Source organism: Pelagovum sp. HNIBRBA483, from assembly GCF_040931995.1.
GTDB lineage: Bacteria > Pseudomonadota > Alphaproteobacteria > Rhodobacterales > Rhodobacteraceae > JAEPMR01.
The window spans coordinates 57,672-113,412 of sequence record NZ_CP162412.1; the positions used below are offsets into that span (position 1 = coordinate 57,672).

Here is a 55,741-nt window from a genome sequence, read left to right on the forward strand (position 1 = left end):
GGGGGACAACAGCGTGCGCACGGCCTTTGACGCATTGGCAAGCCGGTTGGCGGTGCGGCCGCAGATCGTGGCAGAGGTCGACGACATGGCAATGATGCGCCTGCTGGCCCGTGAAGACATCGGGCTGGCTCTTGTGGCGCCTGTTGTGGTGAAGGACGAGCTGGCCAACGGTCGCCTGGTCGAAGCGCTGGACCATCCGCAAATACGCGAAACATTCTACGCGATCACCCTGCGCAGGCGGTTCCCGAACCCGTTAGTGCAGGAGTTGCTCGGCGCAGGCTCTGGCCCGGAAACAATAGACAATTCACAACGCAGTTAGCGTTGCTCTGTCTTGGTTTGACTGGCGGTAGTGGTGAGCCGTGCAGGATTCGAACCTGCGACCCACTGATTAAAAGTCAGTTGCTCTACCAACTGAGCTAACGGCCCACTGGCGGCGCTTCTAGAAAGAGTGGCAAATGGGGTCAACCCCACAAATGCGCGAAGCTCTGGATTTCGTGTTGGGAGCGCAGTATACGCGCCGAAATGCAGAACACGCGGGATAATGGCCTGCCGTTCATGAAAATGCACGGGCTGGGCAACGACTTTGTCGTCATCGACGAGCGGGGAAAACCTTCGCGCGTCGATTCGGAATTGGCGATTGCAATGGCGGACCGGCATCGCGGCGTTGGGTTTGACCAATTAGCGGTAATTTCTGATTCTGACAGCGGCGCGGATGCGCATCTGACATTCTGGAATGCGGATGGGAGCCATTCTGCCGCTTGCGGGAATGCCACCCGCTGTATCGCGCGCTTTTTGATGGCTGAGAAACAGTGCACATCACTGAGCTTGACCACCGCACGCGGGACGCTCTTGGCGCAGGATGCTGGTGACGGGCTGACTTCTGTAAATATGGGCCAGCCGCAGCTGCACTGGCAGGAAATTCCGCTGGCGGAGGAGATGGATACGCTGGAGTTGCCAATCGAAGGCGCGCCAACCGCGACGGGAATGGGTAATCCGCATTGTACGTTCTTCGTGGAGGATGTGGCCGCGATTGACGTCGCAACCGAAGGCGCGCGGTATGAGCGTCACCCGCTCTACCCGCAGCGGACCAATGTGCAATTCGCGCAGCTTATCGGGCCGGACCATATTCGTATGCGGGTCTGGGAACGGGGCGCGGGGCTGACGCTGGCGTCCGGTTCGTCTTCTTGTGCAACGGCCGTAGCGGCCGCGCGACGCGGGCTGACGGGGCGCAAGGTGACGATTGAGCTGGATGGCGGCACGATTCATATCGACTGGCGCGAGGATGGGGTCTGGATGACCGGCCCGACCGCGCATGTGTTCGACGGGGTTTGGAACGGCTGATATGCGCCCTGCTGCCCCGAAATTCACCACTCTTGGCTGCCGACTCAACGCTTATGAAACGGAAGCGATGAAGGAGCTTGCAGCGCAGGCGGGTGTCTCTGATCTGGTGGTCGTGAATACCTGTGCGGTGACGGCAGAAGCCGTGCGCAAGGCGCGACAGGAGATTCGGAAGCTGCGCCGGGATAACCCGAATGCGCGGCTCGTCGTCACGGGCTGTGCGGCGCAAACGGAGCCGGAAACCTTTGCCAAGATGGGTGAGGTTGATCTGGTGGTCGGCAATACGGAGAAGATGCAGCCTGCCACTTGGGCCAAGCTTGCGCCTGATTTCATTGGCGAGACAGAGCCGGTGCAGGTGAATGACATCATGGCCGTTACGGAAACGGCCGGCCATCTGATTGACGGGTTTGGTACGCGGAGCCGTGCCTATGTGCAGGTACAAAACGGCTGTGACCACCGCTGCACCTTTTGCATTATTCCGTTCGGGCGGGGCAATTCGCGCTCGGTCCCTGCCGGAACGGTGGTGGATCAGATCAAGCGGCTGGTGCAGTCGGGCTACAACGAGGTCGTGCTGACCGGCGTGGACCTGACAAGCTGGGGGGCCGATCTCCCCGCCAACCCGAAGCTGGGCGATCTGGTGATGCGCATCCTCAAACTGGTGCCGGATTTGCCGCGGCTGCGGATCTCATCTATCGACTCGATCGAGGTGGACGAGAACCTGATGCAGGCGATTGCCACCGAGCCGCGCCTGATGCCGCATTTGCATCTGAGCCTGCAACATGGCGATGATCTGATCCTGAAACGGATGAAACGGCGGCATTTGCGGGATGATGCGATCCGCTTTTGCGAGGATGCGCGGAAAGTACGGCCTGACATGACCTTCGGGGCCGACTTGATTGCAGGATTTCCGACGGAAACAGAGGCGCATTTTGAAAATTCGCTGAAGCTGGTTCGCGAATGCGATCTGACTTGGCTGCATGTGTTCCCCTATTCCCCGCGCCAAGGCACGCCCGCTGCGCGGATGCCGCAGGTCAATGGCAAAGCGATCAAGGAACGCGCGGCGCGTTTACGGGAAGCTGGCGATGCGAAGGTTGCGGAACATCTGGCGCAGCAAAAAGGGCGACGCCATGCGGTATTGATGGAGAACCCGCGGATGGGCCGGACGGAACAATTTACCGAAGTTGCTTTTGACACCGACCTACCTGAGAGTGCGATCATCACCGCAGATATCATCGGGCGCATTGGCCAACAGCTGACGGGCCAACCCGTCAGCTAGGAGCCGCCATGCATCCGAATCCCGCTTTTCGCACCAAGAACGAGGCTCTGAACCTTGATTTCGCGCGGAAGCGTGGCTTTGGCATATTGAGCATCAATGGGGCAGCGGGGCCGCTCGTATCGCATGTGCCGCTGCTGCTTTCGGATGACGGAGTGACCGCCGACTTTCATCTTGTACGGTCGAACCCCATTGCGCGGGAGGTCAAAGAGCCGGTGCCTGCGGTATTCGCCCTGTCAGGTGGTGACAGCTATATTTCGCCCGATTGGTACGGGATCGAGGATCAGGTGCCGACGTGGAATTATGTCGCGGTGCATCTGCGCGGTAACATTGCCCCGCTACCAGCCGACGACCTGCGCGGGCTGATCGAGGCGTTAAGCGCGCATTTCGAGGAGCGGTTGCTGCCGAAAGCGCCCTGGCTATCCGAAAAAATGACCGAAGGCTTGATGGAGCGGATGATGCGGCAGATCGTGCCTTATCGGCTGACCATCGCCAGCGTGGACGGAACATGGAAACTGGGTCAGAACAAGCCTGACAGCGCGCGGCTTGGGGCGGCGCGTGCGGTCGCGGAGGCAGGAATCGGACAGGAACTGGCATGGCTGGCGGCGCTGATGGAGGAGCCGCCTGTGCTCGGCTAGTGCGGCGAATCAATCATGGAATGCCCAGCTTTCGGCACCGTCGAAGTGGCGCACGGGGATTGCGGCGTAGGCGGCGGCGTCTTCCAGCGCAGCGAGGTTGAGGGCGAAGCGGGCATCAGGGCCGGAATCGACGCTTTCGTAATGGGTGGTCACACCGCAGCGGCTGCACGAGCAGAAACCAATAAGCCCATCCCCCCAGCGGTAACGGATCAGGGGCGAATCGACTGGGAGTTGCACATCGAGCGTCACCGCAGCGCGGGTGGTATAGCCCCAAACGGCGCCCAAGCGGCGGCAGATCGAGCAATTGCACCGCACACCCCCGGCGGGCAGCGTTGAGACAGTCCAGCGCACCGCGCCACAATGACAGCAACCGCCATACATGCCTCTGTTTCCCTCCAATTCAATGCGCTTGGTGTACTTCTATCACCCCTGCGCCCGATTGTCCGCTGGACGTAGCTGATTTTGGTAGTTAAACAGCCCGCGAATGGTCGGCGGTACTCCGCCGGCTGTCCTGTTCGTATGGGCTTAATGCCCGGAAATATCGGAGATGCACCCCGTGTCACACGCTGAAGAACACCAGGGCACACGCCGCGACTTTATCTACTATGCAACGGCTGGCGCCGGCGCAGTAGTTACCGGCGCTGCTGTCTGGCCGCTCGTCAATCAGATGAACCCCTCCGCAGATGTTCAGGCGCTTGCCTCCATCCGCGTTGACGTTAGCCAGGTTACGCCAGGCAGCCAAATTACCGTTCTGTGGCAGGGAAAGCCGGTTTTCATCCGCGCCCGCACCGAGAACGAAATCGCTGCAGCACGCGATGTGGACGTTGATGCGCTTCCCGATCCGGAAGCAAACAACAACAATATCGGCGATGCAGCCGCAACCGACGAAAACCGTGCGCTGTCTGAAGATGGTGTCTGGCTCGTACAGATGGGCGTTTGCACCCACCTCGGCTGTGTGCCGCTTGGTGAGGCCGGTGATTTTGGCGGCTGGTTCTGCCCCTGCCACGGCTCGCACTACGACACGGCCGGCCGGATCCGCAAAGGACCGGCACCGCGCAACCTTCCCGTTCCTGTTGCAGCATTCGTCGACGAAACGACGATCCAGCTCGGCTAAGGAGATCATTGATGTCTGGCATTCCGCACGATCATTACGAACCGAAGTCGAACGGTGAGAAGTGGCTCAACAGCCGCCTCCCCATTGTCGGCCTTCTTTACGACACCCTGATGATTCCCACCCCTAAGAACCTGAACTGGATGTGGATCTGGGGCATTGTCCTGACCTTTACGCTGGCGTTGCAGATCGTCACCGGCATCGTGCTGGTGATGCACTACACGCCGCATGTCGACATGGCGTTCAACTCCATCGAGCACATCATGCGCGACGTGAATGGCGGCCATATGATCCGCTACTTCCACATGAACGGTGCGTCGCTGTTCTTCGTGGCCGTTTATGCGCATATCTTCCGTGGCCTTTACTACGGTTCCTACAAGGCGCCGCGCGAAGTGACGTGGATCATCGGTATGCTGATCTACCTGCTGATGATGGCGACCGGCTTCCTCGGCTACGTTCTACCTTGGGGTCAGATGTCGTTCCACGGTACCGCCGTGATCACCGGCCTGTTCGGCGCGATCCCGTTCGTCGGTGAAGCGCTGCAAACATGGCTCTTGGGTGCATCGGCTGTTGGCCAGCCCGCGCTGAACCGCTTCTTCTCGCTGCACTACCTGCTGCCGTTCATCATTGCCGGCCTCGTGATCGTCCATATCTGGGCCTTCCACTCGACCGGCAACAACAACCCGACGGGTGTTGATGTGCGCCGCACTTCGAAGGAAGAAGCACAGAAAGACACCCTGCCCTTCTGGCCCTACTTCGTGATCAAGGATCTGTTCGCACTGGCAGTGATCCTCGTGATCTTCATGGCGATTGTCGGCTTCATGCCGAACTACCTCGGCCACCCCGATAACTACATCGAGGCAAACCCGCTGGCGACGCCTGCGCATATCGTGCCCGAATGGTACTTCCTGCCGTTCTACTCGATCCTGCGTTCGTTCACCGCTGACGTTTGGGTCGTGATGTTCGCCGAATGGGTGTCCTTCGGCACCATCGACGCCAAGTTCTTCGGCGTGCTGGCGATGTTTGGCGCGATTGCAGTGATGGCGCTGGCGCCGTGGCTGGACACTTCTTCGGTCCGTTCCGGCCGCTATCGCCCGATGTTCAAGTGGTGGTTCGCCCTGCTGGTCGTCGACTTCTTCGTCCTGATGTGGACGGGTGCGATGCCGGCTGAAGGGATCTACCCGATCATCGCGCTGATCGGTTCGGCCTACTGGTTCGCCTACTTCCTCGTTCTCCTTCCGCTTCTGGGCGTGATCGAGAAGCCGCTGCCGGTACCGGCAACGATCGAGGATGATTTCAATGACCACTACGGCAAGCCTTCGGGCACTCCGGCCGAGTGAGAAAGGACAAAGACTGATGTTCCGTAAACTCACCCTTACCGCCGCCGTAGCGCTCGGGTTGGCAACTGCCGCAACGCAGGTGTCCGCCGCTGGCGAGGCGCATGTCGAGGACTTCGACTTCTCGTTCGAAGGTCCATTTGGCAGCTACGACCAGATGCAGCTCCAGCGTGGCTTGCAGGTCTACACCGAGATCTGCGCAAGCTGCCACGGTCTGCGTCAGGTGGCCTTCCGCAACCTGCACGACGAAGGTGGACCGGCCCTGCCGGAAGACCAGATGCGTGCTTACGCGGAATTCTACGAAGTCTATGACGCCGAGTTGGACGACTTCCGCACTGCGACACCGGCCGACAAGTTCCCCGATTCGGCAGTTGAAAACGCACCTGACCTGAGCCTGATGGCGAAGGCGCGTGCGGGCTTCCACGGCCCCTACGGCACCGGCCTCAACCAGCTCTTCAAGGGCATGGGCGGCGCAGAATATATTGCCTCCCTGATGATTGGCTATGAAGAACCCCCTGAGTGTGCGCCTGAGGATTTCGACGGTTACTACAACACGGCCTTTGCTGCTGGTGGCTTCCCCGAAAGCTGCATTGACGAAAAGGGCAAGCACATGGTTCCGGGCAGCTGGATCGGCATGCCGCAGCCGCTGTGGGGCGAGGACGTGGAATATGCTGACGGCCATTCCAACGACCTGCACCACGAAGCAGAGGACATTGCTGCCTTCCTGATGTGGACCGCGGAGCCGAAGCTGGTTGCCCGTAAGCAGGCTGGCCTGACTGGCGTGATCTTCCTGACGATCCTGTCCGTGCTGCTCTATCTGACGAACAAGCGCCTTTGGGCACCGCACAAAGCGGCAGCCAAGCGTAAAGACTAAGTCTTTACCAAGACCGAACAGAAAGGCCCGTCAAGTGCGGGCCTTTTTCTTTTGCGGTAATCAGAATCAGCTCGCGCCGAGATAAGCGCGTAGGGCTGGTGGCGGATTCTCCATAAAAGAACGTGCTGGATGCGGGCCGGTGACCGAACCGTCAGCGACAAAGATGATCTCGTCAGCGATTCGCAGCGCGTCTTGCGGATCATGCGTGACCATAAGAACCGTGCGCCCTGCCCCGGCAAATGTGTCCTGTACCAGATCGAGCATTTCGACCTTCAAGGCGGGACCGAGCGCGGAGAACGGCTCGTCGAGCAATACCAGCGGCCTGTCTTGCAAAAGCGCCCGCGCGAGGGCAGCACGCGCTTGCTGGCCGCCGGAAAGGGTCGCCGGTTTGCGGGTGCCCATATCGGCCAAACCAACCTGCGCCAACGAAGCCGTTACCTGTGCCTCCTGCGCTGCTGAAAGGCGCAAGTCAGGCGACAGGGCCAAGCCGACATTGGCGGCAATCGTCAGGTGCGGGAAAAGGTTATTATCCTGAAATAATGATGTGCAGGGGCGTGCGCCGGGGCGCAGATCGGTGATGTCGGTGCCGTCCCAGAGCACGCGGCCGGAAGCGGGGGTATAAAAACCGCCAATGACATTCAGAAGGCTGGATTTGCCCGCGCCAGACGGACCGATGAGGGCGGTGATTCCGCCTGCGGCCAAAGAAAAGGTCGCGCTGAGACGGAAATCCTCCTGACGCAGTTCAAGCTGGTCAACTGTCAGCATCTATGCGGCCTCCGCGATCAAAGAACCAAAAAAGGGCGAGGCTCAGCCCCACGAGAAGGAGCGCCGCACTGGCCGCGGCCTCCATACGATACGCCCCCATCAGGCGGTACATGGCAAGAGGCAGCGTTTCTTGCCGGTCGGTCGCAAAGAGGGCGATCACCCCGAGATCACCCATAGAGAGCGCCGCCGAAAGCCCAAGCGAGAAGCCGATGGGCCGCCTGAGCCGAGGCAGGTAGAGCCAACGGAGACGGCGCCATCCGACGAGGCCCAACATATCGGCAACTCTGCCAAAGTCATGCTCGATTCGCGCGATTTCGGGCGCAAGGATGCGCAGGAGGAACGGCAGGCTCATTACGGCGTTCAACACGACGGTGACGGCCAGAGCGATACGGGTGGGCGAGACAAAACCATAGACCAGAACAAAAAGCCCCGTGCCGATCACCAATGACGAAGTGGCAAGGGGTAGGTTGCCTATCAGCGCTGTAAGCCGGTCTTGCCGGATGGCAAAGGATAGGGCCAGTACCAGCGCCAGAGCAGAGGCCACCAGCGCAACGACAATCGAGCGCAGCGCGGCCTCCCAAACGGAGGGAGGCATGGCGGTGATCCCTGGCACGCCGCGCCAGACGATCATGAAAAGGGGCAGAAGAAGGAAAAACGCCACCAGTGCGAGAGCGGCACTATCAAGAAATCGCGCGACGCCGGTGCGACCATCCCAGCGCGGGACGTGGCGATCAAGCCCAGCGCCGAAGCCCTCAGGGATGGCGACAGCCATAGCGACCAGCACCGCGCCGACGCAAAGCGCCAGTTGCACCACTGATAGGACGGCTGCTTTACCAAGATCAAAATCGAAGCGGATGGCTTGATAGATTGCCAATTCGACTGTCGTTGCGCGGGGGCCACCGCCGAGCGTGAGCGCGACGGCAAAGCTTGTCAGGCAAATCAGGAATACCGCCAGCAAGGCACCGGGAACCACTGCCCGCAGCATGGGCAGCTCCAACACACGGAAAACCGGCGCGTTGAGGCTTTCCGCGAGCCGGAAGCGCTCGGCTGGAACCGCAAGCCAGCCTTGCAGGAGAAAGCGGGTTGCGAGGGGAAGGTTAAAGAACACATGAGCCAAAACGACGCCTTGGAAGCCGTAAATCTGAACGGGAGGCAGACCAAGATAACCCAAAACGGTATTGACCACGCCGCCGCGCCCGAACACCGCGAGAAGGCCGATAATTGCGACGATCACGGGCAGGATAAACGGCGCGCCAAGCAGAGAAACGAAAAGCTTGCGGCCCCAAAAATTGCGGCGCGCGAGCGCGCGGGCGACGGGTATAGCCAGACCAACGGATAGGAGCGCGGAAATTGCCGCCTGCAGAACGGTGAAACGGATGGCGGCAAGATCGGCAGCGCCTAGGGCGATCCGCCCCTCAGCACGCCAGAGCACAGCGGCAAGTGTGCCCAGCACCAGAAACAGCACCAGCGCCGCGGCAGCGACGCTGGGCCATTTCGGAAAGTTTAGCGAGCGAGGGCCGCGCGCCATTCTTCGATTGCCGCGTCGCGCAGGGCGGCGGCATCCTCTGGCGGCAGGATGAGTGCCTTTTCCGGAGAGACGACTGCACCGAACCCTTCAGGCATGCCTGCGGACGGCTCAACGGCCGGATACATCCAGTTGGTCGTCGGGATGATCGACTGGAAAGCATCGCTCACCATGAAAGCAAGGAACGCATCGGCCAGTTCAGGCGCATCGGTTCCGGCGAGCTTGGCCGCAACCTCGACCTGCATGTAGTGACCTTCATCAAAAATCCATGCGACCTTGCTGGCGTCCTCTTCCGCGATCAGGTGATAGGCGGGCGAGGTTGTGTAGGAGAGCACGGCGTCTGACTCACCTTCGAGGAAGAGGCCGTAGGCCTCCGACCAGCCCGGTGTGACGGTGACAACGTTATCCGCCAGATCAGCCCAAAGCGCAGCGGCTTCGTCGCCATAGGCGGCTTTCACCCATGTGAGCAGGCCCAGACCCGGGGTCGAGGAGCGCGGATCTTGGATGATGATCGACAGGTCGCTGGCGGCAAGTGCACGAAAATCAGTAGGTGCTTGGGTATCTGCGTCGCTGACAAAGGCAAAGTAGCCCCAATCGAACGGCAGGAAGGTATCATCCGTCCAAGCGACAGGCAGATCGAGCGCGGCATCAACGCCATGCGGCGCAAAAAGGCCTGACTGAGCGGCAGCGGCCATCAGGCTATTGTCCAGACCGAGCACGATATCGGCCTCGGTTCCTGCGCCCTCAAGCCGGACGCGGGACATCAGCGCAGCGCCATCGCCCGCGCCGACAAATTGCAGGTCGCAATAGCAGACCTCTTCAAAAGCGGCCTCGACCGCGGGGCCAGGGCCCCATTCGCTGACGAAACTGTCATAGGTGTACACTGTAAGCACAGGGGTTTGTGCCGACGCTGCGGTGGCAGCGAGGCAAAGTCCTGCGACATGGATCAGATGTTTGGTTTTCATTCCGTTATCCTCTTTCATGCGCCGGACGGATGGGGGCATTGAGGAGAACTCGAATGGCCTTCCCTCCGCCGGTTCTAACCGGTTCAGGTTCAACGGGTTCGCGCTATGCATCTCAGCTCCTGACGGAGCACCCCGAGGTGAGGCGGAACATAACGCGGCAAATCGGTGACGCAAGGGCATAATTCCGGTCGAAAAATCTTGGCCCTCTCCGGCCATCAGGATAGACGGGTCTGCAAAGGAGTTCTGCGATGTCTTTCAATAGTTTCGGGCATGTCTACCGCGTCACCACTTGGGGGGAGAGCCACGGGCCAGCATTGGGCGCGACAGTTGACGGCTGCCCGCCGGGAATCGCGCTGGAGCCGGAGATGATCCAGACATGGCTCGACAAGCGCCGCCCCGGGCAGAACAAGAACACCACCCAGCGCAACGAACCTGATGCGGTCGAGATCCTCTCTGGTGTGTTCGAGGGCAAGACGACAGGCACCTCGATCCAGCTGATGATCCGTAACACCGATCAGCGCTCCAAGGACTATGGCGAGATCGCGCAGAGCTTCCGCCCTGGGCATGCGGATATCACCTACCACCAGAAATACGGCCTGCGCGACTATCGCGGTGGCGGGCGCTCGTCGGCACGGGAAACCGCTGCGCGGGTTGCAGCGGGTGGTGTGGCGCGGGCGGCGATCAGCGACCTTATGCCCAAGGCCCAGGTCAAGGGCTACATGGTCCAGATGGGTGACCGGAAGATCGACCGCGACCGCTTTGACTGGGACACGATAGACCAGAATGATTTCTGGTGCCCTGACGCGACCGCTGCGGCGGAATGGGAGGATTACCTCGATTTCCTGCGGCGGAAGGATCATAACTCCGTCGGCGCGATCATCGAAGTGGTTGCGCGCGGCGTACCGGCGGGCTTGGGCGCGCCGGTTTATGGAAAGCTGGATACCGATCTGGCCGCTGCGATGATGTCGATCAACGCGGTAAAAGGCGTGGAGATCGGTGAAGGTATGGCCGCCGCGGCGCTTACCGGCCGTGACAACGCAGACGAGATTACGATGGGGCCAAACGGGCCGGAATACAGCTCGAACCACGCGGGCGGCATTCTGGGGGGTATATCGACGGGGCAGGATATCGTCGTGCGCTTTGCGGTGAAGCCCACCTCTTCGATCCTCAGCCCGCGCAAATCCATCCGCATTGACGGCTCGCCGATTGATATTGTCACCAAGGGCCGACATGACCCCTGTGTAGGCATTCGTGCGGTGCCGGTGGGCGAGGCGATGATGGCCTGTGTGATCCTCGATCACTTCATGCTGGACCGTGCGCAGACCGGCGGCGTGCGCGGAAAGATCGGCTGATTTGCTCGACATCCTTGCAATAACCTTCCCGATCTTCGCGGTTGTGGCGTTCGGATACGGGATGGTGCGTGGCGGGCTGTTCTCGGGCGAAGACAATGCAGCGCTCGGCCGTTTTGCGATGAATGTCGCCCTGCCAGCGTTGATGTTTTCGGCGGCCTCCGGTGGTGGCACCGGCGAAGGGGCGATCATCAACCTCTCCTATATGGCCACCTACGCTTTGGCAGGGATTCTGACGATTGCGGCGGCTTGGATCTGGTTCAAGCTGAACCTTACAGGCTCGGATACCGGCCCTGTGCGGCAAGCGATCGCTATCATGGGATCGAGCTGCCCGAACTCGGCTTATGTCGGTTTTCCGGTGCTGATGCTTGCCGCACCAGAAATCGCCGCGCCTGCATTCGCGATGAATGTGATGGTGGAGAGCTTTCTGATCGTGCCACTGAGTTTCGTGATCCTCAGCGGCGCGGCGCGAACCAAGGGGCAGCCCGTCGGGCAGACAATCATGCAAACCGCTTGGGATGTATTGCGGCGGCCGATGGTTCTGGCGTTTTTGGCCGGTGTCGTGGTGTCCCTGCTTGGTATCCCCGTACCAGAGCCGGTTTCGCGGCTGGTAACGATGCTGGCTGCGGCGACGGCAGGACTTGCGCTGTTCTTTATCGGCGGCTCGCTGACGGGGTTGCCGCTCAAGGGCAACAAACGGATGGCGACAGAAATCGTGATCGCGAAACTTGTCATACATCCGCTTATGGCGGCATTGGCACTGTCGTTGATTGCGTTCTTTGGGCTACCGACACTCACCGGCCCGCTGGCCGTTGCGGTGATCCTTTCCGCGGCGATGCCGATGATCGGAGTTTACGCGATTTTCGCGCAGGATTACGGGCATGAAAACCTTGCCGCGCTGGCGATGATGGGCGCCACAGTGGGCGCCTTTTTCACCGTTAGCGGCTTACTGGTGTTCCTGCTGTAGATCAGAGGCCGGCGTCCAATAGAGCTTTGATATCCGACATGCGCGTACCAGCGACGATGCGACCAAGCTGCATATCCCCGCGCAACATCACCAGCGTCGATCGGCGGGGAATCTCTAGGCGGCGCGCGAGATCACCATCGGAGTACTGATCCCAATCGACCTGAATGAAGGTGATCTTTTCCTCATATTCTGGATTGTCGGCCTTGAGCTGATCAAGGACGCGGCTTTGGGCGCGGCAGGTCGAACACCAGTCGGCATAGAAATCAACGAAAACCGTTTCTCCGGCGTCAAGGTGCTGTTGAACCAAGCCGGGGGTATAGGGAAGGACTTCGGCCTGCGCAAAAGCGGGAAGAACGCCAAAGGCGGCGAGGGTGGCAAGGAGGGTTCTGCGCTTCATATCGTATCCTTAGTAGCGAACGGAGAGATCCTGCATCCAATAGGGAAGCGTATCGAGCAGCCAGATTTCGGCCGCGGTGAGCCAGCCGAACCAGATAGAAAGGCCGGTGAGAACGAAGATACCCCCCATCACCGGACGACCGACGCCGGAGAGCGACAGCATCCAGTTACGGCGGGCGCGGATGGCGGATTGTGCGCCGAGGCCAAGGGCGATGACAACTGTGCCAATGCCGAGCGCAAAGCTGACCATCGTTGCAAAAGCCCAGGCGAGGTTTTCGCCGGCGTAGGCGAGCGCAATCGCGCCACCCAGTGTTGGGCCGACGCAAGGCACCCAGACGAGGCCAAGAAGCATACCGCCGAAAAACTGTCCCTGAAGGCGGGTGCGGTCGAGGGTATCGAACTGCCGGTCGGCACGATTGGCGAAGCCAGAAGTCGCCAAGGAGAAGCGGGCGGATAGCTGCGGAACGAGAAGGACGGCGCCGAATAATACCATCATCAAAGCGCCAATGCGGGAAACCAGCACATCATCAATGCCAAGGCTCCGCCCGAATAAGGCTACACCGAAACCCACGATAACAAAAGTCGTCATTAGCCCCGCCGCCAGTACCACAGGGCCGCGCTTGCTGAACTGCAACGAACTGGCCAGCACAATAGGCAGAATGGGCAGTACGCAGGGATTGATCAGCGTGAGGAGGCCCGCAAGATATCCAAAGACGATTTCCATGCGGGCAGATTGCACATCAGGGCGGCGGAAGTCATTTCATAAGCCGCTGACAGGCTATCACGTTACCGTTGGCTTTTGTTTCGACAGTTGCACCGCGAGGATGCCAGCAGCGACGATCAGCACGCCGATGATATCCATCGCGCCGAGTGCCTCGCCCAACAGGACCGCCGCGACGGCAACGCCAAAGAACGGATTGAGGAAGTGGAATGTCGCCGCCCGCACAGCGCCGATGCGGCCGACGAGCAGGAACCAAATCCATGTTGCCCCCAAGCCGGGGAAGAGGGTGGTATAGGCGAAGGCCACGACCAACTGCCAGCTCATGGTAATCGAAAGCGGTTCGAAAATAGCGGCAGGGACCAGCAGAGCTGCGCTACCCACCAGCATTTGCAGGCCGACGATCATCATCACGTTGCCGCCCGAGGAGGCACCCCGCACGGTGAGCGTAGCGACGGCCAGTGATACCACCGCGATGACGCATAACATCACCGCGACAAGATCGATACCGCCGCCGAGACGCGCGCCCATGATGAGGGTCACACCGCCAAAACCCGCCAGAAGCCCAGCAACGCCCAGAACACCGATACGGTCCCGCAGTACAATCCAGCCGATCAACCCGACGATCAGCGGCATTGTGGAGGCAATGATGGCGGCGAGTGAGGCTTCGATTGTTTGCATCGCGATGAAGTTGAGGCCGAGGTATAGCGCGTTTTGGCATATGCCAAAGACGATCACCGCTTGCCATTGTCGCCGCGACAGGCGGGCGCTTTCGCCCAGCGCACGGGCAATCACGATGCCAAGCAAACCGGAGGCCAGAAAGCGGAAAACCAGCGACCACATGGGCGGCGCGTATTCGACAATCACACGCGCCGAGGTGAAGGCCGATGACCAGACAAACGCAAATACGAGCCCCATTGCGATTGATTTCACATCCATGACGCGCCGCGCTCCCTATCAAAGGCCCCTAACGAAGAAGGGCCGCTAAAAGCGGCCCCTCAGAAACAGAACATCCAGCGACTTAGCCGTTCACGCTGTCTTTCAGCGCTTTGGCAATGGTCATTTTCACGACCTTGTCTGCTTCTTTCTTGATCTGCTCGCCGGTGGCAGGGTTGCGCACCATGCGCTCGGGGCGCTCACGGCAGTAGATCTTGCCAACGCCCGGAAGGGTCACGGCACCGCCGCCCGAAACTTCGCGCGTGATGATCGCGATCAGGGCGTCGAGGTGGCCGGAGGCGGATTTCTTGTCGCTGCCGGTTTCTTCTGCGAGTGCAGCAACCAGCTGCGCTTTGGTCATCGGTTTTGCCATATTCTTGGTCTCCCTTGGTCTGCCCTAGTATGGGCCTCAACTGGCGTGATTAAACTCTATATGGTGTAGGACCACAACGAATTGTGTGCTTTTGCAAGGAAAAATAACGCATTTTGTAGGGAAAATGCCATTTCAGAGGAAAGCTGTCTCTTCAAAGCTGCGTAATTTGCGACTATGCATTCGCTCTAGTGGCATTTGGCGCAAACTTTCCATCGCCCGAATACCAATCATCAAATGCCGCGAAACCTGCGTTTTGTAGAAATCAGACGCCATTCCAGGGAGCTTCAGCTCTCCGTGCAGGGGTTTGTCGGAGACGCAAAGCAAGGTGCCATAGGGTACTCGGAAGCGGAATCCGTTGGCTGCGATTGTCGCGCTTTCCATGTCCAGCGCAATGGCGCGTGACTGGCTGAGGCGCTGCACTGGTCCGGACTGATCGCGGAGTTCCCAGTTGCGGTTGTCGATAGTTGCGACAGTTCCCGTCCTCATAATGCGCTTCAGCTCAAAGCCTTCGAGGGCTGTGACCTGCTCCACCGCGTCCTCAAGAGCGATCTGGATTTCCGCCAGCGCGGGAATGGGCACCCAGACAGGCAGATCATCGTCTAGCACGTTATCTTCGCGCAGGTAGGCATGGGCGAGAACGAAATCCCCGAGCCGCTGCGAATTACGCAGGCCGGCACAGTGCCCCACCATCAGCCACGCATGGGGCCGCAGCACGGCGATATGATCTGTCGCGGTTTTGGCGTTTGACGGGCCAACGCCGATATTCACCAACGTGATCCCAGCGCTACCCGGTCGCTTGAGGTGATAAGTCGGCATTTGCGGCAGCTTTGCCGGTGGGGGCAGCGGTGCGTCGGCATCGGTGATCACGGCATTCCCCGGGCCGACGAATGCGGAATAACCGCTGGAAGGGTCGGCGAGCATCTGGCGCGCGAATTGCTCGAACTCTTCGACGTAGAATTGGTAATTGGTGAACAGCACATAGTTTTGGAAATGCTCTGCGCTTGTCGCCGTATAATGCGAAAGCCGCGCCAGAGAATAATCAATCCGTTGCGCGGTGAACGGCGCCAAGGCCCGCGCGCCGTCCGGATAGGAGAAGCCAAATCCGTTGACGATATCATCATGCGTGGTGCTCAGATCAGGCACATCAAAGACATCCCGCAGGGTGAATTCCATCGCGCCTTCTTGCGGCACTGTCAGGCGAATATCGTTAGCGACGGCGAAATGAACAGGCATCGGCGTATCGGAGTAGCCGATGCTCACTGGCTCACCGTGATTTTCGAGCAGGAGGCCTATTTGCTGGATCAGGTAATTTTCAAACAGGTCGGGGCGGGTGATCGTCGTCGCGTAAATGCCCGGTTCGGTAACATGACCGAAAGACAGACGGCTATCGGTCGTGGCGTAAGATTTCGTTACGAACCGAATTTCAGGATAAAAAGCACGGTAACGCTCGGCAGGCTTACTGCCGGAGATCGTCGCGGAAAAGCGCTGGGAGAGAAAGCTGGTCGAGGCCTCATAGAGCGCGACAAGCTGTGCGGTCGCGGCGGCGGCATCGGTATATTCGCGGTGAGGAACCGGATCAGGGGTTAGGATCGGGATCGACGCTTGGCTCATTTTTGCTCTCCTTTTTTGTTTTCTTGTCGCTCCGGTCTTTACCCGCCTCACGATGAAGCAAATGTGACATCAATGCGGGGACGACTGCAAGTCGGCAGAAACCCTTTGATCCACACGGATAATGCTGTTCAATTTAGACACAGAGAGGAACGCAGATGACCGTTACACAGTTGAAGAATAGCCCCTCGCATTGGACAGAGCGCGTTGATCTTGCCGCAGCATTCAGATGGACCGCGCGGCTCAACCTGCACGAAGGTGTTGCCAATCACTTTAGCCTGTCTGTCAATGAAGACGGCACGCAGTTCTTAATGAACCCGAACCAAGTTCACTTTTCGCGGATCCGCGCCTCTGACCTTCTGCTGCTGGATGCCAATGACCCCGCAACGCTCGACGCCCCAAATGCGCCGGACCCAACCGCATGGGGCCTGCATGGCGCTTTGCACCGACGCTGCCCGCATGCGCGCTGCGCAATGCATGTACACTCGATCCATGCGACGGTTCTGGCCTGCCTCGCCGACAGTTCGCTGCCGCCAATCGACCAGAACACGGCAATGTTCTACGAGCGAACCGTAGTGGACGAGAACTTTGGCGGGCTTGCCTTTGAGGAGGAGGGCGAACGCTGTGCGAAACTGTTCACCAACCCGAAAACCAAGGTGATGATCATGGGCAACCACGGGGTGATGGTCATTGGGTCGTCCGTCGCGGATACGTTCAACTCGCTCTATTATTTTGAGAGGGCGGCTGAGACTTATATCCGCGCGCTCCAAACAGGCCAGAAATTAAGGGTACTGTCGCACGAGATCGCTGCAAAGACAGCCGACGAATTGGACGACTATCCCGGGCAGGCGGAATCACACTTGCGGGAACTGAAGCTGATCCTTGATGAAGAAGGTTCTAACTACGCGAGTTAGGCACTCTTTTTCCGCATGCTTACAATTTTAGCGGTGTCATGGGCGTGTTCGTCCGTGGCATCGCTGTTTGCATAGATATCAACTGTATGCACATGCAGGGCAGCGATTTGTGAACGGATATTGCCGATTGCCTTTTCGAACCCCGCTTCCGCATAGTGGGCGCTGTTAACCGAAATCGTCATCAGCCCTCCCGGGCGCAAGATGCGCATAAGATCGGGAAGAATTTCCGGCCCCAGATGACCGAGCGTAAATGTCCCTGAACTGACGATTCCGTTCAAGCTTTCGTCAGGAAACGGCAAAGGTCGCTCAGGATCGGTGACGAACAGGCGGCGGTAGAGCCCTTTTCGGCTGGCCTGTTCGAGCATCTCCGAGGAGATATCGGCGGCCTCCAATGGCCCCACATTGAGCGAAGCCAATGCGGTTGCCAGAACTCCTGTACCAGCGCCGAGGTCGAGCACCGGACCGGACCCGCCCTTTTCGACGAAATCTTCGGCGACGCGCTCGTGCAGGACATAGCTGCGCCCATCAACGAAGCTCTTATCGTAGGTTTCGGCCCATGCTGCATAGACACGCTTCGCGTCGTCAGCGCTCTTTAATGCATAGGCATCATCCAAATCCGGCGACTTCGTCGTCATATGATTCCTTCACTCATGTGAAATCATGCTTGAACTCTTGTTAGCATACTCGCATTTCTCGGGCATGATGAAATCTCGAACGCTTCTTTCTTTTGGTCATGGTTTTTCCTCACAAGCACTCGCAACGCGATTGCTGGGTGAAGGCTGGCGCTTTGTTGGCACGACGCGGAGCGCTGAAAAAGCGCAGCAGGTCGCGCAAACGGGTGTCGAGCCGGTCATCTGGCCGGGCTCTCATGTAGCAGGGTTGTTGGACGAAGCGACGCATCTTTTGATCTCTGCCGCGCCGGACGCGGAGGGCGACCCAGTTTTGCGTGAATTAAAGCAGCAGATCAGCGCCCGCGCAGGGCAGTTTGAATGGGTGGGCTACCTGTCGACGACCGGCGTTTATGGCGATCACGAAGGTGGTTGGGTCGATGAGAGCACGCCTCTCACCCCCAGCACCCGCCGAGGTAAATTCCGCAAATTGGCAGAGGCGGAATGGGCGTCGATCCCTGATCTGCCCCTGCATATTTTCCGTCTGGCCGGAATTTACGGCCCCGGTCGCGGGCCGTTTGCCAAGGTGCGCAACGGAACGGCACGGCGTATCATCAAGAAGGGACAAGTTTTCTCGCGTATCCATGTGGAGGATATTGTACAGGTCTTGGAGGCCTCGATCGCGCGGCCAAACCCAGGTGCAGCCTACAACCTTTGCGACGATGACCCCGCGCCGCCGGAAGACGTCATCGGTTATGCTGCCGAGCTGTTGGGGCTGCCTGTACCGCCTGCCGAAGATTTTGAAACTGCCGAGATGAGCGCGATGGCGCGGAGTTTTTACGCAGAAAGCAAGCGCGTCAAAAATGACCGCATTAAAGATGAACTTGGCGTAGAGCTTCTATACCCGGACTATAAAGCAGGGCTTAATGCGCTGCTGGCTGCCGAAGAACCCGGCGAATAGCAGCGGCAAGACCGGCAAAGACCAGCAGAAAAACCAAGGCCGTCACGAGGTTTGTGGCGTAGAAGGTCATTCGGCCGCCAAGTTCCAGATCATTCAGGAAGCGATAGGGCAGACCCGATGTCACGCTGCCGCTCGGGGTGTTGGCGAGCGACTGCACGATATACTCGACCCAAATGACATAGGAAATGACGATCCCAACAAGCCAGAGCGCAGAGGCCCGCAAGCGCGTGAAGGATCGGTGAATAAACAGCGCGTCGATCCATTGTAGAAGCGGACCAAGCGCGTGGAGGTAATATTCGAGCCACCAATCACCGAGTTTCCCATCGCGCGTAACCGATGTCGGATCCGCAAAGAAAAGCCGCCAATAGAGAAAGACGACCATCAGGTTGATAACGGCTGTTGCGCCAACGAGCCCATCCCAACGGGCATCAGAGCGGCCTTCAACAAGAGCCATCATACGGCTGGCGCAGAAAAACGAGAGGATCAGCGCCCAAATCGTCAGGTAGCGGAAGGGGCCGGCGAAACCGTCATATTCAGAGAATAACACCATGCGGATCGTGTAACCCGCGGCCAACAGAAACACGGCCCAGCGATAGATGCTTACAGCGCTCGCTTTTTGCGCGTCGCTAAGCACGGCGCTCGACCACGGCAATGCCCAGCGCATCGAGCACTTTGCGTTCAATATCGGCAGCGTTCAGGCCAGCAGTTGCATACATATCGCGAGGGCTGGATTGATCGATGAAGGTATCAGGCAGGACCATGGAGCGGAATTTCAGCCCATGATCAAACACGCCTTCATCCGCAAGGAGCTGCGCCACATGGCTGCCAAAACCGCCAATCGCGCCTTCTTCGATGGTGATCAGCGCCTCGTGATTGCGGGCCAGATCGAGGATCATCTCGCGGTCCAGCGGCTTTGCGAAACGGGCGTCCGCAACGGTTGCGCGAATGCCGCGCGCATCGAGCGCCTCGGCGGCGGAGAGGGTTTCTTCCAACCGCGTACCGAGCGAAAGAAGCGCAACGCGCCCACCCTCACGGATGATCCGGCCTTTGCCGATTTCAAGCGGCTCGGCATTTTCGGGAATTTCGACGCCGACACCTTCACCACGGGGGAAGCGGAAGGCAATCGGGCCGTCATCATAATCGGCAGCCGTTGTAACCATTCGCACCAGCTCGGCCTCATCCGCGGCTGCCATGACAACGAAATCGGGCAGGTTAGAGAGAAAGGCAATGTCAAAGCTGCCAGCATGGGTCGCGCCATCGGCACCGACGAGCCCTGCCCGATCTATGGCGAAACGCACAGGCAAGCGCTGGATCGCCACGTCATGGACGACCTGATCATAACCGCGTTGCAGGAAGGTGGAATATAGCGCGCAGAACGGGCGCAAACCACCAGCGGCGAGGCCTGCAGAGAAGGTCACAGCATGCTGTTCGGCAATGCCCACATCAAAGCACCGGCTGGCATAGCGCTTCATGAACCGATCAAGGCCGGTACCATCCGGCATGGCAGCGGTGACGGCGCAAATGCGGCTGTCAGTTGCTGCGAGCTTCACCAGCGTTTCGGAGAAAACGGAGGTGTAGGAAGGCGCGTTGGAGGGAGCCTTCGTCTGTTTGCCTGTCAGGACGTTAAATTTTGCCGTGGCGTGGCCTTTGTCGGAGGCGGCCTCTGCGGGGGCGTAGCCCTTGCCCTTGCGGGTGATTGCATGGATCAACACGGGGCCGGTTGCGCGGGTTTTGACGGTGCGCAAAACAGCGAGAAGCTGCTCCATGTCGTGCCCGTCAATCGGACCAACGTAAGAGAAGCCCAGCTCCTCGAACAAGGTGCCGCCAACTGTCATGTGCTTGAGCATATCCTTGGCGCGGCGCGCGCCCTCTTGCAAAGGCGGCGGCAGGAGGCTCACAGCGCCTTTTGCAGCTGCTTTGAATTCCTGAAACGGCGCACCTGCATAGAGGCGGGAGAGATAGGAGGACATCGCGCCGACAGGCGGTGCAATGGACATTTCGTTGTCATTGAGCACCACGAACAGGCGCTTGCCGAGGTGACCGGCGTTGTTCATCGCCTCGAACGCCATGCCCGCGCTCATTGAACCGTCGCCAATCACTGCAATCGCATCGCCCAAGCCGGATTCACACTGACCACCAAGGTCGCGGGCAACGGAAAAGCCCAGCGCGGCGCTGATCGACGTGGAGCTATGCGCGGCACCGAACGGATCGTAGGGGCTTTCGCTGCGCTTGGTGAAACCGGAGAGACCATCCTTTTGCCGCAGGGTGCGGATGCGATCGCGGCGGCCTGTCAGGATTTTATGCGGGTAGCATTGGTGCGAGACGTCCCAGATCAGCTTGTCTTTCGGGGTGTCGAACACGGCATGAAGGGCGACGGTCAGCTCGACCACACCCAGCCCGGCACCCAGATGGCCACCCGTTTCAGAAACCGCGGAAATCGTCTCGGCACGAAGTTCATGAGCAACCTGAATCAGCGCATCGTCCCCCAGACGCTTCAGGTCATCAGGGGATGCGATCTGGTCGAGCAGCGGCGTTGCCGGTTTTTCGCTCATTGTGCCTCCAGGATCAGTTCTTTCGCGCAATAACGAAGCGCGCCGCCCGCTTCAAGCTTTCAGCACTGTCACCGAAAGCAGCGAGCGCGTCACAGCCCTCTTCTACCAGCGATTTGGCGCGGTTTTTTGCCCCTTCAAGGCCAAGGAGGGAAACGAAGGTCGCTTTGCCCGCCTCTTGGTCCTTGCCGACTGCCTTACCAACTGTCGCGGCATCGCCTTCGACATCGAGCACATCGTCCGCGATCTGGAAGGCAAGACCAATGGCATCGCCGTAAGTTTGCAGAGGGGTCAGATCGGCCTTGGCCATGCGGGCGCCAACGGTTGCCGACCAAGTGATCAATGCACCTGTCTTGCCTGATTGCAGTTCGGTAATGGCGGCCAGATCAAGTGGTGCATCGGCGGTTTCGGCAGCCATATCGAGCGCCTGACCACGAACCATCCCCCGCCCTCCCGCAGCACGCGCAAGCGAATAGGCCAACTCGGCACGAATTTCAGCATCACCCACATCTGGGCGAGCGACCAGCTCAAACGCTAGTGCCTGAAGTGCGTCACCCGAAAGGACGGCAATAGCTTCGTTCCACTTGCGGTGGACGGTCGGCTGCCCACGGCGCAGATCATCATCATCCATGCAAGGGAGATCATCATGTACGAGGCTATAGGCATGCAGGGCTTCAATCGCCGCGGCTGGCCAGATTGCAGCCTCTTGGGGCACCTCATAGATGCGCGCGGATTCGCGCGCGAGGAACCCACGCAGCCCTTTACCTCCGGCGACGGCATAGCCCATTGCCGCGATCACCGGCAGGGCGCCCATTTCCACCATTACCGATTGTAACGCCGCCTGCGTTTCGCGGGCGGCGGCAGCTAGTTCGATCGAGAAGTGATCAGTCATCGAGCGGGGCAGTACCAGTGGGCTGACCATCGCCACCCAATGTGATTTTCGCCACTTTCTCCTCTGCTTCCGCAAGCTTGGATTCGCAGCGTTTTTTCAGCGCAGCTCCCCGATCATAGAGCGCGATGGAATCTTCGAGCGCGACGTCGCCACGCTCCAACTTTCCGACGACTTCTTCCAGCTCTTTGAGCGCTTCCTCGAACGTCAGGTCTTCAACGGGCCGGTCTGTCATCGTCCTCTCTCCTCCAATACGGTCACATGGGCGCGGGCGCTTTGGCCCAGTGCTTCGAGGTCATAGCCCCCTTCAAGGAGCGAAACCAAGCGGCCACGGCAAAATTCATCTGCCAAATCGCAAATTTTCTCTGTTACCCAGCGGAAGTCGTCCTCTACCAACTGCAACCCCGCCAGCGGATCGGCGGCATGGGCGTCAAATCCGGCAGATACAAGGATCAATTCAGGCGCAAAGTCCGCAACGCGGGGAAAGACCTCCCGCTCGTAGAGCTTGCGAAATGCCGCGCCACCGTCCCCATCGCGCAGCGCGAAGTTCTGAATATTGTCGCTCAGGACATTGTCACGCGGGTCGCCACTGCCCGGATAGAGCGGCATTTGGTGGCTGGAGATAAACAGGATTCGATCATCGCCATCGACGAGATCTTGTGTGCCATTACCGTGATGCACATCGAAATCAATGATCGCGACCCGCTGCAAACCGTGCCGTTCCAATGCGTGCTTTGCTGCGATCGCGATGTTCCCAAAGAGGCAGAAACCCATCGGTGTTTCGCGTTCGGCATGGTGCCCCGGCGGGCGGGTGGCTACTAAGGCATTCTGATAGGTGCCATCAAGCACTTGATCCACCGCGCGCACAGCCGCGCCGACAGCCCGAAACGCTGCAGACAGAGAACCGGAGGACATGTAGGTATCTGCATCAAGCTGCTTCCAGCCCGCCTCGGGCGCGGCATCTTTGATGGCTTGCAGGTGGCGCGCGGGATGGGCGAGCAAAATATCGTCATCCGCTGCAAGCGGCGCAACGCAGCGCGAGAGAGGCAGGCCTTCCAAAGCGGAAAGGACCGCATCTAGACGCGCGACCTGCTCTGGATGGCCGGCAGGCGTGACATGATCGAAGCAGTCTTCGTGGGTATAGAGGGCGGTTGTCATAGGCGCAGAAAACCGTTTTCAGGAAATGAGGGCAAGCGGGTTCCTTTCAGTCAGAGCTTAGGCGGTAGCCTTCGCCGCGAACGGTTTGAATGTGACGAGGGTGCTTCGGATCAGCTTCGATCTTACGGCGAAGACGGGTGATTTGCACATCGATGGCGCGTTCCTGTGTTTGACCGCCAGAACGATTGACCTCCTCAACAAGACGCGCCCTGCTTACTGGTGTATTCAGATGCTCGGAAAAAATCTTCATCAACTGCTGTTCGGTCGACGTGAGCCGGACAAGATCATCGCCGTGCCATAGCTGGCTCTTCTCCGTGTCAAAAACGTGCTCGCCGATGCGGATGCGCTTGGGTTTTTGCGGCTGCGCCACCTCGGCAGGGACGCGCCGCAGGATCGCGTTGATACGGAGGAGCAGTTCTTTCGGCTCAAAGGGTTTGGCGAGGTAATCATCGGCACCTGCCTCCAATCCTGCGATGCGATCGGCGGCTTCATTCTTTGCGGTAAGCAGGAGAATCGGCGTGTTGATGGATTGGCGGAGGGTGGCGCATAACGTGATCCCGTCCTCCCCCGGCATCATGACATCAAGCACGATGAGATCAAATTGCAAGCCACCCAAAAGGCGGCGGGCATGAGCGCCATCGCGGGCAGTACTGACCAAGAAATCTGCCCGCATCAGGAACGTTTTGAGCAAATCCCGCAGGCGGTCATCGTCATCGACGATCAAAAGGTGGGGTGCGTCGCGCATCAGGCCCCCGTATCTTTCAAACGGTCGTAATGGTGGCGGATCTCAGGGTCCATCATCGCTTCCAAGACCTGCCGGAAACCAGCGACGGCAGCGGGGCCTGCGGCACGGTAGGCGACACGCATCCTTTCGCGTTGCGCATCCGATAACTTGCCTTCCAGCTCCGCGCCCTGCGCAGTGAGGTGGAGATGGCGTTCGCGTTTATCGCGCCGCCCGACTCGGCTTTCAACCAAACCATCCTGAATCAAAGTGCGTAGGACGCGGTTGAGTGATTGCTTGGTGACGCCCAAAATCGCCAGAAGATTGTTAACGGTCGTTCCCGGACTGCGGCCAATAAAGTGGATTGCCCTATGGTGCGCACGGCCATAGGCCATATCAGCAAGGATACGGTCGGGATCTGCGGTGAAGCCGCGATAGGCAAAGAACATGGCCTCGATGCCCTTGCGCAGCTGCTCGTCCGTCAGAAAGAGCAGGGATTCCCCGCTATGACGATTTCCTGCTTCGGACATGGCATCCTCCTGACCCTGGATCGCTCGATAATACGTCAGTCTTGTTGACACTCCAAGGCGCAACTGATAGCGAATCGTGCGAATTTACGAAACTTTATGTCCGTTTCGGACCTAATTGCGAAACATATGCAAATGGAGGGTCATGATGACCGGTAGCTATGATGATCGGGACGGTAAGATCTGGCTTGATGGAAAGCTGGTCGAGTGGCGGGATGCCAACGTTCATATTCTGACCCATGCAATGCACTACGCCTCGTCGGTGTTTGAGGGCGAGCGGGCTTATAATGGCACGATTTTCAAAAGCCGCGCACACTCGGAGCGGTTGCTGAAATCTGGCGAGCTGTTGGATATGCCGATCCCTTACAGCGTCGATGAAATTGAAGCCGCGAAATACGCGGCGCTTGAGGCAAACGGCTTGACCGACGCCTATGTACGCGCGGTTGCTTGGCGCGGGGCGGGGCCAGATATGGGCGTCGCATCGTCGCGTAATCCAGTTCGTATAGCTGTAGCCTGCTGGGAATGGGGCGCCTATTATGGCGATGCAAAAATGAAGGGCGCGAAGCTCGACATCGCAAAATGGAAACGCCCGTCGCCAGAGACTATTCCCACAGCGGCGAAAGCTGCTGGGCTTTACATGATCTGCACCATGTCCAAACATGCGGCAGAAGCGAAAGGCTGTTCGGACGCGCTATTCATGGACTATCGCGGATATGTGGCCGAGGCGACCGGCGCGAATGTCTTCTTCGTCAAGGATGGTGAAGTACACACGCCGATCCCCGATGCGATCCTCAATGGTATTACGCGGCAGACTGTTATCGAAATGCTTAAGGAAAAAGGCATTGCGGTGCATGAGCGCCGGATCATGCCGGAGGAGTTGGAAGGGTTCGAGCAATGCTGGCTGACAGGTACCGCTGCGGAAGTAACCCCTGTCGGGCAGATCGGCGACTATAGCTTCGAGGTTGGGGCCCTGACGCGGGATATCGCGGAATCCTACGAAAAGCTCGTACGCGCCTGATTTTTTGCGCCGCTTGGATTTTTGGAAACCCCGCCAATGGGCGGGGTTTTTTTATCCCTGCGGGGTCATTGCCTTGCGTTGGCGAGCGCGTTGCAAGCCGAGATGACGCTCGCGAAGAATGATCATAACGCCAGCGGCAATGACTACAGAAGCACCGGCAAGCATTGTCAGGCTTGGTATTTCATCGAAGAACAAATAGCCGACGCCGAGCGCGAGCAGCATGGATGTGTATTCAAACGGGGCGACAAGTGATGCATCCGCAAAGCGGTAGCTGGAAGTCAGCAGGATTTGCCCCACACCTCCCAATAGACCAGCAACCACCAAAACCGCCAATATCCATACAGGCGGCATGACCCAGCCGAAAGGAAGGGTCGTGAGAGACAAGATGCTTGCTGTAATCGAAAACCAGAAAACAATCGCTGCGGCACCCTCGGTTGCGACCAGTTTGCGCACAAAGACCTGCGCCAGCGCAGCACACATGGCGCCACCGAGCACCACGATAACGCCAAGGGTTTCATTAGGATTGGGCGCGCCGGAAATGGTCAGGCGCGGACTGAGGACGATAAACACACCAACCATGCCCAAGGCGACCATGCTCAGCCGGAAAGCCCGAACTTGTTCGTTAAGGAACATTGCAGCGAAGACAACAACCAGAAGCGGCGCCGCATAGCCAATTGCTGTTACCTCGGGGAGAGGCAAAAGCCCCAGACCGGCAAAGCCAAGACCCATCGCCATGGTCCCGACCAGCCCTCGCCAAACATGGCCAATAGGATTTTTGGCGCGAAATCCGTGTCGCAACTCACCCCGCATCATGAGCCATGCAATCAGTACCGGAATCGCAAAGAACGAACGGAAGAAGACTGCCTGCCCGGGAGGGACGTAGGCGGAAGAGAGCTTGATCAGGCTGGCCATCGCCATGAAAACACAGACAGATGCGATCTTGAAACTGATGCCGCGCAGTGGAGACATTTTCGACCCTCAAGCTACTGTCCTCGGGCATATCGCAATGCGCCAGCATGGCAAACGGCTATTTTTGCGGATGCTCTACTGCACGACAAGCTCCGCATGAAGGGCGCCGGCGGCGCTGATAGTCTTGAGAATGTCAATAAGATCGCGCGGAGCGACGCCCAGCGCGTTCAACCCTGTCACCAAATCGGACAGGCTCTGCCCGCCTGGCACCAACGCAAAGCCAGTTCCTTGCGTTTCTTCCAGCGACGCGGTCGAGCGCGGGACCACCACTGTTTCGCCCTGCGAGAATGGATTGGGTTGCACCACGATTGGCGCTTCTTCGATTTGCAGCGTCAAACCGCCTTGGCTTACGGCGACCGGGCTGATCCTGACGTCATTGCCCATCACGATCGTTCCGGACCGCTGGTCGACCACAACGCGGGCGCGGCGTTCGGGCGTGACACTTAGGTTTTCGATCCGGCTGAGAGCGTGTGCAGGCGACGGCGAACCCGTTGCGGCAATGTTCAATTCGACTGTTCCGGCGTCGCGCATGATTGCGACCTCCTTTCCGAAGGCGGCATTGATGACCTGCTCGACCTTTGCCGCCGTCGAAAAATCGGGGGTGCGCATGGCAATGCGGAGGCGCTGCATCTGCGAGAAGTCGAACTCCACCTCCCGCTCTACCCGCGCCCCAGCGGGAATGGACCCCGAAGTCGGGACGCCTTGCGTCACTTCCGCGGCGGCCGCAGCCGCCACGGCGCCGCCCGCGAGAACCGCCCCTTGCGCAACGGCGTAGATCTCGCCATCCGCCGCAAAGAGCGGTGTCATGATCAGGGTGCCTCCGAGCAGGCTTGATGAGTCTCCGATTGCGGAAACGGTGACATCTATCTGGCTGCCAGCGCGCGCGAATGGAGGCAGAGTTGCCGTGACGAGAACAGCGGCCACATTGCGCGGCCTGAATTGCTCGCCGGTCACGTTAACACCAAGCCTTTCGAGAATGTTAGTCATGATCTCCTCGGTGAACGGCGCGTTACGCAGGCCATCGCCCGTGCCGTTCAAGCCGACGACGAGGCCGTAGCCGACAAGATCGTTGGCGCGAACACCATCAAACTCAACAAGATCTTTTAGGCGTACCTCTGCGATCGCTGCGCTCGATACCATCATGCAAATGAGGCTCTGCCAAAGCGCTCTGAGAAGGGCTCGCCTCACGAGAGGGTCGCCAGTGATAGCCGCGAAAGGCGATTGACCAATGTGTAGTGGGTCTCCAATTGAACCTGCAAAAGTTGGATGCGCGTTGCGGTGCTCTCCATCTCGATCAAGGTTGCATCATTATGATGGCGCGACAGCTCAATCTGCTCTGCCGTCAGCCGTTCTGTTGTGACCTCGATGCGAAATTGGGATTGACCGACGGTCGCCATCAGATCCACAAGCGGGCCTGCGGCGCGATGCAAGCCGCGCCCTGCCCGTTGCAACAAATCCTGTCGTGTCGCGTCATCGAGCGGAATGGTCTGATCTCCGGCAACTGCTGCTAGCGCGAGTCCCGACAGCACATTGCGGATTGCACCATGCGCGGCACCTGCTGGAAGGCGGATCATCGTATGACCATCGAGCGGAAACGTCACTGGCTGATCATCGCCTTGGAGCGCTGTAGTTTCATAACCGCCACCGGCTCCAAACCAAGTGTTAACTGCTGCCTCGATGCTGTCAGCGACTCCCCCGCCCGCGAGCGTAGCGGTCAGTGCCAATAGATGTGCGTCAGCCCCTATCAGGGGTGGTTGGCTCACCGAGGTTCCACCGAAAGTATAACGCCCGCCCGTCGCAGCATTGAGCGCCGCGGTGACGTCAGCAAACGCGGCTTTTGCCGCAGCTGCATGGCCGGATATTTGGCCCGGTGCCTGTGTTGTTGCCGGATCGATCAGGCGGGCTGACAAAAGTTCGCGGGCGCCATTGATCTGCTCGAACCCAAGCTGCTGGGCGCTGGCAAAACGTGCCGCCGTCTTCGCGGAAGTGAGATATTCCGATATCTCGCCCAGCCGGAAAGCGGCTTGCGTATGGCGCGCCTGAGCAGCGCCCAGCGCGCGGGGGAGATCGCTATGCCGGCCCGATGCGAGCTGCTCGGTTTGCTTTGCCAAGGCACTGCGCAACGCTACACCGTGGCGCAGCGAGATGAAATGCTGACTGAGATCTCCGATCCGGAGCATTGTCATAACTAGATCTCCAAAAGTTGCTGCATGAGAGTGCCTGCCACTTCGATGACTTTTGCATTCGCGGCGAAGGCTTGTTCGACCTGCATCAGCAACTGCAATTCGTAATCCGTATCCACGCCTTTTGCCGCTTCAGCTTCGCGCAGGCTGGCGAAAAGGGCTTGCGCCGCAATCTGGCGATCTTCGGCGCGTACGCGGCTTTTGGCGCTACGGGCTGCGTCGAGCGAGAGCGAATCGTAGAGCGTGGTTTGATGTGCCACCCCACCCGCAAAACCCAGCCCGAGGCTTCCCCTCAGCCGCGCAAAAAGTCGCCCGTCACCTGAGGCGGCTTGGGTTGTGGCGCCAATGCCCTCCCGCAAGCGCCAGGTGGCGCCGCCGGCATCTGGATCAAGTGCCGCGTTCAATTGTAGACGCCCAGTGAGGCCAACAACATTCGCGGGATCAAAACTGGCACCTGCATCCGTCAGGATACCGGGGTTGGAAACGCCGTTGCTTGGGTCAAGCGCAGGATCCTCCAACCGCTGAAGCAGTGCGGCGGCAAAGGAATCTAGCCGCGCCTGCCCCTCGACAAAGACCGCATCACGCATTTCGAAAGCCGCTGCCAAGGAACCGCCGCCGAGGCGGCCTGTAATGGCCGCGAGATCGAATGACTGCCCGCCCAGCAACAAGGGGCGTGGCACACCCGCTTCGGCGTCCATCCCGGCGGTGATCAATGGCGTCGTCTCAAAGGAAATATCAGCCGCTGTGGCATCAACCAGTAGAACCCCGCCCCGCGACAGAAGTGCGACCTGTCCGTCTTCCCGTGTCAGAAGTTGGAAAGGGACAATCTCGGAAACACGATCGAGCACTTTTTCCCGTTGGTCGATCAAAGACGATGTCTCCGCACCGGAGAAAACGGCGCGTTGGATCGAGCGGTTGATTACCGCCACTTGCTCCAAATCAGCCGAAAGAGCGGAAACGAGCGTGTCGATCTGGCTATCCGCCAATGATCGAGCAGATTGCATGGTCTCGGTGCCGCGCGATAATGCAGTGGCGATTGCCACGAAGCTGTCTGACACGATCTCGAGCGCGGGCGTGGATGCGGGATCGGCTTCAGCTGCGATAAGGGCTGAGGTTAGACGGCTAAAATCCTGCAGGAGGCCCGGTTCATCGGGTGACGTTCCGAAGAGCGATTCGATTTGCCGGAAGGCCGCTTGCATCTGCGATTCATATCCGGTTTCGGCGCCGGCGTTCCGGCGCGCGGCGGTCAATTGCGGATCAGCATGTCGCACTACGCCGTCAATCCTGACACCGGCGCCAGCGTTGCCGATAGTCTGAGCGGAAACTGCCAGCTCCCTGCGACCGTAACCTTCGGTCATGGCATTGGCGACATTGGAGGAAATAAGCTCTGCGCGGCGCGCGTTTGCGGTCAGTCCCGATGTGGCGAAGGAGAGTGCGTGCGAGAGGCTCATGGCTACGACGTCCTATCGCTTGATATTGGTTGTTTCTTGCAGCATTTCATCGACCGTCTGGATGACTTTTGCATTCGATGAATAGGCGCGCTGAGTTTGGATAAGATCCGTTAATTCACCGGCAACATCGGTCGCCGATTCCTGACGGGCGAAGTTCACGATATCGCCAGTGGGCCCATCGCCTGCGTCCCAGAGAAAGAAGCTCCCGCTCTCGGACGAGGCGCGATAGGATTGGTAGTCGAGAGACTCTAAACCGTTGATATTCGATACATTGACAAGGGGGATTTGGTAGATCACGCGCGAAACGCCAACGTCGAACGACGCGCGGACCAATCCATTTGCATCGACATCAACAGACGTCATGTTGCCGACCGATGTGCCATTCTTAGTGATCGAAACCGGAGCGAAGGAATCTGAGAGCTGGGTCATCCCTTCCGCTGCGCCCAGCGCGCCGATCGAAATTTCAACAGGGCCGCCAGCGACAGATACGGACAAGGCACCGCTTACCGGATCATATGTTCCGCCGGAAATCGTAGATACCGACGCGAGGGTACCACCAAGGCCACGGGTATCGTCGAACTGAAGCTGGTACTCGCCGATCAACGCTCCACCAGATGCACTGTCACGGATCGTCATCGTCCAACTGTTGGACGCCCCTGTCGCGGGGACGGTTGGGGTAAACGAGATGGCAAGGCTCTCCGATTTCCCTAGGTTGTCGAAATATTCGACGGACAGTTCCTCGGTCGTGCCCGCCGCGCCGGCGACTGTTGATGTCGCAGGTAGGTTTGCAGCGATTTCAACCGCGGTCGTTGGTTCACCAACGAACTGGTTCGCGTTCAGCCGGATTGGCTCAAGTCCATCGGGCGTATCGCGCGAAAAGGTTGGAATCGTTCCGTCTGCGGCAGCGGGCCAACCCATAAGCACCAAACCGCTTTCGCTACGCAGATAACCTTGTTCGTCGGGACGGAATGAACCTGTCATTGTCATCAGAAGCGGAAAATCGCCATTGCCAAGCGTAACGGCGGCCTCTGTCGTGACGGGAAGAAGGCCACTGCCTCGTACCGCGAGATCGGTCGCGTTTTCAGAGGTGACAAGCGACGCGCCCTGATCAATCAGGCGCATATTCGTCGTCCTCACCCCGCCCGCCGCGTAGGCACCAGAGCCACTGCCAACAACCATGGAATGAAAATCTGTGACGACACGCTTGTATCCGAAAGTCGCCGAATTGGCGATATTGTCGGAAATGGCGGCAAGCTTGCTGGCATTTGCAGACAAACCAGCGACGCTCGCATTCAGAGAAGAAGAAATTGACATAGGGACCTTCCGTTCATCAACGCTCGAAAAGACCCTGTGACAACGAGATTAAGAACCCCCTAATAGCTCAAATCCTAGCCATTCTGGGGCGTCAGACGGATCAAGACGACCTCCAGACGGTCATTGCGCGGAGAGAACCCGTCGGGATCAGCAGGGTTCCTATCGCCAAAGCCGGAAACAGACTCTATTTGAGCTGATGGAAGACCCTTTGACTCGAGTAAACTGCGCGCGGCATCTGCGCGGGAAATGGAACTGCGCCAAATCTGCGGCTCGCGCAGAACAATCGGGCGGGATGCGGTGAAACCCCTGACAGCGACTGGGTTTTCGACCAGCTGAAAAGCCTCGGCAAACACCGCCAGAATGCTTTCCAAAATGGGCATGATCTCATCTGTTTTAGGCTCAAACAAAGGGAAATCCGGCCGCGAGTAGACCTCAAGAATCAAACCTTCAGAACTGATCCTGCTCACGACATGCTGAAGTTCGAGATCGGAAAGAAGGCTTTCGCCACCGCGCCCGATCAGGACAGCTTCTACCTCGGTCAATGAACGCGTCTCGGCAACGCTCAGCGCATCGAGATCCTCCTCATCGGTAATATCGCTCGGGAGGCTATCGAATTCGGTGCCGCCAGTACCATCCTCGGCAAGCTTATCCTGGCTGAAGATATTGGTTCCGCCGAACATCCCGTCGCCGCCAGAGGAAATACGATTAAGCGGCAACGTCGGGGAGAAGTAATCCGCCAGACCTTTCCGCTGTTGCTCTGTCGTGGCGTTGAGCAGCCACATCAGCATGAAAAAGGCCATCATCGCGGTTACGAAATCTGCATAGGCGACTTTCCAGGCACCGCCATGATGCCCATCGCCTTTTACAACTTTCTTCCGTTTGATGATGACCGGCGCATTCGCCAAATCACTCATCCCAAAACTCCTTCACCCGCGTACAAAGTGCCTCACGCGGGTGAAGAAGCTGTTAATGGATCAGACCGGCAACATGCGCGCGTCAGCGGCATCGGAACGCTCGGCCGCATCCATCACCCGCTGCAACATCGCGCCACGGCGGAAATCGGGGGAGACTTGAACACCAGAACGGATCGCCGCGATGAACCGCTGATAGTTCGTTTGAACCGCTGGCACTTCGATATCTCGCCAGGTTGCGGTGAAGAGGTCGTCACCCAAACAGCCGCGCAGGATGCTCTTGTTGCCCTCAAAGCGCACATCAAGCCCACCCTTGGTGCCGTGCAGGCGCAAGAACAGGTCATTGAAGTAGCCTGACGCCATGCGGCTGGAATGCACGACCCCAACAGCGCCGTTCGCAAGGTTCATTTGCAGCGTGAAGCTATCATTGGCGTCCAATGTATAATCGCCGATCTTGCCGCCCGGGGCCTTATCGAAAGTGGTAAGATTACAGGACACAGACTCTGCGTCAGAGCATGCGGCATAGGTAGCGAAATCGAGGATATGAACACCAACATCGCCAAGCACGCCTTTTGATCCATGTGCCTTCGAGAGACGCCATAGCCATGTATCATTGGTCGACCACTCACCCCACGCAGGCTGGGTCAGCCAGCTTTGCAAGTAGGAGGCCTCGAAATGGCGTACCTCGCCAATGGCGCCCTCGGCAACCAACTCGGCAGCGCGGATCAACGCGGCACCGTTGCGATACGACAGGTTCACCATGTTCACCACACCGGATGCCTCGGCCGCAGTCGCCATTTCCTCGGCATCGCTGACCGTCACGGCGAGCGGCTTTTCACAGAGAACATGCTTGCCAGCGGCCAAAAAGGGCATCGTCGTTGCGTGATGCACACCATCGGGAGTGACGTTCGACACGGCGTCGAATTCACCCCAAGCAAGCGCCTCTTCTACAGAGGCAAAGCTATTCGCAATGTTATGTTTGGCGCAGAAAGCGGCGAGGCGCTCGGGGCTCGTATCTATTCCGGCGCAAACTGTGACGCCGTCCATATCGGCATAAGCTTCGGCATGCGCATTTGCCATGCCGCCAGTGCCGACGATGAGAACCCTGATCTCGCTCATCTGAAACCCTCCTCACCATCATGATGCAGGCGCGGGCCGCGTTCTTCGATTGGCTCTAGCGCCTCGTCTACAGGCACGTTGGGCGCGGCATTCACGTCCACGATGCGAGCAGCAGGGTTATGTGCCCATTTCACTGCATTCCGCAGCACTGTGCGGACATTTTCGTCGTAATAGGTGGGGTAAGTTTCGTGACCGGGGCGGAAGTAGAAAACATTGCCCGCGCCACGTTTGTAGGTCACGCCAGAGCGGAACACTTCGCCGCCTTGGAACCAGCTCACAAATACCGTTTCCATCGGTTCGGGAATGCCAAATGGTTCGCCGTACATTTCTTCGTTTTCCAGTTCGAAATGATCCGGTAATCCTGCGGCGATCGGGTGGTTTCGGCTGGTCAGCCAAAGACGCTCGCGCTCGCCGGCCTCGCGCCAGGTCAGGTTGCACGGGGTTCCCATCAGGCGCTTGAAAATCTTTGAAAAGTGACCCGAATGCAAAACTATCAGACCCATCCCAGACCACACATGTTCGGCCACACGCTCGACGATGGCATCTTCGACATCGCCATGCGCGGCGTGCCCCCACCACAAGAGAACGTCAGTCTCTTTGAGGCGCGCCTCGGTTAAGCCGTGCTCGGGATCTTGTAGGGTTGCCGACGTTGCTGAAATTGCCGGATCGCTGTTCAGCGCATCGGCGATGCAAGAATGCATGCCTGTTGGATATAGGTCGGCGACCACTTTGTTCTTTTGCTCATGAACGTTTTCGCCCCAGACAAGTGCGCGAATGGTCATAAAAACCCCCTATGACGCTGCGGTATCAATCGCGAGCAGCGATAGACCCTTCATTACGCGGTGTCCAACGGTGTTTCATTCGACCGCGATGCGCGGGCGACCTTGGGCTGTGACTCGAATTTCTGCTTCGATGAACATCGACTGGTTTTCGACCTGTACCTCGCGGACATCCTGCGCGACGGTGATGCGTATCTCCTCGACCCCAGCATCGCGGGCGAGAGCGCGGGCTTGTTCCTCGAGATGGTCTTGCAAGAGAGCAAGGGCTTCATCGCGTCGGGTCAGGCGCATCGGACCTTCGGCAAGATGCACGATGTAATTTCCCTCACCACCACTCGTGACGCTTCCGGAGACTTGCATAGACACTTGCCCGACAACAGCGCCGACGGCATTGGCGACATCTGCGTGTTCAGGAATGACCAACTTGGTGCCAAGGCGCTCGCCAACAGGTGGATAGAAGCTGGCCGCCGAGGCGCCGAGGCCAATGACGGGAACAGCCAGCGAAACTTGTGTCTGGATAATGCCGCGATGCCGATCCAGACCGGCGGCGACCAGTTCATGCGCGGCAAGGCTCTCGGGATCAGCTGACCACGCACGGCTATCATCGGCAAAGGCCGCTTCGAGCAGGCAATCGGCTGTTTGCTTTTGCAGTTGGGCGATGATCATTTCTGCCACTTCTTGCGACGAGGTGGCGATCCTATCCCCTGATCCAATGCGCCGCCGTGCAAACAAAGTGAGCGCCTTTTCGGCTGCTTCTGCATCCCAACGATCCCCCATGCCAAGGACATGAGCAGCGTCCGAGGGTGTGACGCCAGCCAGTACCACATGACCGCGAGAAACAAGGCGCATGAGCGCCGGACCTTCGAGCCGCGTTTTGACCGCCTGCGCGCGCGGCACCGGACCATCGCCGAGGCGGTCCGCTATGGACTGTTCCCGCTGATCCAGACCAACAGGCGGGGTTGACCAAAGTGGCACAACGAAACTTCCCATCTCCGGCGTGGAGACATCCTTGCTCAAGGCACTATCAAGGGTGGAATGCACAAGATCGGGGTGGTGTTGCGCTAGCAGGGAAATCGGCATGACGCGACGTGGGCCAAGGCGCAAGCCGCCGCTGAGGCCCTCGAGCACATGCACCTCGCTATCACCACCCAGACCCCATGTACGCATCGCCACCGCTTCGACCATGGTGCGGAATTTACCGACTCGCGCGCCATTAGGGTCAATGCTCGGTTTGCCGTCCTTCAGGAGACAGATATCCGTTGTCGTGCCTCCAATATCAGAAACCAGCCCATCGATTTCACCAGTGAGCCAACTTGCGCCAGCGATAGAAGCCGCGGGGCCGCTCAGGATCGTTTCGATGGGTTTGACCTTGGCCAGTTCGGCGGAGACAAGCGCCCCGTCACCGCGCACGACCATCAGCCGTGCTTGAATGCCGAGATGGACGAGGTGGCCTTCACAAGCGCGGATCAAACGGTCGACCAGGCCTATCAGCCGCGCATTGAGTACGGCCGTCAGGGCGCGTTTCGGGCCGCCGAGCGCAGACGACAGCTCATGTGAACAGGTGACGGGGATTGACCGGAGGCGCAGCGCTGCATCCCGCGCGGCGACCTCATGCGCCGGATTGCGCGTGGCGAACCGCGCCGCGACAGCGATGCCGGTAATATCGGCAGGAAGCGCAACAATCGCGGCCTCCAGCGCCTCCATATCCAGCGGTTCACTTTCACCACCAGAATGGGAATGCCCGCCTGCGACTCTGATGACAGGATCATTTCCAACAGCCTCGGCCAGCCCCGCGCGCCCGAACTCTGCTTCGTCGAAGCCTATGAAGATCAGGGCAATCCGACCGCCCTGCCCTTCGACGAGCGCATTGGTCGCGAGCGTTGTGGAAAGAGACACCATCTCGATCCGATCCGAGGATATGCCCGATTGCGCGAGCACCGCGCCAATGGCTTCTCCGATACCTTGAGAGAGATCGGGGCGCGACGTGAGAGCCTTGGCCTTGGCGATCACGACATCGCTTTCATCATCGACGATAACAGCGTCTGTATAGGTTCCGCCGGTATCAACACCCAAAAGCAGCGCCATCGTCCGTTCTCCGTAATTTGCCCTGCGCCTTACCTAATACGAAGGATCGGGACCGCATCATCAAAAGCGGCGTCGAATGACGGAAACCTGCCAGTTTGCAACCGGCCTCGAAGGCTTAGCCGTCCTTTTCGGTCGCGGTGAAGATCAGGCGCGCTGCATTGATCCGCAGAGCCGCGGTCACAAAGCATAGCGCGCCGAACACCAGCGCCGCCCAAAAGAAACTTGTGGGCAACAAACAGATCAGAACAAAGAACGCGATGGTTTCCGACCCTTCGAGGAGGCCATTCGAATAATAGAGCGACTTGATCCCATGCTCGCGGGATTCCATGCCTGTCTTTTCCGCAAGGATCGCATAGCCCAAGAAGCTCGTGCCATTCACATAAAAGGACAGGAGGAGGAAACCTGCGGCCACAGCATTGGCCTGCGGATCATAGAGCGCAAAGCCCAATGGGATCGCCCCATAGAAGAGGAAATCCGCCGTGATATCAAGGTATCCGCCAAAGCCCGTTTTGGCCGAGGCGCGCGCGATGGCACCGTCGAGCCCGTCGGCAAATCGGTTTATCAAGATAAAGAGCAACGCCCATTCAAAAGCGCCAAAGGTGATAAAAGTTGCGCCGATCAGACCAAACACAAGACCTGCAATCGTAACACTATCAGCCGAGATACCGGCACGCGCCAGTACCCCGCCAAGACGGTTCAACGGTGGGTCAATCAGCAGGCGCGCTTTTGCATCGAACATCAGGTCTTCCCAAGAGCTGTCCCCCCCATTTGGCGGAGAACACCGTGCGGGGCAATTGGGCATGACGTCATTGTGACGCTTTGTGCTGCTCACACCAGCCTATCGCGCGGATCTTTTCCCGCGAAAAACGCATCAAGATTATCCAAAGCTCGGAAGCCCATTGCATCGCGGGTGGCGCGGGTGGCGCTGCCGATATGTGGGAGCATCATCACCTGCGGGAACTGCGCGAACTGCGGATTACCGCCGGGTTCAACCTTGAAGCAATCGAGGCCTGCCGCGCTGATCTTACCCGAGGAGAGTGCGGCGATCAGGGCATCCTCATCTACGAGGGCGCCGCGCGCTGTGTTTACCAGAACCGCACCGTCGCGCATTTTCGCCAGTGTCGTAGTGTTGATCAAATCCGTTGTCTCGGGCGTTGCAGGGCAATGTAGCGAGATGAAATCCACCTCGGGCAGGAGCGTCTCCAAAGTTGGATGATAAGTGGCGCCGTGCTCGTCTGCTTCAACTAGGCGCGTGCGGTTGTGGTAGTGAATATCCATCCCGAAACCGCGCGCCTTTTCAGCGAAGGCGCGCCCGACGCGCCCCATGCCGATGATCCCCAAACGTGCGCCGGAAACCTGCTTTCCGACCATGAAAGCAGGCGACCAATCCGACCACTTGCCATCCCGCACCAGCGCATCGCCTTCAACGGCGCGCCGAGCGGCGCCGAGCATGAGCAGCATTGCGATTTCGGCCGTGGCATCGGAAAGGACATCAGGCGTGTTGGTAACGGTGATGCCCCGTGCCTTGAGCGCGGGAAGATCGCAATGATCAACGCCGACGGAATGGTTCGCTACGATCTTTAGCCGCGGATCAAGCGCTGCTACGACATCGGCACTGAAATGCTCGGAATGGCAAGGGACCATCGCATCCACTTGCGCGCTCATTGCAATGATCGCCTCCGCCGTTCCGGGGGTATCGGCCTCATTTACGATAACATCATAGGTGCTGCGTGCGCGGGCGAGAGTGGCCTCCGAGAGCTTTCTCGGAAACCAGATGACCGGACGAGAAGTCATTTCAGTCTTTCTTGCGCCATGCCGAGCGCAGCATGTCGAAGCCGGCCAAACCAAGGGTCAGCGCGATAACGCCAAGAAGATCCGGCGAGGGTACGAAGTATCCAAGGATTCCCAAGAACCCGAGCAATACAAGAAAGGCCAAAGTTGCCATCAATCTATCCATGCGTGCTTCCTCATGCGTCGCTTAGGGTTTCGATCCATTCCAACAACCACCGCGCGGAGCGGAGGAGCCGCGCGTCTTCGCCGCGTGGCCCGACAAGCTGAACGCCCATCGGGAGCCCTTCCTCGGAGGTCATTGCCGGAATTGTGACTGCGGGCGTTCCGAGGAACGTCCAGATACTGTTGAAAATCGCATCGCCCGTCGAGCCGAGCCCTTTTGGTGCGGGGCCCAAGGCGGCGGGCGTAAGGATGGCGTCGGCGCGTTCGAAGATCTCTCCGAGGCCGGAATAGAGGACATCTGGCCAGTCCAACGCAGCGAGGTAATCCTTTGCCAGTGTCGCGCTGCCCTGCTGGACCGCATCCTGCAACTCGGGCGAGAGGTTCTCGGGACCGGCGCGGAGATAGGTGCGGTAGTTCTTGACCATTTCGACGAAGTTGACACGCGCGCGCAACTCGATCGCATCGGCAAAATGGGTGGGCAGTTCAACCTCGAAGCAACGCTCTTCGCCCAAGGCGGCGGCGATCTCTTCGAATGCAGCGTGGGTTTGCGGGTCGGCTTTTTCCCATCCCGGTGGGCGGACGAAAGCAAAGACCGGCGGCACGGGCGGCGCGGCGGTGCAAATTTCGTGGAGACGTGCCGGCGGCGCCATGCTGGTTGCCGGATCGGCGGGATCGTAACCGAAGAGCACATCACCCAACAGCGCGACATCCTCGGGGCGGCGCCCGAAAAGGCCCACCGTGTCGAGGCTTTGGGATTGCTGCAAAATACCCGTGCGCGGGATCGCGCCAAACGTCGGCTTGAAGCCGGTCACACCGCAATAGGCAGCAGGGCGGATCACAGAGCCGCCGGTTTGAGTGCCGATGGCGAAAGGTACCATACCCGCCGCAACCGCCGCCGCAGAACCGGACGAGGAACCGCCCGGCGTGTGCTCGGGATTGTGCGGGTTCGTTGTCTCAGAGGGATGAAGGTAGGCGAGTTCAGCGGTCGCGGTTTTGCCCATCAAAACAGCACCGGCAGACTTCAGGCGCTGAACCACCCATGCATCATGCAAAGGGACGCGCCCCGCATCGATCTTGGTGCCGTTCTCGGTGGGAATTTTTGCAGTGTCGATGATGTCTTTGAGGGCAACCGGCAACCCGTGAAGGGCGCCAATGGATCGCCCTGATCGACGGTAATTGTCCATCGCGTCAGCCTGATGCCGCACAAAGCCAGCATCGTGGTGGGCGAAGGCTTTCACAGTCGGTTCAGACTGTTCGATTTGAAGCAAAAATGCATCAGCAACCTCACGCGCTGTCAACGCGCCGGTTGAAAGCCTCTCTCCCAGTTCGGAAACTGGGAGAGAGATGAGTGGCATGGACTTATCCGCCATACATCGCCTCGGGGAGATAGAAGACGATCTGCGGGAAGATGTACATGAGCGCCATAGCTATGAAGACACAGAACAGGAAAGGCATCACGCCGGAGAAGATCTGGGTCAGGCGTACCTCTGGCGGGGCAATCCCCTTGAGATAGTACGCGGACATGGCCATTGGTGGCGTCAGGAACGATGTTTGCAGGTTCAGCGCCACGAGGATGCCGAAGAACAGCGGATCAATCCCGAAGAACGGCAGAAGCGGCAGGAAGATTGGTACGAAGATAATGATGATCTCCGACCATTCCAGCGGCCAACCCAAGAGGAAGATGATCAACTGCGCCATCAGCAAGAAAGCCAGCGGCGAGATGTCGAGGCCTTGAACGAACTCCGAAATCACATGCTCGCCACCGAGGTAGGAGAACACCGAGGAGAACGTGTAAGAACCGACGAACAGCCAGCACACCATCGCGGTGGTGCGGACCGTCAGGTAAACGCTTTCGCGCATCCGTTCCCAAGTCATCGCACGATATGCAAAGGCAAGCACGATACCGCCCAGCGCGCCGATCGATGCGGCCTCGGTCGGGGTTGCAAGGCCGAACAAGATCGAACCCAGAACCGCGAAGATCAGGAATGCCAGCGGGAAGAAGGAGGTCAGCACCATGAACATGAGCTTGGTGAACGGAACGTCCGGAACCTCTTCTTTGGTCGGGCGCGGCGCGATCTGTGGTTGGAGGATCGAGCGACCGATAACGTAGATCAAGTACATTCCCACCAGCGTGAAGCCCGGAAGCAATGCGCCAGCATAAAGCCGCACAATCGAGACACCGGATGCCGCCGCGTAGACGATCAACATGATCGAGGGCGGGATCAGGATACCGAGCGTTCCGCCAGCGCAGATGATGCCGGATGCAAAGGAGGGATCGTACCGTGCGCGCAGCATTTGCGGCAGGGCGAGAAGGCCCATGAGCGTTACAACCGCACCAACGATACCTGTCGCCGTCGCGAAGAGCGCACAGGTGATCAGAGCAGCGACACCCATCGAGCCGGGCAAGTTGCGGGCTGCGATGTTGAGGGTCGAGAACAAGCGATCAACGATGTTGGCGCGTTCAACGATATAGCCCATGAACAGGAAGAGCGGCACGGCGGTCAGCACTTCGTTCGACATCACAGTGAAGGTCTGGTTGATAAACAAATCGAATATTCGATTGTTTAAGAACCCCTCTATGTAGGTCGAAAAACTGTCCCACCAGCTCGCTGTTTCGTCGAGCCTATCAAAATTGCGCCACATGCGACGTGCGTCGAAATAGGCGTAGTAGCCAAAGCCGATGCCCATCGCCATCAGCGTGAAAGCAATCGGAAAGCCCAAAAATACGATGAGGATAAACAGCCCCAACATCATCAGGGCGATTTGTGGATCCGTCATTCGCCTGTTCCTTTACCTTCTTCCTGTGCTTTCTTGAGCAACAGGTCTTCCGTTTCCATGACGTCTTCTTCGGCAGCGAGCCATTCATTCGTGCGGATGCAGTGAATGCAGCGCATGATCTGGGCGATACCCTGGATGAACAGGAGGATGCCAGCGGCGACCATCACCGTCTTGAACTGGAAGATCGGGATGCCGGCAGGGCTGTTCACCGAAACTTCGGTGTAACCCCAAGAACGGGAGGAATATTTCCAGCCTGTAAAAATGAGCGCAAAAACACCGGGGAAGAAGAAGATCAGATACAGAAACAGATCGACCTTCGCCTGGGTGCGCGGCTGCCAGAGCCGGTAGAGGAAATCGCCCCGAACGTGGCCACCACGCGACAGGGTATAGGCCCCTCCCATCATGAACAGCGTTCCGTACATGATAAACGATACGTCGAGCGCCCATGCGGTCGGGCTGTTCAGAACGTAGCGCACGAAAACTTCATAGCCTGTGCCAACAGCCATCAGGACAATGAGCCAGGCGAATGCCTTTCCGAACCATGCGGAAAGGGAGTCGGCGAGCCGGATAAATCCAATCATTTTCAGGATACCACGGTTTTGTGTTGAAAGGTCCGGCAAGAGCGCCTTGCCGGACCACTTTTTGAGTACGCGATCTCAACCGGATTAGAGTTTGAGTTTGCCTGGGAAGTAGTGGTCGTATGCCAGGGCGAAATCCGGTGCGTTCATGATTTCGTAGTAGGCAACCTGCTCGACCCATGCGCGCTGGCTGTCGAGGGTTTTCTTCATGAACGGGTCTTCTTCGAGCGTCGGGATCAGAGTGTCCCATGCCTTCAGCTGTGCATCGAGGATCTCTTTCGAGGTGCGGTGCACGGTGACGCCTGCGTCTTCCTGAAGCCACTTGAGGTCTGCGGAATAGCGACGCATCGCCTTTGCAGTGTTGGCTGTGGAAGCAGCTTCAACGCCGTATTTCAGGATCGCCTGAAGATCGGGGTCGAGGTCTTCGAGCGTGAACTTGTTGAACAAGAATTCGAAGCTCTCGGACGCCTGGTGATAGGACGACAGGTAGTAGTTCTTCGCCACGTCATGGGCGCCGAAGTCTTTGTCCGACGACGGGTTGTTGAACTCGAATGCGTCGATCACGCCGCGCTCCATAGCGGGGACGATTTCGCCACCCGGAAGCTGAGCAACCGACATACCCATTTCCTGAAGAAGGTCTGCCGCGAGGCCAACGGTGCGGTACTTGAAGCCGTTGAGGTCTGCTGCAGCGTTCACTTCGCCTTTGAACCAGCCGAAAGGCTGAGCAAACATCGGGAAGCCCATGTAGCCAACCACGTCGAGGCCAAGGATATCCTGCGTCAGTTCGCGGTAGAGCTCTGCGCCGCCACCTTCGTAGAACCAGCTGAGCATGGTGGTTGCAGAACCGCCGAAGACAGGGCCAGTGCCAAAGAGGGATGCGGCCTTGCTCTTACCGTACCAGTACACAGGAACGGAGTGTGCGGCGTCGAGAACACCGTCGTTCACTGCGTCGAGCACCTGGAATGCGCCAACAACGGCGCCGGCTGGAAGCACTTCGATCTTGAGGCGACCGCCAGACATTTCATCCACGCGGGATGCGTAGTCTTTTGCGAATTCGTCCCAGATGTTCGATGCGCCCCAAGAGGTCTGCATTTTCAGAACGATCGGCGCCTGAGCCAGAACGGCGGGGGCTGCCAATGCGCCAGCGGATGCACCACCAGCGAGCGCCGTCTTCTTCAAGAATGAACGGCGGTTCAGTTTGGATTCACTCATGTATTCCTCCCATTAAGCTGTCGAGTATTTCGACTAGCGGAACCGCCACCCTACACGAGTAACAGGTCCGGCTATCGGGAGAGTATGGTTCGGAGCCAACAAATCAAACCAACATTGCGATGTTTCTCTAACTTCTTCCCTTACGCGAAACGCTAAGCACTTATTTTCAAGGGATTAAATTGGTAAAAAAAATTTACCGAAACGGGGGTCGAATATGATGAAGCACTGGATTGCTAGCGCTATCACGCCAGAAAACCCGATTTTGGCGAACGAATCACATTTGTTGATTCGCATGTATTGACCCCCATCTGTGCATTGCGCGGACTTGGAACCGATGATGGAAGCCGCTATTGGCAGCCGCATGGAGCATTATATCCCGGCCTGGGTTAAGGGCAGGTTGACGCCGGTTGAAAAGCTGGAAGTGCATGTGAAGGGGCTCCGCCACAAGGCGGTGAGCGTCTTTGTGATGCGCGGGCGGGATGTGCTGATCCAACGGCGTGCTTTGGGTAAGTACCATACGCCCGGACTATGGGCGAATACCTGCTGTACGCATCCCCATTGGGGCGAGAAAGCGCAAGATTGCGCGGTGCGACGGCTTGAGGAAGAGCTTGGAATCAAAGGGGTTTCGCCCGTTTACAGGCACACGGTGGAGTATCGAGCGGATGTGGGCGGCGGGTTGACCGAACATGAGGTCGCTGAGGTTTTCGTCGTCGAGGCGACGCAGGATTTGCCGCTCGCGCTGAATGCGGACGAGGTGATGGACACCTGCTGGATCGACATTGGCGCGTTGCTGGCCGAGACGGAAACCAGCCCCCAGAAATACACCCCTTGGCTGCGGATTTACCTCGCTGAACATGCGGCGGAGATTTTTGGCGACATGCTGCCCTGAACGGCAAAATGGGCGATGCACAACTGATGCACAATCGATGCACATCTTATGCATATCGCACCCGCAGCAATTTAACGAACGGTTAGGAAACACGTCATTTGGCACAAAAAAGGGCCGCCGAGCGGATCGGCAGCCCTTAATGCACAGGACGATGGCCCTTAATTTTATTTACATATCGCCGAACTGGGCGAGGTAGGCGTAGAGGTTTACGGCATCTTCTTCGGAGCGCACGCGATAGGCCATTTTGGCGCGAGCGCGGCTGTCGTCGAGCGCTTCACGGAGGTAGCCTGTCGGATCCATCACATAAGCGACGAAATTTTCTTCGGTCCAGACGGCGCCAGTTTCGCCATAAGCAACCAGCGACGCACCGTAGCGGAAGTCACCAGAACCGGGGGTGCCGCCGGCAATACCGTAAAGGTTCGGCCCGCTGCGGCCATTGCGGCCAGCGAGAACATTGCCATCGGCATCAGCTGCGATGTGGCAGCTGGCGCATTGACGGTTAAAGGCGTCTTCGCCGGCAGCCGCGTCACCTGTGGCTGCGTGGCCTGCCGCAAAGGCCGGTGCTGCAAGCGCTGCGAATGCAATCACTGAGGATAATAGCTTCATGGTCTGTTCCTTTCGGGCTCAGATTCGATATGTCAGATCTCAGATGGCACGATAGTACGCTGAGACGGACAGTCCACCCGCGATCATCGCAAAGGCGATGACCAAATCGTGAAATCCGAAAAAAGTGACGCGAAACGAAAAAAATATTCCTTCGCGCCCTAATATATACTTTCGAGACTCCGTTACCCCTTTTGTGCAGCGCGTGAGCTGGGGCGAGACGATGCGCGTCGATCTGGGGAAGCGGTATGTCGAAGAATTTTTATCGGGGGATGATCTTGCTGGTGGCGGCGCTGGGGATTTCGGGCTGTGTCTCGACAAGCGAGCTGTGTGAAAACGGTGGAACCTGCGTGCTATCGCCGCCTTCGAGCCACCAGCGCGCGGCACGGAGCACCGAACGGAGCGATGACCAGACGACAAACGCCAAGGTCATGACCGAAATCACCACCTCCAGCCGCAATTATAGCGACGGATCAAGCGGCAGCGCCGAGGGCAGCCCCAGCACGCCAGCACCGGCACCTGCGCCAGTCGTCGCACCGACGGTTGCAGAACCGTCAGCACCTGCCGCCGCGGAGCCAACCAGCGCGCCCGCATCCGAGACGCAGACGCGTCCGGCGCGCGGTAACAGGGAGGCGGAGGCAGAGCGCGGGCGGCCGGAAACACCCGGAGCGAACCGGAATGCAGCGGCCGGTGCAGCCGGAGATCAGGGCAGGGGGCATGATCGGGGGGCCGCACCGCGCGGCAACGGCAAGGGACGCGGATAACGCTGCTGAAAACAGTCATACGAAAGCCAGAGGCGCGAATGGTGGGGGACCGTTCGCGCCTCAATTTCTTGTAGGAGACGCGCGGTTTATCGCCCAAATAAACCTCTGTTTAGAAGGGCGTTATTGAATATCACAGTTCCAGAGCGCTAGACAGTTAGCGTAAAAGTTGTGAGCGGGCCTTCTGCCCGACTCGGAGCCAACTTCGCTAAACAAGCAACCGCCCGAGGGCGGGATAACGGAGCACCGATATGAAAATTCTGACACTTGCAGCAGCTTCAGCACTCGTGGCCTCACAGGCCGCGGCCGGTTATTACGAGACACGTTGTAGCGTTGAGAGCGTACCCTATGACGAGGTAATCAATGGCGCTCCGGCAGGGAACATCCTCGGGGGTGCGCTGATTGGCGGGCTGTTGGGCAAAGCGGTTACGGGCGATGATGGCGCGGCCGCCATCGGCGCGGTCATTGGCGGTGCGGTCGCGAACGATCGTGGCTCGCAGACGGTCACGCAATACCGCGACGTGGAAACATGTGCGAATGTATTCGTGCCGGAGCGGATCACCGATTCTGCAAGGCTACAAGCCGTAATCCGCGACCTGAACGCGGGCCGGACCGTGAGCCGCGAAACGACGATGGATACCCAGTATACGATCGGCGTTTCCTATGACGGGCAGTGGGGGCCAAAATCCCGCGCCGCTGCGGCGGAATATCTGGCCGGAAACGAGGCGGAAACGCCTGCCACGCCGGAAGCCGAAGAAGATACCAGCATGACGCTCTATTCGCTGATGGTGAATGACGTGGTCGTGGTTAGCTCGCCCGACGTGGCGGCGATTGACCAGATCAAGAAAGCACTGGCGGAGGCGGGCGTCGACTCTGCGATTTTTGTCGACCTGCAATAAGCTGGAACATCCCTGAAATTTGGGCCGTGGCGGGAAACCGCTGCGGCCTTTTTTGTATCAGCATGGGCGAATGACACTGCCGCGAGGGCGCAAAAGAGAGCGGGTTTTGTCTCATATGGATACTTGAAAAGGGGGGCCGCGCGGGCTCTATCGCAGGGGTGCGGGAAAGTTGACGCACCACGGGAGCGACGCGATGAAGAAGATTATTTTTACGAGCCTCTTTCTGAGCCTCGCTTGGGTGATGCCGGTACTGGCCGCATGCGCGAATTACGAGGGGCAGGATGATGCACCAGCGGTGCTGTTCTGCGAAAGTGGCAGCTGCGCGGAGGCAACGCTGAGCTTTGAATGCGGCAATGCCTTCGGTGCGCAGATCGGCTATTCGAACGGGCTATCCATCAATTGCGAGGCGCAAAACGGGGCCTCGGAATGCACCACAACCCTGAACGGGCGGCAGGTTGGCAAGGGCTTGACCTGCACCAATCTTGACGGCGCGCGGGGCTGCGGCGGCACCTTCCCGACCGTCTGCGCACCGTACATGGCGGCGATCAGAAATACCTTCAACGGCCTGCCGGTGGTGGAGCGGATGCTGGCGCAGGAGCTGCTACAGACCTACGGGCATTATCCCTACGAAATGGCCATCGACGGCGTTTGGGGCCGTGGCACGCAAGCCGCGATGGAGCAGTTCTGTCGCAGTGACCTGCCCTATATCAACGTCGAGCCGCAGCGCGTGACGATGGGTGTGGCGACTGCCTTGCCGCGGATGATGGCGGATATGATGCGTTTGATCCGTGAGGATATCGAAGCGGAGGTTGCGGGCGACCAAGCTGAGTGGGAAGCCGCGCAAGCGGGGTTCCGGAGCGATTTCCCGTCGCAGATGTTTGACTGCCAGCCAACGAATAACGGGCATTTCTCGACAATGGGGACGCTGTTCTTCTCGGTATTTGACGAGCCGTATTACGGCACGATCCGCTATATTGAGTTCAACGGGCCGCGCCCTGTCGAGTATCAGGCGATGATGTCATTCTATGATTTCACAACGAACCAGCCGTCTTGGTGGGGGCAGTTCGTCGCGACGGATCTGGAGCATATCGAGGAAAGCCGCAGCTATGCGACGGTTGTTGGTGTGACGGACGAAAACCTGCTGATTTCGGATCTGTCCTTCGTGCAGATCGCAGGTGAGTTGACGATCAACGGCTCTGGTGGGCCGACGACGTTTTCCTGTGTGAGGCTCGAAGACCGGCAAATGGTTGAGGACAATTTCTCCTACTTCCAGAACTTCGTCAGCAAATACCAGAACGAGAACTTTTAACCGGAACAGGGCCATGCGGGGCCGGACGCGCAGAGATGCCTCCGGCCCCGCATGGCTTTGGCGAAAGGGCGCGTATCCGAAACGCAAGAGCAGACGAGCGCACAAAAGAGAGGACTGAAGCTTATGAAGATCAAAACACTGGTGCTGGGGCTACTGGCATCAACGCTGTTTCTGAAATCACCCGCATTTGCAGACCCTGCATCGCTGCTCAATCAGGCCATCGCGGAGTCGAACCGCATCAACGCGGGCCTGCCGACAAAGGAGCGGCTGGCCGCCTATGAAACGGCGTTGTCGTCACTGGATCAGATCATTGCGGAGTTTCCATCCTCTAACGAGGCGCGCATTCTGCTGTCGGACCAGACCGTTGGTTCGTTCTCGCCTAATATGCTGCGCAGCGCTTACATCGACGACCTGACCGCCTATTATGACACGGTTTGCGAAGTCTCCCCCAGCTACACTTGCCTTGGCTTTTCGTCGCTACGGAGCGGGGCGGAGATTTGTAACTATGCGGGCTCGATCGGCGAAATTGACGTGGCCTACGAGAACCTCGCCAACGCGCTGCAAATCTTTACATCGCAGTCTGCCAACGAAGCATTTGGGGCTGTCACAATCTCGACCGCGCGGCAATGTGCGTCGCGCAAGATGGATGCGTGGAACCGTGACCGCTTTGCCTTCCAACTGATCGAAATGCTGCTGACTGGCGGGCAGGAAACTGTTGCGCGGGCGACAATTGAAAACATCGAGACGCCGTTCTTCCGGTTCAAAGGGGTGCTCGCGCTTCAGGAAGCCAAGGGCGGTCTGGTCGATCAACAGTATCTGGACCGGCTTGACCGTTTCATTGATGAAAATATCGCAACCGGCGCCGGTTCGAATCGAGAACCTGTGGATGCCTTCCTCGCGACAATGGCGCTGCGCAAGTTCGCGATCCGCAATTCAGCTGTGCCGATCGAATATTCCTATGCCTATGACGCCATCCAGAAGTACCGCAATTTTGGCCCCGAGGATCAATGCGACGTTCAATATGCGACGTTCCTGTTTAACGAGCTGACCGAGTATCAGGTGTTGCTGGTGGAGCTTGATGACGCGCGGCGCGGCGTGAATATGAGCCAAACCAGAAGCCTAATGGATATGATTTCCGCGCGGACGCGCGAGGTCTATGAAGCCTGTGCTGACGGGGACTATTTTGACTTGACGCTGATGTCCCGTATTCATGGCAGATTGCTTGTCATGAAAGGCAAGGCCGAGGCGGATACGTTCAGACGGATGATCGAGAATCGGGCGATGACCCGCGAAGAGCTGATCGACGCCTATCTCGACCTGCTTCAGCCGAACCTTGATGATCTGGTCGAGTCTTACTTCCTTGAGGACGCAGGGCACCGGAAGAACATCCCCGTTTGGTATGTGAGCCAATTCGATGAGGAAACCGGCTGGAGCCGAGTTGGAACGGATCGGGGGACGCATGGGCTTATGTCGAACCCTGCGACTTTCCCTGTGTTCAAACGGTTGGTGGATAACGCAGAGGTGTGCCGCAGTTCGGAGATCCTGTTCCGCGAACTGGCATCGACGCCACGGTTCGACGAGGCGGTGCAATACATGATCGAGAGCCCGTCCATTGATCCGGCAGTACAATACAGCTGCGGCGATGAAGCGCTTGAGCTGCTGTTAGGGGAATAAACCCCTGATCCCGCACTGGCGGCGCTGTGCTGCCGGTGCTTTCCCGAGAGGCGGTTTCCCGTGGTTTGACTGTAGTTTAACTGTGGGGGACCGCCAATTTCGCGCCTTGATACTGAACGTTGTGCGACAGCTTTAGTCACGCTAAGGGCGGGTATGCGTTTTCAAATCCATATCGGGACCAATGTCCGCCAATCGCCGTTCTTCGATGCCACTGTCGCGGATGGGGTGAAATCCTTTTCGGTCTATAACCACATGTATATACCGGGGCATTTCGGCGACCCGGAGGCAGAATACGACCGGCTGTTGAACGGCGTGGTCATGTGGGATGTTGCCGCGCAACGGCAGGTAGAGATGCGGGGGCCTGACGCGGTGGCGCTGGCGCAGTTGCTCACCCCGCGCGATCTGACAGGTCTGAAGGCGGGACAGGGGCGTTATGTTCCGATTTGCGACCATGACGGGCTGCTGATCAATGATCCGGTTTTGCTGAAGCTGGACGATGAGCGCATTTGGCTCTCGGTTGCTGATAGTGACCTTCATCTATGGGCAGCTGCCATTGCCGCGGAGCGGGGTTTGGACGTGGCCGTGGCGGAGCCGGATGTCTCGCCGCTCGCGATACAAGGGCCGAAGGCTGCCGAGGTCGCTTTTGCGTTGTTCGGAGCGCAGGTGCGAGAGCTTAAGCCGTTCGCGTTTTTTGAAACACGGCTGGACGATATTCCGCTGGTGGTGGCGCGGTCAGGATGGTCGAAGCAGGGCGGCTATGAACTTTATCTGACCGATGGACGCAAGGGGACTGCGCTCTGGCAGCGTGTCAAAGAGGCTGGACGCGCCTATGGCATTGGTCCCGGAGCACCCAACGACATCGAACGGGTTGAAAGCGGGCTGATTTCCTATGGCGCGGATATGCGGCGTCAGGTGCTCCCAGCCGACCCTTTCGAAATGGGCTTTGACAAGATGGTTTCGCTGGAGAGCCATGATTTTATCGGCAGAGCGGCCCTGCGGCGCAGACGTGAGGCAGGTGTGACGCGCAAGCGGGTTGGTTTCATTCTCGAGGGCGCGAAAGTAACCGCGCTGGCGCGTCCGGTTGCCTTATTGCACGGCAGCAGCTCTGTTGGCATGGCTACGGATGTGGTCTTTTCCAAGCGGCTCGGGGTTTCTATCGGCGTGGGGATCATCGAGGCGGCGATCACCGCGCGTGACGAAGGATTGAAAATCGCACTGCCGGAGGGCGAAATCCCCGTTCGGATCGCCAGCGTACCGTTCCTTTGAAGGCAGGTTTGCCGCACCTGCCCTGACGAGCGAGCGCGCGGCGGATGATCACTCCGCCAACTGACGGGCAATTGCCTGAAGATCCTTGAATGCCGCGAACCTTTTGGCATGGCGGTTCAGGATGGCGTAGCCGCTTGGATTGTAGGCGCGATGAATGCGCGTCATGCCTTCCATCACATCAGCAGCGCGGGCGGCGGGCATCCCAGCCAAGGCACCCAAGATCGCCGCGCCAAGGAGAACCGGCTCGTCGGTTTCAGGGGCTTCGACGGTCAGGCCGGTCGCGTCGGCGAGGATCTGGCGCACAAGGTCGCTGCGGCCAGCCCCGCCACTGATGACAATCGACCGGATGCTAATGCCCTTTTCCGCCTGTGCGTCGATGATCTGGCGCAACCCGTAGCCGATGCCGCACAGACCCGCGATGTAGAGCGCCACGAGGCTTTTGATGTCGTCCTTCATGCCCAGCCCCGCAATGACAGCACGGGTGTGCGGGTCAGCAAAGGGCGCGCGGTTGCCAAGGAATTCAGGCACCACATGAAGGCCCGCCGCCTTTGCGAGGATCTCTTGCATGCCATCGGCGTGAAGAGTTGCCTTTTCTCCCAGCCAGTCAGGCAGGGACAGCCCAGCCGCGCGTGCCTTTTCGGAGGCTTCATCATATGCCGGATGGTGGCGCAATAGCTGCGCGATTGCCGCGCCAGCTGCGGATTGTCCCCCTTCGTTCAGCCACATTCCGGGAACCATGGCGGCGTAATACGGCCCCCACACGCCGGGTACGAAAACGGGGTCATGCGTGGTGGTCATGGTGCAGGACGATGTGCCGAAGACATAGGCGAGCCGGTCCGCGGGGGCGGCACCTGCGGCACCAACGGTGCCAAGCCCACCTGCATGCGCATCAATCAACCCCGCACCAACCGGCGTTCCCGCGCTTAGCCCGAGTTCGGCTGCGGCGGCATCGGTCAGGCCATTGCCCAGCGCCGTGGCTGCCTCGACGATCTCGGTGCCAATGCGGGCAAAACCGTCATCCGCCAATTCAGCGAGGCCGATTTCCCTGAAATAACTTGCATCCCAGCCGCCGGTCTTTCGCACATAGGTCCATTTGCAGGTCACCGTGCAGATCGACCGCGCCAGTGCGCCTGTTGCCTTCCATGTTAAGAAGTCAGTCAGGTCAAAGAACTGCCACGCTGCATCGAAAACAGCGGGGTTGTTCTCTTTGAGCCAAAGTAATTTTGGGGTTTCCATCTCGGGGGAGATCACGCCACCCACATAATCCAGAACGCGGTGCCGCGTGGCGTTGATGCGGTCGGCCTGCTCGGTGGCGCGGTGATCCATCCAGACAATGATATCGCGGGCGGGGTCATCACCGACCGGCAGAGGCGCGCCTCCCTCCCCCAGAACCACCAGCGAACAGGTTGCATCAAAGCCGATACCGGCGATGGACTGCGGTGCGATACCAGAGGACCCCAGAGCTGCGCGGGTGGCGGTACAGACAGCCTGCCAGATCTCTGACGAGCTTTGTTCGACGCGGTGCCCAGCCCCTTGAAACAGCGAAATATCCTGCTTGCCCGTTCCGAGCAGCATGCCGGTTTCATCGAACACACCCGCGCGGGCGCTGCCTGTTCCTACGTCGATGCCGAGATAATACTTCATCGCGTCGCGCACCCGATCAGATATCGCAGCCGTGCGGTAGGATGGTGAGATCACGGATCACGATCCCATCCGGCCGCGTCACCATGAACAGAACGGCGTCGGCAACTTCGCGCGCTTCCATCAGGCTGCGGCTGGCAAGCGCCTCCTCCATCTTTGCCTTGGGCCAATCATCGAGAAGCGGCGTAATAACCGGCCCGGGCAGAACCGCGCCCATGCGCACATTATGCTCGATTAGCTGGCGGCGGGTCGAATGCACGAAGGCCTGAACCGCATATTTCGAGGCAGTATAGATCGGCTCCCAGACCACGGGCGTCACGCCCGCCACCGATGAGGTAAAAACAACATCACCGGACTTTTGCGCCACGAAATGCGGCAGTACGGCATGCACAGAGCGGAAGGCGGCGCTGGTGTTGAGGTCCATGACGCGGTCCCAGTCATCGGGGTTTCCGTCAAGGACAGCGCCGCCGACATAAGCACCCGCGTTGGCATGGAAGATATCCAAGCCGCCTGTGCACTCCAACAATCGGGGCAGCATCGCCGAGACGGATTTGCCATCCAGCAGGTCAACAACGACCGCATGGGCACTTGCGCCCAGCTCGCCAGTTGCGCGGGTCAGTTGCGGCTCATCGCGATCGATCAAAATGACCTGCGCACCTTCATCGATCAAGGCACGGGCGCAAGCAAAGCCAATTCCAGACGCCCCACCCGTGATCGCTGCTGTTTTCCCGTCCAATCTCCCGACCATAATATTTCCTTCCAAAGTCGTCTTACTTGTTCCGAACCCGTTGTTCAGTCACCGTTGATCCTGAGGTCATTTTCATCGAAGACATGGCATTTCTCAGGGGGCAGGCTCAGATGCACGGTTTGGTGGCTGTGGAAATTCCGCTCCCCAACCGCGCGTACTGTGACCATCCCGATGTCTGGCACCTCGACATAGAGGAAGGCATCGCTTCCCAACTGTTCTTCAACCAGAATCTTGCCGGAAAGATCGCCTGACTCATGCGCGTATACGATGTGTTCTGGACGAATGCCGACGGTCATTTCTGCCGTCATCTTTGCCGGATCTAGGCCCGGGATTTTCAGCGCAGGACCGTCCTTGATCTGCACCCTTCCGTCCGCCGCAGGGCTGGCTTGCATGAAGTTCATCTTTGGAGAGCCGATAAAACCCGCCACGAACTTGTTCACCGGCCGGTCATAGAGCGCGATCGGTGTATCGAATTGCTGGATATCCCCGCCTTCGAGCACCACGATCCGATCTGCCATTGTCATTGCTTCGACCTGATCATGGGTAACGTAGATCATCGTCGTGGCCAGTCTCTCATGCAGGCGGATCAATTCGATCCGCATTTGCACCCGCAACGCGGCATCAAGATTGGACGGCGGTTCATCAAACAGAAAGGCAGACGGCTCGCGCACAATCGCGCGCCCGATGGCAACGCGCTGCTGCTGGCCGCCGGAAAGCTCCCGCGGCTTACGATCAAGAAGAGCATCAAGCCCGAGGATGGCCGATGCCTGACCGACCTTGGCGTCAATCTCGGCCTTCGGCAGACCGGCGATTTTCAGGCCGAAGCCGACATTATCGCGCACCGAGATATGCGGAAACAGCGCATAGGACTGGAACACCATCGCCAACCCGCGCGAGGAGGGCTTGGTATGGGTGATGTCATCGCCATCAATGACGACCTGCCCGCCGCTGACCGTCTCCAACCCCGTGATCATCCGCAGGAGCGTTGATTTCCCGCAGCCGGAAGGCCCGACGAAGACAACGAACTCGCCATCCTTGATCGTGAGGTTGATGTCACGCAGAACCGACACATCGCCAAAGGCCTTTTCCACGTCCTTCAGAACGATTTCACCCATAGCGAATATCTCCTTTGAATTGCGGTTGCGCGAGCCCCTCGGCGCGCATCGCGGCCTTGATCTGAACATTCATGAAGTCGCGTGCATGGCTGATCAGGTCATCGCCATCGGTCCATAGGTTTCGCCAAATTCCCAGAATGTTGGAAAGCTGCGGATCAACCACCTCTGATGAAAAACTCTCGAAAACGAGTGGGCCGCCATAGTCGATTTCGGCCAAAGCCTTGAACACAGGCTCGAACTCGATCGACCCCGTTCCCAGATAGCCACGATGACATTCGCCGAAGTGGAAGTAGCCGAGATAGGCACCCGTCTCGGTGATCGCGCGGGCCATGTCCGCTTCTTCGATATTCATGTGATAGGTGTCCAAATGCACCCGCGTGTTTGGCGCACCGACCAGCTTGCACAGCGCAACACCCTCTGCGGCGGTGTTGGCAATATTCGTCTCGTAGCGGTTCACCACCTCGACGCCGACCGTAATGTCACTTGCCGCAGCTTGCGCACAAATGCGCTGCAAGGCGGCGACGCTGTTATCCAGCCCCTTGCGCGTCGCTGGGCGGCTGTATTTGGTCATCGCGGAGTAGATCACGCCGCACAGATGCGTCGCCCCGATATCGCGACCGATAGAGACGACCTTCGAAAGCAGCGCTTCGCCTTTGGCGGAGGTTTCCGCATCTTCGGAGGATAGGTCCGTCGCCGGTTCGAGGCCCAGCGAGATGGTCGCGCCTATGCCGTATTCCTCCAACAAGCGGGCGGTCATTTCCACGTCGATCTTATTTGGGTCGAGCATCGGAATTTCGATCAGGTCATAGCCGATGTCGGCGGCAGAAGAGATCGCATGACGCGCCTCTTTCTCGCTCCAGCCGCCAACGCTACAAAGTGCGTGAATGCCGAGAGGGTTTTGTCCAAAAGCCATGAGAGGCGCTCCCTTAGTTCTTGACCGCGCCCATCGTCAAACCAGAGACGATATGGCGTTGCATGAAGATCGTGAAGATAACCGGCGGAAGGATCTGGATGATCGTCGCCGCCGAAATCAATTCCCAATAGGTCTTGGTGACGGTTGAGAATGACGAGATGACCACAGGGAAGGTCTTCGCCTCCCGCGTCGTCAGGAACAGCGCCAACAGCAGCTCGTTCCACGCAAAGATAAAGACGAAGGTGGCAACCGTTGCGATCCCGCTTTTTGCCAAAGGCAGCGCCACGATCCGGAAGGTTTGGAACCACCCACACCGCGAACGGCAGGTTGAACCCTGCGTAGGCGATTACCAGTGCCGGCATCGTGTCGAGCATCCCTGCCCCGTTGAACACCATGTAGAGCGGCACAGCAGCGGCAATCGGCGGCATCATGCGGGTCGACAGGATCCAGTCAGCGAGGAAGTTCTTCGCGCCGAACTGGAAGTAGACCAGACCAAAGGCGCAAGGCAGTGCAAAGGCGAGGCACAGCGCCGTGGCCGAAAGCGTCACGATTGTCGAATTCAGCAGGAACGGCCAGTTCTCTGACAGCAGTTTCTGGAAATTATCGAGATAGGTGAAGTCGGGCACCCATACCGGCGGAATGGCATAGATATCGTTGATCGTCTTGAACGCGGCGAGGATCATCCACAGGATTGGCGCCACGAAAACGAAAGTGATCAGGACTGCGGCGAGCAGTTTCCAACGGACGCTGTTCGTCATTTCTGCACCTTTCTGAGATAGGCCACGGCCACGGTGGTCACGACGATCGAGATCAGCAGGATGATCACAGCCGCAGCCGAACCATAGCCGACCTGAAAGAACCGGAAGTCCTGCCGATAGGCGAAGAAGGTCAGCAGTTCGGTACTGTCCCCCGGTCCGCCGCGCGTCGTCACATAAACAAGATCGAAGAGCTTCAGATTGTCGATCACCCGCAAGATGATGCCGATCAGAATCACATCCCGAATGGCAGGAAGTTCAATGTAGCGGGCGATATGGTACCATTTGGCGTTTTCCAGCTCGGCTGCTTCGTAGAGC

At 58.7% G+C, this 55,741-nt stretch carries 58 protein-coding genes, 1 tRNA gene and 1 riboswitch (2 of these 60 only partly in view); of the genes, 18 read left to right on the plus strand and 41 right to left on the minus strand.

Annotated elements, in window-relative coordinates; all coding sequences use genetic code 11:
• Positions 1–319, plus strand: the 3' portion of a protein-coding gene (locus AB1E42_RS00300; protein WP_368345012.1) for a LysR family transcriptional regulator. 587 nt of this gene lie to the left of the window's left edge; the window shows 319 of its 906 coding nt (coding positions 588–906); its start codon lies beyond the left edge, outside the window; it ends in the stop codon at positions 317–319.
• A 31-nt stretch (positions 320–350) separates the two neighbouring features.
• Here AB1E42_RS00300 and AB1E42_RS00305 read toward each other — a convergent pair.
• Positions 351–426 (minus strand) — tRNA-Lys (locus AB1E42_RS00305).
• 96 nt (positions 427–522) lie between these two features.
• Between AB1E42_RS00305 and dapF the strand changes: the two genes are divergently transcribed.
• The 3 genes from dapF to AB1E42_RS00320 are packed head-to-tail and all read left to right on the plus strand — an operon-like array spanning position 523 to position 3,249.
• Positions 523–1,341 (plus strand): diaminopimelate epimerase, encoded by an 819-nt coding sequence (dapF, locus tag AB1E42_RS00310; RefSeq protein ID WP_368345013.1) that lies wholly within the window; start codon positions 523–525, stop codon positions 1,339–1,341.
• A 1-nt stretch (position 1,342) separates the two neighbouring features.
• Positions 1,343–2,614, plus strand: a complete 1,272-nt coding sequence (gene mtaB, locus AB1E42_RS00315) for a tRNA (N(6)-L-threonylcarbamoyladenosine(37)-C(2))-methylthiotransferase MtaB (protein WP_368345014.1) — start codon at positions 1,343–1,345, stop codon at positions 2,612–2,614.
• Positions 2,615–2,622: 8 nt separating this feature from the next.
• A complete protein-coding gene (locus AB1E42_RS00320; RefSeq protein WP_368345015.1) occupies positions 2,623–3,249 on the plus strand; it encodes an FMN-binding negative transcriptional regulator in 627 nt (208 codons plus the stop codon).
• Between the two features lie 9 nt (positions 3,250–3,258).
• Here AB1E42_RS00320 and AB1E42_RS00325 read toward each other — a convergent pair whose 3' ends face one another.
• Positions 3,259–3,630 carry a GFA family protein gene (locus AB1E42_RS00325; protein WP_368345016.1) on the minus strand — a complete coding sequence of 124 codons (372 nt, stop codon included), beginning with the start codon at positions 3,628–3,630 and terminating at the stop codon, positions 3,259–3,261.
• A 175-nt stretch (positions 3,631–3,805) separates the two neighbouring features.
• Here AB1E42_RS00325 and petA point away from each other — a divergent pair, with 175 nt between their 5' ends.
• Genes petA through AB1E42_RS00340 form a run of 3 tightly spaced genes read left to right on the plus strand, consistent with a single transcriptional unit; the run spans position 3,806 to position 6,571 of the window.
• Positions 3,806–4,363 carry a ubiquinol-cytochrome c reductase iron-sulfur subunit gene (gene petA, locus AB1E42_RS00330; RefSeq protein WP_368345017.1) on the plus strand — a complete coding sequence of 186 codons (558 nt, stop codon included), beginning with the start codon at positions 3,806–3,808 and terminating at the stop codon, positions 4,361–4,363.
• Between the two features lie 11 nt (positions 4,364–4,374).
• A complete protein-coding gene (locus tag AB1E42_RS00335) occupies positions 4,375–5,700 on the plus strand; it encodes a cytochrome bc complex cytochrome b subunit (RefSeq protein ID WP_368345018.1) in 1,326 nt (441 codons plus the stop codon).
• A gap of 16 nt (positions 5,701–5,716) precedes the next feature.
• Entirely contained in the window at positions 5,717–6,571 is an 855-nt protein-coding gene (locus AB1E42_RS00340; RefSeq protein ID WP_368345019.1) for a cytochrome c1, read from the plus strand.
• Positions 6,572–6,637: 66 nt separating this feature from the next.
• Here AB1E42_RS00340 and AB1E42_RS00345 read toward each other — a convergent pair whose 3' ends face one another.
• The 3 genes from AB1E42_RS00345 to thiB are packed head-to-tail and all read right to left on the minus strand — an operon-like array spanning position 6,638 to position 9,826.
• The gene (locus AB1E42_RS00345; protein WP_368345020.1) at positions 6,638–7,336 is read right to left on the minus strand and encodes an ATP-binding cassette domain-containing protein; all 699 of its coding nucleotides are present in this window, start codon (positions 7,334–7,336) and stop codon (positions 6,638–6,640) included.
• Complete coding sequence (locus tag AB1E42_RS00350; RefSeq protein WP_368345021.1) at positions 7,323–8,864, minus strand: thiamine/thiamine pyrophosphate ABC transporter permease ThiP; 1,542 nt, start codon at positions 8,862–8,864, stop codon at positions 7,323–7,325. The genes AB1E42_RS00345 and AB1E42_RS00350 overlap by 14 nt, the downstream gene beginning before the upstream one ends.
• Positions 8,840–9,826, minus strand: a complete 987-nt coding sequence (gene thiB / locus AB1E42_RS00355) for a thiamine ABC transporter substrate binding subunit (protein ID WP_368345022.1) — start codon at positions 9,824–9,826, stop codon at positions 8,840–8,842. Before thiB ends, AB1E42_RS00350 begins: the two co-directional genes overlap by 25 nt.
• A 43-nt stretch (positions 9,827–9,869) precedes the next feature.
• A riboswitch (TPP riboswitch) is annotated at positions 9,870–9,971 on the minus strand.
• A gap of 103 nt (positions 9,972–10,074) precedes the next feature.
• Here thiB and aroC point away from each other — a divergent pair.
• Both aroC and AB1E42_RS00365 read left to right on the plus strand, forming a co-directional pair.
• Complete coding sequence (gene aroC, locus AB1E42_RS00360) at positions 10,075–11,178, plus strand: chorismate synthase (RefSeq protein WP_368345023.1); 1,104 nt, start codon at positions 10,075–10,077, stop codon at positions 11,176–11,178.
• Between the two features lies 1 nt (position 11,179).
• The gene (locus tag AB1E42_RS00365) at positions 11,180–12,142 is read left to right on the plus strand and encodes an AEC family transporter (RefSeq protein ID WP_368345024.1); all 963 of its coding nucleotides are present in this window, start codon (positions 11,180–11,182) and stop codon (positions 12,140–12,142) included.
• 1 nt (position 12,143) lies between these two features.
• Here AB1E42_RS00365 and AB1E42_RS00370 read toward each other — a convergent pair whose 3' ends face one another.
• The 5 genes from AB1E42_RS00370 to AB1E42_RS00390 form a co-directional block, all read right to left on the minus strand.
• Entirely contained in the window at positions 12,144–12,539 is a 396-nt protein-coding gene (locus tag AB1E42_RS00370) for a thioredoxin family protein (protein ID WP_368345025.1), read from the minus strand.
• 9 nt (positions 12,540–12,548) lie between these two features.
• Positions 12,549–13,262, minus strand: a complete 714-nt coding sequence (locus AB1E42_RS00375) for a cytochrome c biogenesis CcdA family protein (RefSeq protein WP_368345026.1) — start codon at positions 13,260–13,262, stop codon at positions 12,549–12,551.
• A 57-nt stretch (positions 13,263–13,319) separates the two neighbouring features.
• Complete coding sequence (locus AB1E42_RS00380) at positions 13,320–14,195, minus strand: DMT family transporter (protein WP_368345027.1); 876 nt, start codon at positions 14,193–14,195, stop codon at positions 13,320–13,322.
• An 82-nt stretch (positions 14,196–14,277) separates the two neighbouring features.
• Positions 14,278–14,565 carry an HU family DNA-binding protein gene (locus tag AB1E42_RS00385; protein ID WP_368345028.1) on the minus strand — a complete coding sequence of 96 codons (288 nt, stop codon included), beginning with the start codon at positions 14,563–14,565 and terminating at the stop codon, positions 14,278–14,280.
• A gap of 132 nt (positions 14,566–14,697) precedes the next feature.
• The gene (locus AB1E42_RS00390) at positions 14,698–16,176 is read right to left on the minus strand and encodes an AMP nucleosidase (RefSeq protein WP_368345029.1); all 1,479 of its coding nucleotides are present in this window, start codon (positions 16,174–16,176) and stop codon (positions 14,698–14,700) included.
• Positions 16,177–16,331: 155 nt separating this feature from the next.
• Between AB1E42_RS00390 and AB1E42_RS00395 the strand changes: the two genes are divergently transcribed.
• Positions 16,332–17,087 carry a class II aldolase and adducin N-terminal domain-containing protein gene (locus tag AB1E42_RS00395; RefSeq protein ID WP_368345030.1) on the plus strand — a complete coding sequence of 252 codons (756 nt, stop codon included), beginning with the start codon at positions 16,332–16,334 and terminating at the stop codon, positions 17,085–17,087.
• Here the strand turns inward: AB1E42_RS00395 and AB1E42_RS00400 are convergent.
• Positions 17,084–17,722: a class I SAM-dependent methyltransferase gene (locus AB1E42_RS00400; protein WP_368345031.1), complete on the minus strand. Its 639-nt coding sequence runs from the start codon at positions 17,720–17,722 to the stop codon at positions 17,084–17,086. The two genes, AB1E42_RS00395 and AB1E42_RS00400, sit on opposite strands and share 4 nt — an antisense overlap.
• Positions 17,723–17,747: 25 nt before the next feature.
• Here AB1E42_RS00400 and AB1E42_RS00405 point away from each other — a divergent pair, with 25 nt between their 5' ends.
• Complete coding sequence (locus AB1E42_RS00405) at positions 17,748–18,656, plus strand: SDR family oxidoreductase (protein WP_368345032.1); 909 nt, start codon at positions 17,748–17,750, stop codon at positions 18,654–18,656.
• Here the strand turns inward: AB1E42_RS00405 and AB1E42_RS00410 are convergent.
• The 7 genes from AB1E42_RS00410 to AB1E42_RS00440 form a co-directional block, all read right to left on the minus strand.
• Positions 18,619–19,320, minus strand: a complete 702-nt coding sequence (locus tag AB1E42_RS00410; RefSeq protein WP_368345033.1) for a hypothetical protein — start codon at positions 19,318–19,320, stop codon at positions 18,619–18,621. The two genes, AB1E42_RS00405 and AB1E42_RS00410, sit on opposite strands and share 38 nt — an antisense overlap.
• Positions 19,283–21,208 (minus strand): 1-deoxy-D-xylulose-5-phosphate synthase, encoded by a 1,926-nt coding sequence (dxs, locus tag AB1E42_RS00415; protein WP_368345034.1) that lies wholly within the window; start codon positions 21,206–21,208, stop codon positions 19,283–19,285. Before dxs ends, AB1E42_RS00410 begins: the two co-directional genes overlap by 38 nt.
• Before the next feature lie 13 nt (positions 21,209–21,221).
• Positions 21,222–22,028, minus strand: coding sequence for a polyprenyl synthetase family protein (locus tag AB1E42_RS00420; protein WP_368346335.1), 807 nt, complete (start codon positions 22,026–22,028; stop codon positions 21,222–21,224).
• 61 nt (positions 22,029–22,089) lie between these two features.
• Positions 22,090–22,329 carry an exodeoxyribonuclease VII small subunit gene (locus tag AB1E42_RS00425; RefSeq protein ID WP_368345035.1) on the minus strand — a complete coding sequence of 80 codons (240 nt, stop codon included), beginning with the start codon at positions 22,327–22,329 and terminating at the stop codon, positions 22,090–22,092.
• Entirely contained in the window at positions 22,326–23,252 is a 927-nt protein-coding gene (locus tag AB1E42_RS00430; protein ID WP_368345036.1) for a histone deacetylase family protein, read from the minus strand. The genes AB1E42_RS00425 and AB1E42_RS00430 overlap by 4 nt, the downstream gene beginning before the upstream one ends.
• A gap of 46 nt (positions 23,253–23,298) precedes the next feature.
• Complete coding sequence (locus tag AB1E42_RS00435; RefSeq protein ID WP_368345037.1) at positions 23,299–23,997, minus strand: response regulator; 699 nt, start codon at positions 23,995–23,997, stop codon at positions 23,299–23,301.
• A complete protein-coding gene (locus AB1E42_RS00440; protein WP_368345038.1) occupies positions 23,997–24,503 on the minus strand; it encodes a MarR family winged helix-turn-helix transcriptional regulator in 507 nt (168 codons plus the stop codon). Before AB1E42_RS00440 ends, AB1E42_RS00435 begins: the two co-directional genes overlap by 1 nt.
• Before the next feature lie 145 nt (positions 24,504–24,648).
• Between AB1E42_RS00440 and AB1E42_RS00445 the strand changes: the two genes are divergently transcribed.
• The gene (locus tag AB1E42_RS00445) at positions 24,649–25,518 is read left to right on the plus strand and encodes a branched-chain amino acid aminotransferase (protein ID WP_368345039.1); all 870 of its coding nucleotides are present in this window, start codon (positions 24,649–24,651) and stop codon (positions 25,516–25,518) included.
• Between the two features lie 51 nt (positions 25,519–25,569).
• On the opposite strand, the gene AB1E42_RS00450 is transcribed toward AB1E42_RS00445, so the two are convergent.
• The 16 genes from AB1E42_RS00450 to AB1E42_RS00525 form a co-directional block, all read right to left on the minus strand.
• Positions 25,570–26,487 carry a DMT family transporter gene (locus AB1E42_RS00450; RefSeq protein ID WP_368345040.1) on the minus strand — a complete coding sequence of 306 codons (918 nt, stop codon included), beginning with the start codon at positions 26,485–26,487 and terminating at the stop codon, positions 25,570–25,572.
• Between the two features lie 75 nt (positions 26,488–26,562).
• Positions 26,563–27,630, minus strand: a complete 1,068-nt coding sequence (locus AB1E42_RS00455) for a flagellar basal body P-ring protein FlgI (protein WP_368345041.1) — start codon at positions 27,628–27,630, stop codon at positions 26,563–26,565.
• A gap of 41 nt (positions 27,631–27,671) precedes the next feature.
• Positions 27,672–28,673 (minus strand): hypothetical protein, encoded by a 1,002-nt coding sequence (locus AB1E42_RS00460; protein WP_368345042.1) that lies wholly within the window; start codon positions 28,671–28,673, stop codon positions 27,672–27,674.
• Positions 28,674–28,675: 2 nt separating this feature from the next.
• Positions 28,676–30,121 carry a flagellar hook-associated protein FlgK gene (gene flgK / locus AB1E42_RS00465; protein ID WP_368345043.1) on the minus strand — a complete coding sequence of 482 codons (1,446 nt, stop codon included), beginning with the start codon at positions 30,119–30,121 and terminating at the stop codon, positions 28,676–28,678.
• Between the two features lie 12 nt (positions 30,122–30,133).
• The gene (locus AB1E42_RS00470) at positions 30,134–31,435 is read right to left on the minus strand and encodes a flagellar hook protein FlgE (RefSeq protein ID WP_368345044.1); all 1,302 of its coding nucleotides are present in this window, start codon (positions 31,433–31,435) and stop codon (positions 30,134–30,136) included.
• A gap of 74 nt (positions 31,436–31,509) precedes the next feature.
• Positions 31,510–32,349 carry a flagellar motor protein MotB gene (locus AB1E42_RS00475; RefSeq protein ID WP_368345045.1) on the minus strand — a complete coding sequence of 280 codons (840 nt, stop codon included), beginning with the start codon at positions 32,347–32,349 and terminating at the stop codon, positions 31,510–31,512.
• A 60-nt stretch (positions 32,350–32,409) separates the two neighbouring features.
• Positions 32,410–33,465, minus strand: coding sequence for a Gfo/Idh/MocA family protein (locus AB1E42_RS00480; protein WP_368345046.1), 1,056 nt, complete (start codon positions 33,463–33,465; stop codon positions 32,410–32,412).
• Complete coding sequence (locus tag AB1E42_RS00485; protein ID WP_368345047.1) at positions 33,462–34,247, minus strand: ThuA domain-containing protein; 786 nt, start codon at positions 34,245–34,247, stop codon at positions 33,462–33,464. The genes AB1E42_RS00480 and AB1E42_RS00485 overlap by 4 nt, the downstream gene beginning before the upstream one ends.
• Before the next feature lie 75 nt (positions 34,248–34,322).
• Positions 34,323–36,329, minus strand: coding sequence for a hydantoinase/oxoprolinase N-terminal domain-containing protein (locus tag AB1E42_RS00490; protein WP_368345048.1), 2,007 nt, complete (start codon positions 36,327–36,329; stop codon positions 34,323–34,325).
• Between the two features lie 115 nt (positions 36,330–36,444).
• Entirely contained in the window at positions 36,445–37,068 is a 624-nt protein-coding gene (locus tag AB1E42_RS00495) for a CDP-alcohol phosphatidyltransferase family protein (RefSeq protein WP_368345049.1), read from the minus strand.
• A gap of 89 nt (positions 37,069–37,157) precedes the next feature.
• A complete protein-coding gene (locus tag AB1E42_RS00500; RefSeq protein WP_368345050.1) occupies positions 37,158–38,123 on the minus strand; it encodes a 2-hydroxyacid dehydrogenase in 966 nt (321 codons plus the stop codon).
• A gap of 1 nt (position 38,124) precedes the next feature.
• Positions 38,125–38,286 carry a hypothetical protein gene (locus tag AB1E42_RS00505; RefSeq protein WP_368345051.1) on the minus strand — a complete coding sequence of 54 codons (162 nt, stop codon included), beginning with the start codon at positions 38,284–38,286 and terminating at the stop codon, positions 38,125–38,127.
• A 10-nt stretch (positions 38,287–38,296) separates the two neighbouring features.
• On the minus strand, positions 38,297–39,637 hold the full coding sequence (locus tag AB1E42_RS00510) for an amidase (RefSeq protein WP_368345052.1): 1,341 nt from the start codon (positions 39,635–39,637) through the stop codon (positions 38,297–38,299).
• A gap of 4 nt (positions 39,638–39,641) precedes the next feature.
• Positions 39,642–41,060, minus strand: a complete 1,419-nt coding sequence (locus AB1E42_RS00515; protein ID WP_368345053.1) for a TRAP transporter large permease subunit — start codon at positions 41,058–41,060, stop codon at positions 39,642–39,644.
• A complete protein-coding gene (locus tag AB1E42_RS00520; RefSeq protein ID WP_368345054.1) occupies positions 41,057–41,641 on the minus strand; it encodes a TRAP transporter small permease subunit in 585 nt (194 codons plus the stop codon). The genes AB1E42_RS00515 and AB1E42_RS00520 overlap by 4 nt, the downstream gene beginning before the upstream one ends.
• A gap of 84 nt (positions 41,642–41,725) precedes the next feature.
• A complete protein-coding gene (locus AB1E42_RS00525; RefSeq protein ID WP_368345055.1) occupies positions 41,726–42,850 on the minus strand; it encodes a TRAP transporter substrate-binding protein in 1,125 nt (374 codons plus the stop codon).
• A 361-nt stretch (positions 42,851–43,211) separates the two neighbouring features.
• On the opposite strand from AB1E42_RS00525, the gene idi reads away from it, so the two are divergent.
• Positions 43,212–43,739, plus strand: coding sequence for an isopentenyl-diphosphate Delta-isomerase (gene idi, locus AB1E42_RS00530; protein WP_368346336.1), 528 nt, complete (start codon positions 43,212–43,214; stop codon positions 43,737–43,739).
• Positions 43,740–43,907: 168 nt separating this feature from the next.
• On the opposite strand, the gene AB1E42_RS00535 is transcribed toward idi, so the two are convergent.
• Positions 43,908–44,345 carry a cytochrome c family protein gene (locus tag AB1E42_RS00535; RefSeq protein WP_368345056.1) on the minus strand — a complete coding sequence of 146 codons (438 nt, stop codon included), beginning with the start codon at positions 44,343–44,345 and terminating at the stop codon, positions 43,908–43,910.
• A gap of 245 nt (positions 44,346–44,590) precedes the next feature.
• Between AB1E42_RS00535 and AB1E42_RS00540 the strand changes: the two genes are divergently transcribed.
• The 5 genes from AB1E42_RS00540 to AB1E42_RS00560 all read left to right on the plus strand — a co-directional run bounded on the left by AB1E42_RS00540 (position 44,591) and on the right by AB1E42_RS00560 (position 50,251).
• Positions 44,591–45,106, plus strand: a complete 516-nt coding sequence (locus AB1E42_RS00540; protein ID WP_368345057.1) for a hypothetical protein — start codon at positions 44,591–44,593, stop codon at positions 45,104–45,106.
• A 248-nt stretch (positions 45,107–45,354) separates the two neighbouring features.
• Positions 45,355–46,002 carry a hypothetical protein gene (locus AB1E42_RS00545; protein WP_368345058.1) on the plus strand — a complete coding sequence of 216 codons (648 nt, stop codon included), beginning with the start codon at positions 45,355–45,357 and terminating at the stop codon, positions 46,000–46,002.
• 193 nt (positions 46,003–46,195) lie between these two features.
• Complete coding sequence (locus AB1E42_RS00550; protein WP_368345059.1) at positions 46,196–47,311, plus strand: hypothetical protein; 1,116 nt, start codon at positions 46,196–46,198, stop codon at positions 47,309–47,311.
• A gap of 123 nt (positions 47,312–47,434) precedes the next feature.
• Positions 47,435–48,985: a hypothetical protein gene (locus tag AB1E42_RS00555; RefSeq protein ID WP_368345060.1), complete on the plus strand. Its 1,551-nt coding sequence runs from the start codon at positions 47,435–47,437 to the stop codon at positions 48,983–48,985.
• A 153-nt stretch (positions 48,986–49,138) separates the two neighbouring features.
• Entirely contained in the window at positions 49,139–50,251 is a 1,113-nt protein-coding gene (locus AB1E42_RS00560; protein WP_368345061.1) for a glycine cleavage T C-terminal barrel domain-containing protein, read from the plus strand.
• Between the two features lie 48 nt (positions 50,252–50,299).
• Here the strand turns inward: AB1E42_RS00560 and AB1E42_RS00565 are convergent, their stop codons facing one another.
• The 6 genes from AB1E42_RS00565 to AB1E42_RS00590 all read right to left on the minus strand — a co-directional run.
• Positions 50,300–51,895: an FGGY-family carbohydrate kinase gene (locus AB1E42_RS00565; RefSeq protein ID WP_368346337.1), complete on the minus strand. Its 1,596-nt coding sequence runs from the start codon at positions 51,893–51,895 to the stop codon at positions 50,300–50,302.
• Between the two features lie 16 nt (positions 51,896–51,911).
• Complete coding sequence (locus AB1E42_RS00570) at positions 51,912–52,640, minus strand: SDR family oxidoreductase (protein ID WP_368345062.1); 729 nt, start codon at positions 52,638–52,640, stop codon at positions 51,912–51,914.
• A 44-nt stretch (positions 52,641–52,684) separates the two neighbouring features.
• The gene (locus AB1E42_RS00575; protein WP_368345063.1) at positions 52,685–53,755 is read right to left on the minus strand and encodes an ABC transporter ATP-binding protein; all 1,071 of its coding nucleotides are present in this window, start codon (positions 53,753–53,755) and stop codon (positions 52,685–52,687) included.
• Positions 53,748–54,668: a sugar phosphate isomerase/epimerase family protein gene (locus AB1E42_RS00580; RefSeq protein ID WP_368345064.1), complete on the minus strand. Its 921-nt coding sequence runs from the start codon at positions 54,666–54,668 to the stop codon at positions 53,748–53,750. Before AB1E42_RS00580 ends, AB1E42_RS00575 begins: the two co-directional genes overlap by 8 nt.
• 13 nt (positions 54,669–54,681) lie before the next feature.
• Complete coding sequence (locus AB1E42_RS00585; RefSeq protein WP_368345065.1) at positions 54,682–54,954, minus strand: hypothetical protein; 273 nt, start codon at positions 54,952–54,954, stop codon at positions 54,682–54,684.
• A 468-nt stretch (positions 54,955–55,422) separates the two neighbouring features.
• On the minus strand, positions 55,423–55,741 hold the 3' portion of the coding sequence (locus tag AB1E42_RS00590; protein WP_368345066.1) for a carbohydrate ABC transporter permease. Its footprint extends 605 nt past the window's final position; the window shows 319 of its 924 coding nt (coding positions 606–924); its start codon lies off the right edge, out of view; the stop codon is at positions 55,423–55,425.

Bases quoted from the DNA above. Each gene is read 5' to 3' on its own strand.
- dapF (WP_368345013.1), top strand. From the start codon at position 523: ATGCAGAACACGCGGGATAATGGCCTGCCGTTCATGAAAATGCACGGG.
- mtaB (WP_368345014.1), top strand. From the start codon at position 1,343: ATGCGCCCTGCTGCCCCGAAATTCACCACTCTTGGCTGCCGACTCAAC.
- AB1E42_RS00320 (WP_368345015.1), top strand. From the start codon at position 2,623: ATGCATCCGAATCCCGCTTTTCGCACCAAGAACGAGGCTCTGAACCTT.
- AB1E42_RS00325 (WP_368345016.1), bottom strand. From the start codon at position 3,630: ATGTATGGCGGTTGCTGTCATTGTGGCGCGGTGCGCTGGACTGTCTCA.
- AB1E42_RS00335 (WP_368345018.1), top strand. From the start codon at position 4,375: ATGTCTGGCATTCCGCACGATCATTACGAACCGAAGTCGAACGGTGAG.
- AB1E42_RS00340 (WP_368345019.1), top strand. From the start codon at position 5,717: ATGTTCCGTAAACTCACCCTTACCGCCGCCGTAGCGCTCGGGTTGGCA.
- AB1E42_RS00345 (WP_368345020.1), bottom strand. From the start codon at position 7,336: ATGCTGACAGTTGACCAGCTTGAACTGCGTCAGGAGGATTTCCGTCTC.
- AB1E42_RS00350 (WP_368345021.1), bottom strand. From the start codon at position 8,864: ATGGCGCGCGGCCCTCGCTCGCTAAACTTTCCGAAATGGCCCAGCGTC.
- thiB (WP_368345022.1), bottom strand. From the start codon at position 9,826: ATGAAAACCAAACATCTGATCCATGTCGCAGGACTTTGCCTCGCTGCC.
- aroC (WP_368345023.1), top strand. From the start codon at position 10,075: ATGTCTTTCAATAGTTTCGGGCATGTCTACCGCGTCACCACTTGGGGG.
- AB1E42_RS00370 (WP_368345025.1), bottom strand. From the start codon at position 12,539: ATGAAGCGCAGAACCCTCCTTGCCACCCTCGCCGCCTTTGGCGTTCTT.
- AB1E42_RS00375 (WP_368345026.1), bottom strand. From the start codon at position 13,262: ATGGAAATCGTCTTTGGATATCTTGCGGGCCTCCTCACGCTGATCAAT.
- AB1E42_RS00380 (WP_368345027.1), bottom strand. From the start codon at position 14,195: ATGGATGTGAAATCAATCGCAATGGGGCTCGTATTTGCGTTTGTCTGG.
- AB1E42_RS00385 (WP_368345028.1), bottom strand. From the start codon at position 14,565: ATGGCAAAACCGATGACCAAAGCGCAGCTGGTTGCTGCACTCGCAGAA.
- AB1E42_RS00390 (WP_368345029.1), bottom strand. From the start codon at position 16,176: ATGAGCCAAGCGTCGATCCCGATCCTAACCCCTGATCCGGTTCCTCAC.
- AB1E42_RS00395 (WP_368345030.1), top strand. From the start codon at position 16,332: ATGACCGTTACACAGTTGAAGAATAGCCCCTCGCATTGGACAGAGCGC.
- AB1E42_RS00400 (WP_368345031.1), bottom strand. From the start codon at position 17,722: ATGACGACGAAGTCGCCGGATTTGGATGATGCCTATGCATTAAAGAGC.
- AB1E42_RS00405 (WP_368345032.1), top strand. From the start codon at position 17,748: ATGCTTGAACTCTTGTTAGCATACTCGCATTTCTCGGGCATGATGAAA.
- AB1E42_RS00410 (WP_368345033.1), bottom strand. From the start codon at position 19,320: ATGCGCTGGGCATTGCCGTGGTCGAGCGCCGTGCTTAGCGACGCGCAA.
- dxs (WP_368345034.1), bottom strand. From the start codon at position 21,208: ATGAGCGAAAAACCGGCAACGCCGCTGCTCGACCAGATCGCATCCCCT.
- AB1E42_RS00420 (WP_368346335.1), bottom strand. From the start codon at position 22,028: ATGGTGGAAATGGGCGCCCTGCCGGTGATCGCGGCAATGGGCTATGCC.
- AB1E42_RS00425 (WP_368345035.1), bottom strand. From the start codon at position 22,329: ATGACAGACCGGCCCGTTGAAGACCTGACGTTCGAGGAAGCGCTCAAA.
- AB1E42_RS00430 (WP_368345036.1), bottom strand. From the start codon at position 23,252: ATGACAACCGCCCTCTATACCCACGAAGACTGCTTCGATCATGTCACG.
- AB1E42_RS00435 (WP_368345037.1), bottom strand. From the start codon at position 23,997: ATGCGCGACGCACCCCACCTTTTGATCGTCGATGACGATGACCGCCTG.
- AB1E42_RS00440 (WP_368345038.1), bottom strand. From the start codon at position 24,503: ATGTCCGAAGCAGGAAATCGTCATAGCGGGGAATCCCTGCTCTTTCTG.
- AB1E42_RS00445 (WP_368345039.1), top strand. From the start codon at position 24,649: ATGACCGGTAGCTATGATGATCGGGACGGTAAGATCTGGCTTGATGGA.
- AB1E42_RS00450 (WP_368345040.1), bottom strand. From the start codon at position 26,487: ATGTCTCCACTGCGCGGCATCAGTTTCAAGATCGCATCTGTCTGTGTT.
- AB1E42_RS00455 (WP_368345041.1), bottom strand. From the start codon at position 27,630: ATGATGGTATCGAGCGCAGCGATCGCAGAGGTACGCCTAAAAGATCTT.
- AB1E42_RS00460 (WP_368345042.1), bottom strand. From the start codon at position 28,673: ATGACAATGCTCCGGATCGGAGATCTCAGTCAGCATTTCATCTCGCTG.
- flgK (WP_368345043.1), bottom strand. From the start codon at position 30,121: ATGAGCCTCTCGCACGCACTCTCCTTCGCCACATCGGGACTGACCGCA.
- AB1E42_RS00470 (WP_368345044.1), bottom strand. From the start codon at position 31,435: ATGTCAATTTCTTCTTCTCTGAATGCGAGCGTCGCTGGTTTGTCTGCA.
- AB1E42_RS00475 (WP_368345045.1), bottom strand. From the start codon at position 32,349: ATGAGTGATTTGGCGAATGCGCCGGTCATCATCAAACGGAAGAAAGTT.
- AB1E42_RS00480 (WP_368345046.1), bottom strand. From the start codon at position 33,465: ATGAGCGAGATCAGGGTTCTCATCGTCGGCACTGGCGGCATGGCAAAT.
- AB1E42_RS00485 (WP_368345047.1), bottom strand. From the start codon at position 34,247: ATGACCATTCGCGCACTTGTCTGGGGCGAAAACGTTCATGAGCAAAAG.
- AB1E42_RS00490 (WP_368345048.1), bottom strand. From the start codon at position 36,329: ATGGCGCTGCTTTTGGGTGTTGATACCGGCGGAACCTATACAGACGCT.
- AB1E42_RS00495 (WP_368345049.1), bottom strand. From the start codon at position 37,068: ATGTTCGATGCAAAAGCGCGCCTGCTGATTGACCCACCGTTGAACCGT.
- AB1E42_RS00500 (WP_368345050.1), bottom strand. From the start codon at position 38,123: ATGACTTCTCGTCCGGTCATCTGGTTTCCGAGAAAGCTCTCGGAGGCC.
- AB1E42_RS00505 (WP_368345051.1), bottom strand. From the start codon at position 38,286: ATGGATAGATTGATGGCAACTTTGGCCTTTCTTGTATTGCTCGGGTTC.
- AB1E42_RS00510 (WP_368345052.1), bottom strand. From the start codon at position 39,637: ATGCCACTCATCTCTCTCCCAGTTTCCGAACTGGGAGAGAGGCTTTCA.
- AB1E42_RS00515 (WP_368345053.1), bottom strand. From the start codon at position 41,060: ATGACGGATCCACAAATCGCCCTGATGATGTTGGGGCTGTTTATCCTC.
- AB1E42_RS00520 (WP_368345054.1), bottom strand. From the start codon at position 41,641: ATGATTGGATTTATCCGGCTCGCCGACTCCCTTTCCGCATGGTTCGGA.
- AB1E42_RS00525 (WP_368345055.1), bottom strand. From the start codon at position 42,850: ATGAGTGAATCCAAACTGAACCGCCGTTCATTCTTGAAGAAGACGGCG.
- idi (WP_368346336.1), top strand. From the start codon at position 43,212: ATGGAGCATTATATCCCGGCCTGGGTTAAGGGCAGGTTGACGCCGGTT.
- AB1E42_RS00535 (WP_368345056.1), bottom strand. From the start codon at position 44,345: ATGAAGCTATTATCCTCAGTGATTGCATTCGCAGCGCTTGCAGCACCG.
- AB1E42_RS00540 (WP_368345057.1), top strand. From the start codon at position 44,591: ATGTCGAAGAATTTTTATCGGGGGATGATCTTGCTGGTGGCGGCGCTG.
- AB1E42_RS00545 (WP_368345058.1), top strand. From the start codon at position 45,355: ATGAAAATTCTGACACTTGCAGCAGCTTCAGCACTCGTGGCCTCACAG.
- AB1E42_RS00550 (WP_368345059.1), top strand. From the start codon at position 46,196: ATGAAGAAGATTATTTTTACGAGCCTCTTTCTGAGCCTCGCTTGGGTG.
- AB1E42_RS00555 (WP_368345060.1), top strand. From the start codon at position 47,435: ATGAAGATCAAAACACTGGTGCTGGGGCTACTGGCATCAACGCTGTTT.
- AB1E42_RS00560 (WP_368345061.1), top strand. From the start codon at position 49,139: ATGCGTTTTCAAATCCATATCGGGACCAATGTCCGCCAATCGCCGTTC.
- AB1E42_RS00565 (WP_368346337.1), bottom strand. From the start codon at position 51,895: ATGAAGTATTATCTCGGCATCGACGTAGGAACAGGCAGCGCCCGCGCG.
- AB1E42_RS00570 (WP_368345062.1), bottom strand. From the start codon at position 52,640: ATGGTCGGGAGATTGGACGGGAAAACAGCAGCGATCACGGGTGGGGCG.
- AB1E42_RS00575 (WP_368345063.1), bottom strand. From the start codon at position 53,755: ATGGGTGAAATCGTTCTGAAGGACGTGGAAAAGGCCTTTGGCGATGTG.
- AB1E42_RS00580 (WP_368345064.1), bottom strand. From the start codon at position 54,668: ATGGCTTTTGGACAAAACCCTCTCGGCATTCACGCACTTTGTAGCGTT.